Raw genomic sequence first — 55,845 nt, 5'->3', positions numbered from 1 at the left:
GCTCACGAGGGGGCGCGGCGGACGGTGCTTCGACGTCCTCCTGAGGCGTCGGCGGCGCCTCGGGCGACGGCTGCGGCGTCGGCTCCGGTTCGGCGGGCGGCGGTGCGGCCACGTGGACGATCTGCGAGGGTGTGCCGAAGGCCTCCACCCATGTGTAGTCCGCAGGAAGGTGCGCGGCGACCTCGGCGAGCTGATCTTCGCGGCGGATCGTCCAGACCGCCGTGTAGAAGCCGGGCTCCTCGAGTGCCCAGGCCGAGGTGACCCGCACGGTGTCGGCGTTCTCGATGGTGGCACCCAGCGAGCCGACGGCGCGGGCGCCGTCCGGGATCCCCTCCTCGACCAGCGTCGGCTCGGCGTCGGTGCGGTAGACCACCGCCGTGGCCGTCACCGGTATCGGGGCGCCGTCGTCGTCCCGCGGCCAGTGGGCGAGGTCGCCGCCGACCACGACGTCGTCGACGAACGCGTCTCCGGGCTCGACCGATGCGAGCGCCTGGGTGGTGATGGTCGGTGCGAACAGCGGATGGCGGGGCACTTCGTCGCGTCCTTCGACGCGGAACCGCCCGGGCCCCGCAGGCCCTGCGGTGTCCTGCCCGCCTCGCGTCGTGTAATGGCGGACGGCGGCGGCGATGCCGGTCTGGAACGAACCGGCCGCCGAGACGTGGAAAGCCCGCCCGGGTGCGGGAGGCACCGCGTCTATCGGATAGGAGACGCCGGTGGCGGCATCCTTCCGCTCGCTCGTGCCGGTGTCGGAGAAGACCGCGTTCTCGAGCGCGAGGGTGCCGGTCGCGGCGGTCGCGGAGTCCACCTGGACCGACCCCCGTGCGGGGTCGTCCGGGTCGACGGCGATCGTGAGGCTGCCGGTCGGTGTCGTGGGTCCGGGCCCGATGGCCATCGCTTCCTTGTAGTACGCGACGGCCCGCTTCTGAACCGCGGCGTTGTGGTCGGGTGCGAGGGCCGAGAACGTCCAGTTGATCGCCCCGGCCAGCGAGTCGCCGCGGTAGCCGAAGTGGTGGAGGGTCTCGTCCCAGTCGGCGATGGCCTTGACCGCCCAGCCCACGGCTGCCGCCTGAACGGGGTCGGATGTCTGGCCGTAGCGCGTCACCAGCAGGTTGATGCCGGTCAGCTGCGCCGGGGTGAGCCCGCGCGCGTCCGCGCTGATGCCGTGGTCCACGCTCGGACCGGTGGGGAGGGGCTTGCCCGGAAGGATGCAGTACGTGTGGACGCCGTCGATCAGCATCGAGCCGTGCCAGCCGTGGGCGGATGTGGGTGCCCACGTGCCGAACCCGACGCCGCGCGATGCGGCCTGGGCGGGGGCGGCGGTGAGCAGGACGCCCAGCGTCGCGAGGACGGCGACGATCGTCGCGGCGATCCAGCGGCTGAGCCGGGTTGTCAGCGGGGTGCGAGCAGGGGTGGCCATCGAGTCCTCCGGGTCTGTGGAGTCTCGATCGTCGCGCGGGGAGGCGCCGTGGAAAGCCGTCCCCGTCCGAGTGGGGATGGCGGTCGGTGCGAAGCGGCTTGGGGAGGAGAGGGTGGGCGACTGCTCACCGGCGCCTCGGCGGCTGTCAGGCGCGGGGGAGGAGGTCGAGGACGGAGGCCTCGGGGCGGCAGGCGAAGCGCACCGGCGCATAGATGGAGTGACCGAGTCCTGCGCTGACGTTGAGCGGCACCGATGTGCCCCCATGGTTCCACGCGCTCAGACCCCGGGCCTGATCCAGGGGGATGTCGCAGTTGGCGACGAGGGCGCGTGCGGCGCCCGGGATCCGCACCTGACCGCCGTGGGTGTGGCCGGCGAGGATCAGGTCCGCGCCGAGGTCGACGAATTCGTCCAGCACCCGCCGGTAGGGGGCGTGGGTGACCCCGAGGCTGAGCGCGGCCGTGTGCTTCGCCCGCTGCGCCTCGAGCGGAGCGGGCAGCCGATCGAGACGGTCCCATTTGCGGTGGGCGTCGCTCACTCCGAAGACGTCGATGTCCACCCCGCCGACGTCCAGGTGCCCCACCTTGTTGTTGAGGTCGATCCAGCCCAACTCCTCGCCGAGGTACGCGTCGAGGGCGTCGGTGTCGAGGGGCTCCGGCTCGCTGACCTGGCCGGAGGGACCGGTGAAGTAGCGGAGCGGATTGCGAGGGGTGGGCGCGGTGTGATCGTTGGAGCCGTGGACGAAGACCCCGGGCACGCCGCGCAGCGGATCGAAGGCCGTGCGCAGGCCGCGGAGTCCGTCGCGGTGGCCGAGGTTGTCGCCGGTGTTCACGACGACGTCGGGCGCGAGCTCGGCGAGCTGCGCGATCCACTGCTGCTTCCGGTGCTGCCACGGCGCCATATGGGCGTCGGACACGTGGAGGATGCGCAGGGGCCGCGAGCCGGCGGGGAGGACCTCGAGCTCGTGGCGCCGCACCGTGAACAGGAAGCGTTCGATCCCCACACCCCAGACGGCCGCGCCGACGCCGACCGCCCCCACCGCGGTGATCGCGGTGAGGGCGGTGCGGGTGAGGCCTGGCGCCATCAGTCGTCGTCGCTGTTGCCGCGACCGCCGCTGTCGCCGCCACCGCAGTCGCGCTGCTGGTAATTGACGGTGATCGCGGAATTGCGGTTCACGACGCTTCCGGCGCTCGGGTTGGAGTTGGTCGCCTCGGGCTGCTTGCCGGCATCCTCGCTGGACTCGCACGAGCCTTCGCGGACATTTCCGAATCCGGCACTGCGCAGAGCGCTGACCGCGTCATCCAGACCCTGACCGGCGACATCCGGCACCTCGATGCCCTGACCGTTGGACGGACGGATGGTCACCGTCGTCCCGCCGGCCACCTGGCCGGCACCCGGGTCCTGCGAAGCCACGATGCCTTCGGCCGCCGGCGAGTCGACGGCGTCGCCGACGACGACCGTGAATCCCGCCTGCTGCAGGGTGGCGCGAGCGTCATCCACCGACTGGCCGACCACGTTCGGCAGGTCCGTGAGGACCTGACGCGTCAGCTGCGAGTCGGGGGTCGGGAAGGGACCGCCGGGGTACAGCTGGTTCGCCTTGCCCTGGATGGTCCGGGCCAGCAGGTAGCGCAGCTGCGACAGCTGCCAGCCGTTGTGCCAGTTGGTGAACATGTCGGCCTTGCCCTCGGCGTTGCCGACCCACACGGCTGTGGCGACCTTGGTGCTCGACTCGATGAGCCACGTCTGATACGTCTCGTGGGTTCCGGTCTTGCCCAGCAGCGGCGTGCCGTCGGAGGGGTTGCCGAACGCGCCCGTTCCGCCCGGGTTCATGACGCTCGACAGGGCGAAGGCTGCGGTCGCCGCGACCTTCGGGTCGAGCGCCTGCGTGCACTCGCGCTCCGGCAGGGTCCACTCGTTGCCGTCGGAGTCGGTCACCTTGTCGATGGCCTTCGGCTGGCAGTAGATGCCGTTGTTCGCGACGGTCGCATACGCACCCGCCATCGACAGGGGCGACACGTCGTTCGACCCGATGACCGAGAACTGGGTGTCCATGATGACCGGGTCGCCGTTTCCGCGCGTCACGCCCATCTTGGTCGCCGCCTTCTGGATGTCGCACAGGTCCAGCTGCTCGGCCATGGCGAAGTAGCCGGAGTTCAGAGAGTCCCTGGTGAACTGCACCGGGGTGCCGGTGTAGCCCCCCACCTTGTTGAAGTTGCCGACGATCGTGCTGTCCTGGTTCACCCAGTCGCCGTTGCACGAGTTCGTCATCCGCGGGATCTCGCGCAGCCGGCCGTCGAGCACCTCGTTGACGGAGTGGCCCTTCTCGAGCCAGTCGATGAGGGTGAACAGCTTGAAGGTCGACCCGGCGTTGAAACCGTTCGACTGACCGAACCGGCTGTCGCCGGCGTAGACGATCGACGAGTAATTGTTGTCGTCGGTGATGCTCTCGCTGAACCTGGTGTTCTGCGCGATCGCGAGGATGCGGCCCGTCTCGGCTTCGATGCTGACCGAGGACGTCCCGAACTTCGTGCCGGGGACCGAGGTGGGTGCCGTGTCGCGGACGGCCTGCTGCGCGGTCTGCTGCAGGTCCCAGTTAAGGGTGGTGTACACGTTCAGGCCGCCGCGGCGGAGCGCCTCGATGCGGTCCTCGGGCTCGGCGCCGAATGCGGGGTCGCGCTCGATCACGTACCGCACGTACTGGCAGAAGTATTCCGCCCCGGTCGCGGCCGCGCAGCCGACCTTGGGCTGGGTGATCTTCGGCTCCAGGGGAGCGTCGTAGACCGCGTCGTACTGCTCCTGCGTGATCTTGCCGTCGTCGAGCAGGCGGTCCAGCACGTACTGCTGGCGCTGCTTGGTCTGCGCGTACCCGTCGGCCTTGCCGTTGACCTCGTTGCCCGGCTGGTCGATGCGGTAGGTGTTCGGGTTCTGCACGATGCCGGCGAGGGTCGCGGCCTGCGCGAGGTTGAGGTTGGCGGCCGAGACACCGTAGTAGTAGCGGGCGGCGGCGTCGATGCCGTACGTCGTGCCGCCGAAGTTCGCGATGTTGAGGTAGCCGAGGAGGATCTCGTTCTTGGAGTACTTCTGCTCCAGGGCGATGGCATAGCGCATCTCCTGAAGCTTGCGCTGGATGCCGTCGGTGCCGTCGGAACGCGTGGCCTCGAACCAGCAGTTGAACCGCTCCTCCTCGAGCGTGGTGGTCTCGGTCGCCTTGGCCTCGGCCTCGCAGCGCTGGACGAGGATGTTCTTCACATACTGCTGGCTGATCGAGGACCCGCCCTGGGTCTCGCCGCCGCCGCGGACGTTGCTCATCACCGCACGCGTGGTGCCGATCAGGTCGACGCCTCCGTGCTGGAAGTAGCGGGGGTCTTCGCTGGAGAGGATCGAGTCGTACATCACCGGCGCGATCTCGTCGAACTCCACCGGCGACCGGTTCTGGTCGTAGAACTGCGTCAGCTCGCGCCACTCGCCCTCGCCGTCCTTGGCGTAGATGGTGGTCGGGAGCATCAGCTTGTCGATGTCGAGCACGCTCGGCAGATTGTCGAACATCGTGATCGCGCTCGACGCGGCCGCCCCCGACACGGCGATGGCGGGGGTGACGGTGGCGCTGATCAGCACGCCCGCGACGGCGCTGAGGCCCACGAGGCCGGCGAGACCGCCGAGCACACCGCTGGCCGTTCGTTTCGTTCCAGGCATAGGCTTGATCGTAAGGGAGATACCTGGGCGATCCCTTGACAGCCGCGCGTCGACGCGGTGCATTCCCAGCCACGCAACGCCCGCGATCCGCCAATCCGAGGAGCCTCGATGACGACGTGGGAGTACCTCACCACGCCCCTGCTGATCCACAACACCGCTGCGATCCTCAACAACTGGGGCAAGCAGGGGTGGGAGCTCGTGCAGGTGGTGCCCGGACCCGAGGGCGGCCTGGTGGCCTACTTCAAGCGCCCCACCGGCGGTGGCGCGGCCAACGCCGGCCTCAGCGCCGCAGCCGAGGCCTCCCGCCAGTTCGAAGGGAGCTGACGTGACGATCTCGCAGCGTCTGGCCGAGCTCGGCATCGCCCTCCCCGAGGTCGTCCCGCCGGTGGCGGCGTACATCCCCGCGAAGGCTCACGGCGACCTCGTCTACACCTCCGGACAGCTGCCGATGGTCCAGGGTGCGCTCCCGGCCACGGGAAAGGTCGGGGAAGGCGACGGTCTCGTCCCGGCATCCGACGCGAAGGACTACGCGCGGCAGTGCGCGCTCAACGCCGTCGCCGCGGCGGCCGCCGCGGTGGGCGGCGTCGACCGGCTCACCGGTGTGCTGAAGGTCGTCGGCTTCGTCTCATCCGTACCGGACTTCACCGGCCAGCCGGGCGTCATCAACGGCGCGAGCGATGTGCTCGGCGAGATCTTCGGGGATGCCGGACGTCACGCCCGCTCGGCGGTCGGCGTGCCCGTGCTTCCCCTCGACAGTCCTGTCGAGGTCGAGGTCGTGTTCACCGTCGCCTGAGCAGCGGCATCCGCTCTTTCTCGGTCGTCACCTGACCTGCGCTGAGATCACGCTCATGACCGCCGTGTCGGCGAGCGTCGTCGTGTCGCCGACCTCGCGGCCTTCGGCCACGTCCCTCAGCAGGCGCCGCATGATCTTCCCGGAACGGGTCTTCGGCAGCTCACCCACGATGTAGATGTCGCGCGGCCGCGCGATCGGGCCGATCTGCTCTGCCACCCACGACCGCAGCGACTGCGCCAGTCCCTCGGCGGAGTGCGCCTGCAGATAGCTCTGCTTGACGATGACGAAGGCGACGACCGCCTGACCGGTGGTCTCATCGGATGCGCCGACGACGGCCGCCTCGGCGACGGCCTCGTTGCCGACCAGAGCCGACTCGATCTCGGTGGTCGAGAGGCGGTGCCCCGACACGTTCATGACGTCGTCGACGCGACCCATGAGCCACACGTCGCCGTCGTCGTCGAGCCGCGCGCCGTCTCCGGCGAAGTAGAAGCCCTGCCTGCGGAACTTGTCCCAATACGTCTCGACGAAGCGCTCGGGGTCGCCCCAGATCCCGCGCAGCATGCTCGGCCAGGGATCTGTCACCACGAGCAGACCGCCGTTGCCGTTGCCGACGTGCGCACCGTCCTCGTCGACGACGTCGACGCTGATGCCGGGAAGGGCGACCTGTGCCGATCCCGGCTTGGTCTCGGTGACTCCCGGCAGTGCCGAGATCATGATGGCCCCGGTCTCGGTCTGCCACCAGGTGTCCACGATCGGGGCCCTCTTCGCTCCGATGACCTTGCGGTACCACATCCATGCCTCGGGATTGATGGGCTCGCCCACCGATCCGAGCAGACGGATGCTGGACAGGTCGAACTGCGCCGGAACCTGCCGGCCGATCTTCATGAACGAGCGGATCGCGGTGGGCGCGGTGTAGAAGATGCTCACGCCGTACTTCTGGATGATCTCCCACCACCGCCCCGGGTGCGGGGTGTCGGGTGTGCCTTCGTAGAGGACCTGGGTCGCGCCGTTGGCCAGCGGGCCGTACGTGACGTACGAGTGTCCGGTGATCCAGCCGATGTCGGCCGTGCACCAGAACACGTCCGTCTCGGGGTGGAGGTCGTGGACGACCTTGTTGGTGAAGGTCGCCTGGGTGAGGTAGCCGCCGGAGGTGTGGAGGATGCCCTTGGGCTTTCCGGTCGTCCCCGAGGTGTAGAGGATGAAGAGCGGGTTCTCGGCGGGGAAGGCGCGGGCGACGTGATCGGCGGGCGCTGCGGGCACGACGTCGTGCCACCACAGGTCGCGACCCTCGGTCCAGTGGACGTCGTTGCCGCCGCGCTTGACCACGATCACGTGCTCGACGCTCTCCTGGGGGCCGGATCCGTTGCGGTCGGCCAGAGCGAGGTCGACGGCGGGCTTGAGTGGTGACACCTTCCCTTTGCGGTAGCCGCCGTCGGCGGTGATCACCAGCCGCGCGCCGGCGTCGTCGATCCGTGCGCGAAGCGAGTCCGCCGAGAACCCGCCGAAGACGACGGAGTGGATCGCGCCGACCCTGGCGACGGCCAGCATCGCCGCCACGGCCTCGGGGATCATCGGCATGTAGATCGCGACGCGGTCGCCCTGTCCGATCCCCAGGTCGCCCAGCACGTTCGCCAGGCGCTTGACCTCATCGGTCAGCTCGGCGTAGGTCACCCGCCGGTCATCGCCCGGCTCGCCCTCCCACAGCAGGGCCACGCGATCCCCGTTGCCCGCCTCGACGTGACGGTCGAGGCAGTTGTAGGCCACGTTGAGCTCGCCGTCGGCGAACCACTCGGCGAACGGCGGGTTCGACCAGTCCAGCACCTTGGTGAACGGCGTCTCCCAGTGCAGCAGTTCACGGGCCTGCTCGGCCCAGAACCCCTCGCGGTCCGTCTTGGCGCGGTCGTACAGATCGGCGTCGGCGACAGCGGCCGTGGCGAACTGCTCCTCGGGCGCGAAGCGCCGCGTCTCGTTCAGAAGGTGGTCGATCTGGCTGCTCATGCGGCGCGCTCCTTTGCGGGCAGACGGTGGATGCCGATCGTCGGCGAGTCTGACATGGACGTTACCCACGCCCGTGCAGGCGCACTACCTCCGATAGTGGGGAGCGGCCGCTGCGCCGCCAACGACGTCGGACGGACGGATCCGAGCGGGACACGAGCGATATATCGCGGGGAACACGGTCTCCCGTTTGTCGGGCAGGGACTTGTCGAATATGCTCTGCTCGGCCGAACATTCGATTCTGGCATTGCGGCACCCGAGTCACCCCCCGAAGTGCGGTGCCGCTTGTGGCGGCATCCCATTCCCCCCATGGGATGCCGCCATTCTCTTGGGCGAGCTCGACTGGCCGGGCATCCGCTCCTCCCCAGGCCGCCTCGGCGACGACCTCTCCACCGGCGCCGTCCGCCCGCGCCGGGGCGCGGGACCGCGCTCGTACTGTCGTGACATGTCGTCGCCGTTCGTCGCCCAGCCGCGCACTCCCGTGGTCCGGCCGCGCCTGCCCATCACGGGGGAGGAGCCCCCGTTCGCGCCGGCGCCGACTCCGCGCGAGGGCGAGGGATCGAAAGTGCCCGGGCGTCCGGGAGCGCCGCCGCGGTGGGTCCCCACGCCCGCGGTGCGCGCGACGCGGGAGGACCCGTCGGCGACCCTGTCGCCCGCGGCGGAGTCCACCACAGAGGTGCCCCGCGGAGAGGTGTCCAGAAGGGAGGCGTCACGAACCACCGGTTCGCGAGCAGCTGGTTCGCGAGCAGAGGTGCCGCCGCCCCGGCATCCCGTCCTCGCGCCCTTCTCCGCGCTGCTGGATGATCCCGAGGTGTCGGACCTGTTCGTCAACGGATCGGCGGGATTGTTCGCGGATCGCGGCGGGGGCCCGGAGCCCGTGGCGACCTGGCGGGCCGCCGAGGAGGAGGTGCGCGATCTCGCCGTCGCACTCATCGGCCTCGGCGGACGCCACATCGACGATGCGACGCCGTGCGTCGACGTGCGCCTGGACGGGGGCCTGCGGGTTCACGCGGTGCTCCCGCCCGTCTCGACGGAGGGCACCGTGATCTCGATCCGGGTGCCGCGGGTCGCCAGGCCCACCCTCGGTGATCTGGAGGCGCGGGGCATGTTCGGGGCGCGCACGCGGGATCTGCTCGAGGAACTGGTGGTGCGTCGCGAGAACATCCTCGTGACGGGTGCCGCCGGCGCGGGCAAGACCACGCTGCTGTCCGCGCTGCTGTCGGCGGCGCCGGGGCATGAGCGGATCGTCACGATCGAGGACGTCGCCGAGCTGCGTCTCGACCACCCCCACCATGTGCGGCTGGAGGCGCGGCAGCCCAACCTCGAGGGCGCGGGGGCGATCGGTCTGGCGCGGCTGGTCCGCGAAGCGCTGCGGATGCGGCCGGATCGGCTCGTGGTGGGCGAGTGCCGAGGCGAGGAGGTGCGCGAGCTGCTCTCGGCGCTGAACACCGGGCACGACGGAGGTGCCGGCACCCTGCACGCCAACGGGCTCGCCGATGTGCCCGCCCGCCTGGAGGCGCTCGGTGCCCTGGCGGGCCTGGACGACCTCGCCCTCTCCCGTCAGGCGGTCAGCGCGATCGGTCGCGTGCTCCATGTCAGCAGGGGACCCGATGGTCGACGCCGGCTGTCGGAGATCGGGCGGCCCGTCCTCGGGGATGACGGGCGCCTGCACGTCGAGGAGCTCGAGTGCCCGGGGTGAGCGGCGTCCTGTCTGCACTCGGTCGGGTGCGTCCGCGTCACGGACGGGCGGGCGACGATCCCGCCGCGGTCGGCGAGACGGTGCTGCGACTGGCCGTGCTGCTCCAGGCGGGCATCGCCCCGGCGCGTGCGTGGCAGCACCTCGGCGAGTCCGGAGATGCGGCGGCGCAGCGGGTGTCCGCCGCCTGCCGCAGGGGAGAGGCGCTCGTCGACGCGATCGGTCGCGCCGGCGTGGCGGCGGACCCTGCCGGGGGCGCGGCTGCCGAGGAGCGTACCGGCGCATGGCGGGATGTCGGCGCGGCGTGGCGCGTCGCGACGATCGTCGGAGCCCCCTTGGCCGACAGTCTGCGCGGCATCGCCGCGGCGCTCCGCGACGCGCAGGAGGCGAAGGACGAGGTCGCGGTCGCGCTGGCGGAGCCGGCCGGAACGGCCCGGCTGATGTCGTGGCTTCCCCTCGTCGCTGTGGGACTGGGGCTTGCGCTGGGCTTCGATACGCTCGGCGTCCTCGTCGGCAGTCCGGTCGGCTGGGCGTGTCTCGCCGCCGGCATCGCACTGGTGATCGCCGCGAGCCGGTGGAGCGCCCGGCTGGTGCGGCGGGCGCGTGACGGAAGCGGGATCCCCGGTCTCGGGACCGACGTCCTCGCGATAGCCCTGAGCTCCGGTGCCTCCATCGATCGGGCTCGCGCACTGGTCGCGGACGCGCTGGGTCATCCTCTCGACGCCGCCGCCGAGAGCATCCTCTCGCTGTCCCGGCGCGCCGGAGTACCCGCGGTGGAGCTGCTGCGCGCGTCGGCGTCTCTCGAACGACACCGTGCGCGCACGGCCGCGCGGCTCCGCGCGGCGCACCTCTCCTCGCGCCTGCTGCTTCCGCTCGGCGTGTGCACGCTGCCCGCGTTCCTGCTCCTGGGCGTCGCTCCGATGATGCTCAGCGTCATGAGCGCCGTTCCCCTGACCCTGTGATCCCGCCGACACCTTGCCGTCCCACACCGTGCCTTTCGCGAGACCGTGCCTTTCCAGACCGTGCCTTTCCAGGCCGTGCCTTTCCAGACCGTGCCCGCCCACCCGCCGAAGCCGATCCGAACGGATCGAGAAATGGAGCCGCCCCCATGTCCCTTCCCCGCCTCTCTCGCCGCCGCGCCGCCCGCCTGTTCGGCGACGAGACCGGAGCCGCCACCGCCGAGTACGCCATCGCCACGATGGCTGCCGTCGCGTTCGCGGGCCTTCTGGTCGTCATCATGCGCTCCGACGAAGTGCGCGGCATCCTCACCGACCTCATCCGCCGTGCCCTCACCGTCGCCTGACACCCGTCGCCCGCCTCGCCGCCTCGGCGAGGCGGGCGCCGTGGTGGCGGAGTTCGCCGTCGCCCTTCCCGCCGTGATGCTGGTGCTCATCCTGGGGGTGGGCGCGCTCGGTGCCGGGGCACGCCACGTCCGGCTGCAGGATGCCGCCGCCGACGCCGCGCGCCTGGCCTCCCGGGGTGAGAGCGCCGGCCGCGTCGAGAGCGCGGTGACGGATGCGGTACCCGGGGCGACGATCGACGTCTCGACACGGGGCGATGTCGTGTGCGTCACCGCCACAGCCTCGGCAGGGCTCGCCCTCCTCGGCGACGTGGCCGCCACCGGCTGCGCCCTGGCGGGTGGTGGCTGATGCCGGGGAGCGCGCTGGCCGTGGGGATCGTCTCGGCGACGGCAGCCGGTCTGCTCGCGCTCGCGGCGGTCGCCGCGGCGGGCGTGCACGCCCAGCGTGCCGCCGCGGCCGCCGACGGAGCGGCATTGGCCGCCGCCGATGCGGCATCGGGCGCCATCACCGGGTTCCCGTGCGAACGCGCCCGCGAGGTGGCCGAGGCCATGCAGGTGTCACTCCATGACTGCGAGGTGACCGGGCTCATCGCAACCGTCACCATCGGCGCGACGTTCGGGCATCTGCCCGTCGAGGCGCGCGCACGCGCCGGCCCGCCACCGTGACCTTCGAGGCCTTTCGCCTCGGCATCCTCACAGCACCGCCCTGTCGCGCGGTGTGTATGGTGTGCAACGAAGAAAGGACGCCACGTTGGCATCAGGCAAGAAGCTCGTCATCGTCGAGTCCCCGACGAAGATGAAGTCGATCCAGGGTTACCTCGGCGACGACTACGAGGTGCTCAGCTCGGTCGGGCACATCCGCGATCTCGCGGACAAGAAGGACATCCCCGCCGACAAGAAGCAGGCTTACGGCAAGTACTCGATCGACATCGACAACGGGTTCGACCCCTACTACGTGCCCAGCGAACGCGGCAAGAAGACCGTCGCCGAGCTGAAGCGGGCGCTCAAGAACGCCGACGAGCTCCTCCTCGCCACGGATGAAGACCGCGAAGGCGAAGCCATCGCGTGGCACCTGCTCGAAGCGCTCAAGCCGAAGGTGCCCGTCAAGCGCATGGTCTTCCACGAGATCACCAAGGACGCCATCCGCGCCGCCGTCGACAACACCCGCGAGCTCGACCTCGCCCTGGTCGACGCGCAGGAGACCCGACGCATCCTCGACCGCCTCTACGGCTGGGACGTCAGCCCCGTCCTGTGGTTCAAGGTCCAGCAGGGCACGTCGGCCGGTCGGGTGCAGTCCGCCGCGACGCGACTCGTGGTCGATCGCGAGCGGGAGCGCATGGCGTTCGTCTCGGCCTCGTACTGGGACATCGAGACGACCGCGAAGAAGGATGCCGCTTCTTTCGCCGCCCGCCTGGCACGCGTCGACGGGGCGTCACTGGCCCGCGGCACCGACTTCGACGACCGTGGCGAACTGAAGAAGGCCGTTGTCGTCCTGGACGAGTCAGCCGCCCGCGAGCTCGCCACCGCCATCGACGCGGCCGGGGAAGCCTCTGTGGCTGCGGTGGAGGCCAAGCCCGGCACCCGCAGCCCGAAGCCGCCCTTCACCACCTCGACGATGCAGCAGGAGGCCGGCCGCAAGCTCTCGATGAGCGCCAAGCACGCCATGAGCGTCGCCCAGCGTCTCTACGAGAAGGGCTTCATCACCTATATGCGCACGGACTCGACGGCGCTGAGCACCCAGGCCGTCCAGGCGGCGCGGGCGCAGGCGGTCGAGATGTACGGCGACAAGGCCGTGCCACCGAACCCGCGCACGTACCGCAGCAAGTCCAAGAACGCGCAAGAGGCCCACGAGGCGATCCGTCCCTCCGGCGACGTGTTCCGCACGCCCTCGAAGGTCTCGGGCGAACTCGACCGCGACGAGCAGCGCCTGTACGACCTCATCTGGAAGCGCACGATGGCCAGCCAGATGTCCGACGCGAAGTACGAGACCACGACGGTCACGCTCGCCGTCGACGCCGCCGGCCGACGCGCCGAATTCACGGCATCCGGCACCGTCTACACGTTCAAGGGGTTCCTCGAGGCCTACGAAGAGGGTCGTGACGAGAAGCGCGCCGACGCCGACCGCACCGACGACCAGTCTCTGCCCGCACTCGCGGTGGGCGACACCCTGCGCCTGACCGACGTGGAGCCCAAGGGCCACGCGACGTCGCCGAAGCCCCGCTACACCGAGGCGTCGCTGGTGAAGGCGCTCGAGGAGAAGGGCATCGGCCGCCCGTCGACCTTCGCGAGCATCATCGACGTCATCCTCAACCGCGGCTACGTCACGAAGCGCGGCCAGGCGCTCATCCCCAGCTGGCTCGCCTTCAGCGTCGTCCGGCTCCTCGAGGAGCACTTCTCCGACCTCGTGGACTACGACTTCACCGCCGCGCTCGAGGACGACCTCGACGCGATCGCCCGCGGCGAGCAGAAGCGCGTGGACTGGCTCAAGGAGTTCTACTTCGGGTCCGAGCAGCACGTCGGACTGCGTCATATCGTCGACAACCTCGGCGAGATCGACGCGCGCGCGCTCAACTCGACGCCGATCGGCGACGTCGCGACGCTCCGCTTCGGCAAGTACGGACCGTACCTCGAGGTCGCCGACAAGGACGACCCTGCCGCCGAGCCCCGCCGGGTGAACATCCCCGAGGACCTCGCGCCCGACGAGCTCACCCCCGCCCGGGCGCAGGAGCTCATCGATGCCCCGGTCGCCGGGGATCGCGTTCTCGGCGAGAACCCCGAGAACGGCAAGATCGTCGTGGTCAAGGACGGCCGCTACGGGCCGTACGTCCAGGAGACCGATCCCGTCGACCCCGACGCCGCCGACGCGGCGACCGGGGAGGTGCCCGCCGAGACTCCCGCGCCGAAGAAGCGCGGCGCGAAGAAAGAGGCGGCCCCCAAGCCCCGCACCGCGTCGCTGTTCAAGAGCATGTCGGTCGACACGATCGACCTCGACACGGCGCTGCGTCTGCTCGACCTGCCGCGTGTGGTCGGCGCCGACCCCGAGACGGGCGCAGAGATCACGGCGCAGAACGGCCGCTACGGGCCCTACTTGAAGAAGGGCACGGAGTCGCGCTCGCTCGACACCGAGCAGCAGATCTTCGACATCTCGCTCGAGCAGGCCCTCGCCATCTACGCGCAGCCGAAGTACGGCGCGCGCAAGGCCTCGAGCGCGCTCAAGGAATACGACAACGACCCGGTGAGCGGCAAGCCGATCAAGCTGAAGGACGGCCGCTTCGGCCCCTACATCACCGACGGCGAGACCAACGCCACTGTCCCGCGAGGCGAGGACGCGATGGAGGTCACCTTCGAGCGGGCGGTGCAGCTGCTCGCCGACAAGCGCGCGAAGGGTCCCGCGCCCAAGCGCACGGCCAAGCGCACGACGACCACCCGCAAGACCGCGGCGAAGAAGTGACGGCGGACCCCCGGCATCCTCACGCGGGTCTGTTCGTCACATTCGAAGGCGGCGACGGAGCCGGGAAGACGACGCAGGCCGGTCTTCTCGAAGCCTGGCTGCGTGCGGCGGGGCGGGCTGTCGTGCGCACGCGCGAGCCCGGCGGCACCGAGGTGGGCGTTCTCATCCGCGACATCGTCCTGCACCACCGTGGCGACGTCGCGCCCCGCGCCGAAGCGCTCCTGTACGCCGCGGACCGCGCCCACCACGTCGAGACGGTCGTGCGGCCCGCGCTCGCGCGCGGCGACATCGTCATCCAGGACCGGTACCTCGATTCGTCCGTCGCCTACCAGGGCGCCGGGCGGGTGCTCGGGCGCGACGAGGTGCGAGACCTTTCGCTGTGGGCCACCCAGGGACTGCTTCCCGATCTCACGGTGCTGCTGGACCTCGATCCGTCCGCCGCTCGCGAGCGCCGGGACGCCGATGACAAGCCGTTCGACCGACTCGAATCCGAGCAGGACGACTTCCACGCCAAGGTCCGCGCCGAGTTCCTCACGCTCGCCGACGCCGAGCCCGACCGCTTCCTCGTGCTGGATGCCCGTCGGCCCGCGGAAGAGCTTTCCCGCGCCGTCCAGGCGCGCATCGCAACCCTCCTGACGCCCGCAGGCGACGTCGGCGCCGCCGGTTAGGCTTGGGCCCATGGGTACGACCGTCGATGCGCCTGCGCCCCCGCCGGTCCTCGCCGCGGAGCCGTGGGACGCGGTGTGGGGGCAGGACGATGCCGTCCGCACGCTGCAGGCCGCGGCATCCGACCCAGAGGGCATGACGCACGCCTGGCTCATCACGGGCCCCCCGGGATCCGGGCGCTCGACGCTGGCCTACGCCTTCGCCGCGGCGCTGATCGCCGAGCCCGGTGACGCCGTCGCCATGCGACAGGTGCTCGCCCGCACACATCCCGACCTCACGTCGCTGCGCACCGAGCAGGTCATCATCCGCATCGACGAAGCGCGTCGCCTGGTCGAGCGCGCCTACTTCGCCCCGTCACTCGGCCGGCACCGGGTGATCGTCGTCGAGGATGCCGATCGCATGGCAGAGCGCACGTCCAATGTCCTGCTGAAGGCGCTCGAGGAGCCGCCCGAGCACACGGTCTGGGTGCTCTGCGCGCCGAGCGACGCCGACCTCCTCCCCACGATCCGCTCCCGGGTGCGGACCTTGCGCCTGCGCGAGCCCGACGTCGCCGACGTGGCACGGCTCATCTCCGAACGCACGGGAGCGGACTCGACCGTGGCCGAGCAGTCGGCGCGGCACGCGCAGCGACACATCGGGATGGCCCAGCGGCTGGCGACGGATGCCGCGGCCCGCAGCCGCCGAGACGATACGCTGCGGTCCGCGCTTCGGGTGCGCGGGGTGGGCGATGCGGTCGACAGCGCAGGCCGCATCGTGCAGGCCGCGACCGAGGACGCCAAAGCCCTCACCGCGGAGCGGGACGACGCCGAACGCGCGCAGCTTCGCCGCACACTCGGCATCCCCGAGGGTGCGGCGGTGCCGCCCGCGGTCCGTGCGCAGCTCTCGGCGCTCGAGGATGACCAGAAGCGGCGCGCCACTCGCAGCCTCCGCGACGGCATCGATCGTGTGCTGACCGACCTGCAGTCGATGTACCGCGACGTCCTCATGCTCGGCTTCGGACGCGATGTCGAGCTGATCAATCGCGAGCTCGAGCCCGAGCTGCGCGCCCTGGCCGCGGACTGGTCGACCGAGCGGACGCTGCTGGTGCTCGACCGCATCGCCGAGACCCGCCGCAACCTCGAGCAGAACGTCGCCCCCACCCTCGCCCTCGAGAGCATGCTCGTGACCGTCGCGAGCGGAAGGACCCCGTGAACGTCGCCCCCACCCGCCGTGCGCGTCGCGCGCTCGCCGTCATCGCAGGTCTGGCTGTCTCGGCGCTCGCTCTGAGCGGATGCCTCTACGCGCTGATTCCCGAGGAGCGGCCCGTCTCGACCTCGAGCCCCGCTCCCGACACCGAAGGCGTGGACGAGGACCTGCTGCCGTTCTACGAGCAGACCGTGGAGTGGGAGGACTGCGGCGCCGGCTTCCAGTGCTCGACCATCACGGCGCCGCTGGACTGGGCCGACCCGGCGGCGGGCGAGATCGATCTCGCGCTCGTGCGCAACCGCGCCACAGGCGGCGAACCCGTCGGGTCGCTGCTGACGAACCCCGGCGGACCCGGCTCCAGCGGTGTGGACCTCGTCCGCGAGTCCCTGACCTACGCCGTCGGCGAGGCGCTCATCGAGGAGTACGACGTGATCGGCTTCGACCCGCGGGGTGTCGGCCAGTCCACCGCCGTCCGCTGCTTCGACGCCGCCGATATGGACGCCTACCTGTTCGACATCCCCGAGGATCCGCGTGGTTCCGAGGGGTGGGAGGCGGAGCTCCGGGAGCGCAACGCCGCGTTCGGCGAGGCGTGCGAGGACGCCAGTGACGGGATCCTGCCGTTCATCACCACCGAGCAGTCGGCGCGCGACATGGATCTCATCCGCGGGGTGCTCGGGGATCGCGCCCTCAACTTCCTCGGCTACTCGTACGGCACGTTCCTCGGCGCGACCTACGCCAAGCTGTTCCCCGAAAGGGTGGGCCGGCTCGTGCTCGACGGCGCGATCGACCCGTCCATCCCCGGCCTGGATGTCGGCACGACGCAGGCGGTGGGCTTCGAATCGGCGCTGCGGGCGTACATGGCCGACTGTCTCGGCGACGAGGAGTGCCCCTTCCGCGGATCGGTCGACGACGGGATGCGGGATCTCGGCGCGCTGCTGGCGAGCGTCGACCGCGACCCGCTGCCCGCCGCTGACGGACGCCTGCTCGGCGCGGACGCGCTCACGACCGCCATCGTCGCCGCGCTCTACTCGCAGGACAGCTGGACCTTCCTCTCGCAGGCGCTCACGGGTGTGCTCGAGGGCGACCCGGAGTTCGCGTTCTTCCTCGCAGACTTCTACTACAACCGCGAGGAGGGGGAGTACCTCGACAACTCGACCGAGGCGTTCCGTGCCTACAACTGCATGGACTACCCCGTCGACGCGACCGAAGAGGAAGAGGCGGCCGCCGAGGCACTCATCGCCGAGCAGGCGCCGACGATCGCGCCCTACTGGTCCGGTCCCGACCCGTGCGAGGGGTGGCCCTATCCGGCGACCGGCGTGCGCGAGCCCATCGCCGCAGAGGGGGCCGACCCCATCGTGGTTATCGGCACGACCAACGACCCGGCGACACCGTACGAGTGGTCGGTGTCGCTGGCCGAGCAGCTGTCGTCGGGCGTTCTGATCACCCGCGAGGGCGAAGGCCACACCGGCTACAACAAGGGGAACGACTGTGTGGACCGCGCCGTCGAGGCCTACCTCCTGGACGGCATCGTTCCCGAGGACGGCCTCGTCTGCAGCTGATGCGCACGCGGCCGGCGTGGTTCGCGACGGGTCCGGCGACAGGGTAAGATCGTTGATCGTGCATCGCGCAAGCGAAGCGCGCCACCTTAGCTCAGTCGGCAGAGCGATTCACTCGTAATGAATAGGTCAAGGGTTCGATTCCCTTAGGTGGCTCCAGACAACAGGCTGGCTTCAGGCAGCGAAGAGGGCCGATGGACGCACGCGTCGACGGGATCGTCGAGATCTTCACGTGGGTGGGGTTCGGCTCGGGTGCGCTCCTGGCCGGTGCGGCGCTCGTGCTGTACCTCTTCGACGGCACGTGGATGCCGGCGCGCGCCGTCCTCGAGGACGGTCCCCATGGCAGGCTCGCCCGATGGTTCGACCATGACGGCGGGGTGAACGAGGCGCACCTGACCCACGAGCAGGCGCACACCCTGGCCGGCAAGGACATGGCCGACATCTTCTACCGTCGCGGCTCGCGCAACCGCCTGCGGCTGACGCAGCGGAGCCCGGTCGTGCGGGGCGTCGCGCTTCTGGCCATCGGCCTTCTCGGGCTCGGCGTGGCTGCCCTCGTCACTTCGACGATCCTGCTCTTCGCCGGCGGCTGAGTCCCGCCGACCCGGCGGGTTGCCTTCTCCTCCGCAGCGCCTTCACGAGGCTGCGTCACGCCAACGCGAGCATGCCCCCCGCGGCGACGGCGAGCGCGAGACCCACCCACTGCACGGCGGCGACACGTTCTCGCAGCAGGAAGGCCGCCAGCAGGATCGTGCCCGCGGGATAGAGCGCGGTGAGTGCCGAGACCACCGACAGCTGTCCCTCCCGCAGGGCGAACAGCAGGAGGGCGTTGGCTGCGGCATCCAGCAGCCCGCACCCGATCGCCAGCATCCACACGCGCCGCGAGGCCCCGCCGGGTCCGGGTGGCGAGACGAGGGCGGATGCCGCGGTTCGGCCGCGCCGCGTCGCCGAGACGACGAGGCCGGCGACGATGGCTCCGGTGACGACGACACTGGTCGCCCGGTTGGCCACGAGGGGGACGAGTCCGCTCTCGGGGCCGGTCTGGTCTATGACGATGAGGAAGCCGCCGATCGCGAGACCCGCTCCCACGGCCATGGCGAGCCCGCGCGTGCTCGGCCGCACGACCCGCTCACCGGGCACGAAGCCCACGAGGACGACGGCGACCAGGGCCAGGCCGAGTCCGACGAACGCGATCGGCGAGAGCTGGTCGCCGTCGACCAGCAGTCCCCAGAGCATGGGGGCGATCGCCGAGACCACCGCCGTGAGCGGCGAGAGGATGCTCATCGGTCCGATCGCGAGGCATCCGTACAGCAGCATGAGGGCGATGAATCCGACGATGCCCGACATCGCGCCCCACGCGATGTCGGATGCCGACACGGACACGACGGTGAACGGGGCGGCCGCCGCGAGGATCACCAATCCCGCGCCGGCGGCCACTGCGGTGACCACGATGGAGCGCAGCCGTTTCGCCGCGAGCCCGCCGAGGAAGTCGGCGGCCCCGTAGACGAGAGCGCCGATCAGGGCGAGGGCGGCGGCGAGCATCCGCACCAGCATAGGGAGCGGCGGACAAAGATGAGAAAATCCGGATCCGCGGCGCCGAGAGCGGTTTCGCTAGATAAGCTAGCGATATGTCCTCGCCTCGCACCGACCGTCGCACCACCCGCTGGCTGCGCATCGGCATCCCGGTCTTCCTCGTCCTCATCTGGCTCGTCGGAGGGTCTGTCGGCGGCCCGTACTTCGGGAAGGTCGAGGAGGTCTCGACCAACGACCGATCGAGCTTCCTCCCCGAGAGCGCAGACGCGACGCAGGTGAACGAGCGGCTCACCGACTTCCTCGGCGACGACAGCGTTCCCGCCGTGGTGGTCATCGCGGGGGAGACCGAACTCACCGCTGACGACCTCGCGGACGTGCAGGCCACGGTCGATGAGATCGCAGCGCTCGAGGGCGTGCTGGAGGAGGTGTCGCCCCCCATTCCTTCTGAGGACGCCCTGGCGGTCCAGGTGTTCATTCCTCTGGCCTCGGATGAGGAGATCGGCGACCTCGTCGCCGAGATGCGGGCGCTGCTGAGTGAGGAGCTGCCCGACGGCCTCGAGGGGTGGGTGACGGGGCCGGCGGGCTTCACCGCGGACCTCGCCGAGGGATTCCTCGGCATCGACGGGCTGCTCCTCGCGGTGGCGCTGATCGCGGTGTTCGTGATCCTGGTCGTGGTCTACCGCTCACCGCTTCTGCCGATCCTGGTGCTGCTGACGAGCGTGTTCGCGCTGTGCGTGGCGCTCCTCACCGTCTGGTGGCTCGCGTTCGCGGGCATCGTCGTGCTCAACGGTCAGGTCCAGGGGATCCTCTTCATCCTCGTGATCGGCGCGGCCACGGACTACGCGCTGCTGTACGTGGCGCGTTTCCGCGAGGCGATCGCCGAGGGGCGTCCGCGGTGGCCCGCCGCGCTGGTGGCGTGGCGCGGTTCCTTCGAGCCGATCCTCGCCTCGGGCGGGACGGTGATCGCCGGCCTGCTGTGCCTGCTGCTGTCCGATCTCGCGACGAACCGCGCGCTCGGGCCTATCGCCTCGATCGGCATCGCGTTCTCGATGCTTTCCGCGCTGACGTTCCTGCCGGCGCTCCTGGCGCTCTTCGGTCGCGCGGCGTTCTGGCCGTTCGTGCCGCGCGAGCCCCTGGCGAACGTGCCCGACGACCTGACGCAGCCCGTGAAGGGCATCTGGCCGCGCCAGGCGCGTTTCGTGGCGCGGCACGCGCGTGTGGTGTGGATCGTGTGCACCGTCGTCCTCCTCGCCGGCGCGGCCGGCGTGGTGCAGCTGAAGGCGGACGGCGTGCCCGCGAGCGAGCTCGTCCTGGGGGAGTCCCAAGCGCGCGACGGGCAGGTCGCTCTCGCCGAGCACTTCCCGGCCGGCTCGGGCAGCCCGGTCTACGTCGTCGTGCCCGAGTCGGACCTGACGGGCGTCGTCGAGGTGCTCGAAGCCAGCGCCGGAGTCGACTCCGTCGCGATCGCCGCCGGAGACGCCCCCGGCGGTCAGGCGGGGATTGCGCTGGAGGACGGCGAGGTCGTCGTGAGCGCCGCGGGGCCACCGGGCACACCTGCACCCGAGCCGACGGTCGCCGCGGGAGACGTGCTGATCATCGGCACGCTGACCGACGCGGCGGATTCCCTCGATGCCGAAGAGACGGTGCGTGACCTGCGCGTGGCGTTCGACGACGCTCTCGAATCGGGCGCTGCGCTGGTCGGCGGCGAGACCGCTACCGACATCGATTCCAACGACACGTCGATCCGGGATCGAACGGTCATCATCCCGGTCATCCTCGTCGTGATCCTCGCCATCCTGATGCTGCTGCTGCGCTCGATCCTCGCTCCTGTGCTGCTGATCCTGACGGTCATCCTGTCGTTCGGCACCGCGCTCGGCGTGAGCGCACTCGTCTTCGACGGCATCTTCGGGTTCCCCGGCGCCGACCCCTCGGTTCCCTTGTACGGGTTCGTGTTCCTCGTGGCGCTGGGGGTCGACTACAACATCTTCCTGATGTCGCGCGTGCGGGAGGAGTCGCTCGTGCACGGCACGAGGCCGGGCATCCTCCGCGGGCTGGTCGCCACCGGAGGGGTGATCACATCGGCGGGGCTGGTTCTGGCTGCGACCTTCGCCGCGCTCGGCGTCATCCCGATCCTGTTCCTCGCCCAGATCGCGTTCATCGTCGCGTTCGGCGTGCTGCTGGACACGTTCGTGGTGCGCTCGCTTCTGGTTCCGGCGCTGTCGTACGACATCGGCCGCGCCATCTGGTGGCCGTCCAAGCTGTGGCGGCGAGGACCCGAGACAGCGACCGAGCGCGAGCGTAGTCTCGAAGAATGAGCAAGGCGCTGTTCATCGTCGACGTCCAGAACGATTTCACCGAAGGCGGAGCCCTCGGCGTGGATGGCGGTGACGCCGTCGCCGCGGCGATCACGCGACATCTGGCCGAGCACGCGGCGGAGTACGCGCTCATCATCGCGTCACGGGATTGGCATGACGGCGACTCGGACAACGGCGGCCATTTCGCCGTGGGGGAGCCGGACTACGTCCAGACGTGGCCGGTGCACTGCGTGGCGGGAACCGAGGGTGCGGACTACGATCCCGGGCTCGACACCGCGTCGGTGACCCATCACGTGAAGAAGGGGCAGGGACGACCGGCCTACTCCCTGTTCGAGGGCACGACGGACGAGGGGCGGACGGTCGGGGAGCTCCTGGACGAGCACGGCGTCGTCGACGTCGACGTCACCGGGATCGCGACGGACTACTGCGTGCGCGCCTCCGCCCTCGACGCGATCGACCACGGCCGGCACGTGCGCATCCTCACCGACCTGATCGCGGGCGTCGCACCGGATTCCAGCGAGCGGGCACTGGCCGAACTCGGTCACGCGGGTGCCGAGATCGTGACGTCGGCGCCGTGACGCCGCGGTCCGCGCCTCCCGACCGGGTCATCCGCTGGATGGAGTCGCTGCACCGTGCGGTGCTGCGGCTCACAGGTGGCCGCGTCGGCCGCCGGTTGCTGGGGATGGAGACCGTCGAGCTGCACACGGTCGGCCGCCGCTCGGGCGCTCGGCGCTCCACACTGCTGACGGCACCCGTCGAGGAGGAGGGACGGATCGTGCTGGTCGCCTCGAAGGGCGGCGCCGACGATCACCCGGCGTGGTACCTCAATCTCGTGGCGACGCCGGAGGTCGAGATCACCCGCCGCGGGGTGACGGGTCGCTATCTCGCCCGGACGACGACAGGCGACGAGCGTGAAGCCCTCTGGCCGCGCATCACGCGGGTCAATCCCGGCTACGCGGGCTATCAGCAGCGGACGTCCCGCCAGATCCCCGTCGTGGTCTGCGAACCGCGCGGGTGATGGCACGCCCTGCGCATGTGCGAGTGGGCCCCGTGGGGCTCGAACCCACGACCCGCGGATGAGAAGTGCGTATGCACGCATGCGTGAGTGGGCCCCGTGGGGCTCGAACCCACGACCCGCGGATGAGAAGTGCGTATGCACGCATGCGTGAGTGGGCCCCGTGGGGCTCGAACCCACGACCCGCGGATTAAAAGTCCGATGCTCTACCGACTGAGCTAGAGGCCCTCGCCCACCAGCCTACCGGGGCGTCAGCCGTTGCCGTTCCCCTTGCCACCGGCGCCGTTGCTGTTGCCCGGTCCGCTGTTGGCGTTGCCGCCGCCGGCGCTGCCGTTGTTGTTGCCGGGTCCGCTGTTGGCGCTGCCGTTTCCGCTACCGCTGTTGCCGGCGGTCTCGACGCTCGGGGCGGCGGGTTCGGGCGCAGGCTCCGGTGCGGGCGCGGGCGCCTGCGCCGGAGCGGGTTCTGCCTCTTCCGGGGCTTCGTCCGCGACGGTCGGCTCGGGAGTCGGTCCGACCTCCTGCACCAGGGGAGTGGACGACGGTGCCGGTTCCGGCGAAGCCGTGTATCCCGATGCCCAGACGCCGAAGAAGACGACGAGTGCCGCGGCGAGCACCGCGATGGCGATGACGAGGGCCACGAGTGCTCGGCGACGCCGGGGCTGCTGACGGCGCTCCTCGTTCGCGCGTCGTCGGGATGCCGGGGCTGAGGTGGCCGGCATGAGCGCGGTCGCGTCGTCGGGGGCTTCCGGACCGGCCTGCGGCACCGGCGGGGCCACCGCGACGACAGCCACGGGAGCGGTGTCGGCGTCGACGGCGCCGCCGGTCGCCGTGGTGCCCGCCAGGCGGGCGGCGGTCATGGCGACCTCGAGGGCGGTGGGGCGATCGTCGGGCCGGGTCGCGGTCATCCCACGAAGGAGCTGCTGCCATTCCTCCGGCAGCGACTGCGGAATCGACGGCGGGGAGGTCATGCGAGCCACGAGCGCACCGATGCCCTCGGCGTCCGCCCACGGTCGCGAGCCGCTGATCGCCTCGATCACCATGATGCCGAGGGAGTAGATGTCGGCGGGCGGTGCCGGCGGTGCGCCGTTGGCCTGTTCGGGAGCGAGGTACGCGATGGTGCCGACCATCAGCCCGGGGGTGGTGACGCGGGTGGAATCGACCAGGTATGCGATGCCGAAGTCGGCCAGCTTGGGCCGCCATGCGCCGCCCGGAACCGGAGAGCGACCGAGCAGGACGTTGGACGGCTTGATGTCGCGGTGGACGACGCCTGCGGTGTGCGCGACGTGAAGTGCTTCCGCGATTTCGGCGGTGAGTGCCGCTGCGGTCTGCGGCGAGAGCGGTCCCTGTGCGATGAGGTCGCGGAGAGTGATGCCGTCGACGAACTCCATGACCAGGTAGCTGCCGTCGTCGGCGGAGATCTGCGCATCGAACAGGGTGACCAGCGCGTGGTGATTGAGGCCGGCCAGGAGAGTCGTCTCGGAACGGGCGCGCTCCACCGAGCCGAGCCCGTCGACGTGACCGCGCATCACCTTCACGGCGGTGGTGCGCTGCAGGAAGGTGTCCTCGGCGCGGTAGACGCGCGCCATGCCGCCCTCGCCGATCCGCTCCAGAAGACGGTAGCGCCCGTCGAGCAGCTCCCCGGTGAGGGGGTCGCCGACCTCACGCAGATCGGTCATCGGACCGACTTCTGCGTGCGCTCGGGAAACGCGGGGCTGGGGGACATGTGGCGAGATTACTCGGGCGATTCTCCCGTGAGCGGGGGTTGACGAAGTGCGAGAAAAGTGCATAGAGCAGGGCCGCCGGTGCAACCTCGCGCGCACCGGCGGCCCTGCCACCCCTGTGTCCGGCGGCACCCCCGCCTCCGGACACGTCAGGTCACTGTGCCGGGGGCATCAGCACAGCGTCGATGAGGTACACCGTGGCGTTCGCGGTGACCACGCCACCGCAGATGACGTTGGCGTCGTTGACCATGAGCGAGTCGCCCTCGCCCGAGACCTCGAGCGTGCCGCCCTGGACGGTGGCCTGCTCGCCGACGACCTCGTCCGGGCTCAGCTGGCCGGGCACGACGTGGTACGTGAGGATCGACGTGAGCGTCTCGCTGTCGGTCTGGAGCGCCTCGATGGTGGCCGGGTCGATCGCCGCGAAGGCGTCGTCGACCGGGGCGAAGACGGTGAACTCGTCACCGTTCAGCGTGTCGACCAGGTCGACATCGGGGTTGAGCTGGCCGCTCACGGCCGAGACCAGCGTGGTGAGCAGCGGGTTGTTCGAGGCGGCGGTCGCCACCGGGTCCTGGGACATGCCCTCGACCGATCCCGCGCCGTCCGGCACAGCCTCGGCGTAGTCGGCGCAGCCGGGGCCGACGAGGTTGGCGGCCGGGTCCATGGTGTCCATGTCCTCGTCCATGGGCGCTTCGGTCTCTTCCGACATCTCGGGCGCGGTCGTCTCTTCCGACTCCGTGGCCGTGGTGCCGCCCGTGCAGGCCGACAGGGCGAATGCGCCTGCGATGGCGAGCGAGAGACCTGCTGTGATCTTCTTGTTCGTGCTGAGCATGACTTCCTCCGGTGGTAGGGGCCGTTATCCGACCTGTGATCGTTCCGGTGCCGCTTCCTGCGGCGTTCACAGGCTGTTCGGCCAGCCCTCGGGATCGGATTGGAAGATTTTTCTGACCGGTCTGCCCGTACCCCTTCTCCGGCACGGATCAGGTCGTCGCGCGGCGCGGAATTCCGGTTCCCCGCGAGGGATGCGGCATGCTTGAGGAATGGTGATCGACGGTGTGGACGTACCCGAGGACGGTGCGGACCCGGTCGACCACGTCGGAGAGCTGCTGACGCGCGTGGCCGCCGGCGACCAGCGGGCCTTCGCCCGGCTGTTCGACATGATCTCGCCGCGGGTGTTCGGTCTCGTCCTGCGGGTGCTGGTCGACCGCGCCCAGAGTGAAGAAGTGCTGCAGGAGGTGTTCCTGGAAGTGTGGCAATCCGCATCCCGGTTCACTCCGAACAGAGGGCAGGGAAGATCGTGGATCCTCACGATCGCGCATCGCCGAGCGGTGGACCGCGTGCGGTCATCGCAGGCGAGCACGGATCGGGATGTCCGCGTGGGCTTCCGGGATCTCGACGTCGCCCATGACGGCGTCGCCGAACATGTCGAACTGCGGATGGAAGGGGAACGCGTGACGGCTGCACTGTCCTCGCTCCCCGATGCGCAGCGAGAAGCGCTCACACTGGCCTACTACGGCGGGTATTCGCAGAGCGAGATCGCCGCCATGGTCGGAGCCCCGCTGGGGACGATCAAGACCAGGATGCGGGATGGATTGACCCGCTTGCGAGCAGAGATGGGGGTGACGGTATGAACGAGGAGGAGTTCGCAGCGCTGGCCGCGGGCAACGCCCTTCACGCGCTCTCATCCGAAGACCGCGCCCGCTTCGAGGCAGCTCTCGCGCAGCATCCGGAATGGCAGTCGTGGGTCGATGCCGACGAGGCGACGGCCGCGGCGCTCGCCGAGGGTGTGCGCGACGTCGTTCCCCCCGCCGCGCTTCGGAACGAGCTGCTGGCGCGGATCGCGGTCGCGCCGCAACGATCGACGGATGCCGGGGCGGGCGGTGAGGCGGACGACGTCGTCGTTCCGCCGCGGCCGCCGGCACCCGCGCCCGTCGCGCCGGTCGAGCCCGCTCCCGACACCGCGCTGATCCAGGCCGTCTCGCGGCGCAACTGGACCCGGGGGATCTTCGCGCTCGCCGCATGCTTGGTGCTGCTGGTGGCCTTGGGGTTCGCGTCGGTCACCATCAACGAGTACCTCACCCGCACGCCGGCAGCCATTGCGCTCGCCGATATCGAGAGCGCCCCCGACGCGCAGGCTGCGTCGGTGGACGTGCCCGACGGCGGGACGGCGACGGCGCACTGGTCCGAGGAGCTCGGCAAGGCCGTGCTCGTCTCGGACGGCCTCCCGGTGATCTCGGACGACCAGAGCTTCGAACTCTGGTTCGTGCGCGACGGCGGCGCGGTCTCGGCGGGTGTCTTCGAGACGGTCGCCGGTGCCGATGCCACCGTGCTGCTCGACGGGGCGCTCGAGGCGGGCGATGTCATCGCGGTCACGGTCGAGCCCGAGGGCGGTGCCCCGGACGGTCAGCCCACGAGCGACCCCATCATCGCCATCCCCACCGCCTGATCGTCAGCGCTCGGACCGCGAGGTCGGGGTAGCCTCGATGGGGTGAGCGACCCGTCCCGCGACTTCCACAAGCCAGTGCGCCGTCCGGCCGAGCTCTTCGACCGACGGTTCGCGTCGGCGGATCCCGCAGAGGTGTCGCGCGTGGCGCACTCGACGGCCCACGCCCTGCTGGCCCGCGTACGCGCCGAGCCCGAAGGGGCCGTCGTCGACCGTCTGGTGTCGTTCACCGACGAGTACGGCATCGACGACATCGCCGAGCTGTGGTCGCGATCGCCGGCGCGCTCCCTGCCGGGTGCGCTGTGGCGGCTCTACCTGTTGCAGCTGATGATCCACGACGATCCCCGCACAGCTGCGCTGCTCTACGAGCGGGGACGCGCCGAGCTGGCCGGCGCCGACGATCTCGTCGCGGGTGCGCCGTCACCGGCAGGACCCGACGAGCTGGTGACGCTTGTCGACGCCATCCTCCGCGGCGTCTTCGACGGCGATTTCGCCGTGGCGCTCGACAGGGCGGCGGCCTTCTGCCGCGTCCAGGCCTCGGGCGCGACACATCTGGCCGACGACTACGAGGGAACCGAGCCGGAGCGGGCCACGACGCTCACCACGCGCGCGCTGCGGCTCTCGGACTATGCCGGCGACCTCGCCGTCAGTGCGTCGCTGTGGCGCCGCGACGCCCTTGCCTGAGGGCAGAGAAGTGCCGGGCCGCAGAACGCCTCTCGGCGCGAGGCCGCTCGCGGCGGCAGAAGATGGAGCCCGGGGTTACTGCGGCCCGGCTGAACAAGTCTAACCGAGAGACCGGCGCGGGCATTCCCCTAGGCTCTCAGCATGACCTGGCGCCACGCCCTCGTGATCGATCCCGTCGCCGCGGACGACCGGCCCGCCGACGGACCCGGGGCCGACTTCACCGACACCTTCACCCCCATCGACCCGCAGGCTCCCGCACTGAGCGTCGGCGAACTGAGTACGCAGCGCGGCGACGGCATCTTCGAGTCGATCGGCGTCGTCGACGGGCACCCGCAAGAGGTCGGTGCGCACCTGGACCGGCTGATCCATTCGGCGAGACTGTGCGACCTGCCCGTTCCGCACCGCGAGCAGTGGCGGCAGGCCGTCGCCGCCGCCGCCACCGAGGCGCCGGAGGGCGAGTCGGTCATGAAGCTGATCCTGAGTCGCGGAGTGGAGCACGGTCCCGCGCCGACCGCGTGGATCACCATCGCCTCGGCGCCGGACTTCCGCACGGTACGACGCGAGGGCGTCCGTGTGGCCACCCTCGACCGAGGGCTGGACAGCGGAGCACCGGAGCGCGCGCCGTGGCTGCTGCTGGGCGCCAAGACGCTGTCGTACGCGGTGAACATGGCGGCGATCCGCGAGGCGAAGCGTCGGGGTGCGGACGACGCGCTCTTCGTGTCGTCCGACGGCGTGCTGCTCGAGGGGCCGACCTCGTCGCTCATCCTGCGCATCGACGGCCGCTACGTCACCCCTGCGCCGGGCGCCGGCATCCTCCACGGCACGACGCAGATGAGCGTGTTCGAAGAGCTCGCGCGCCGCGGCTTCGAGACCGCCTACGCGACGCTGCCGGCATCCGCGCTGTCGCAGGCGGATGCCGCCTGGCTCGTGTCGAGCGTGCGCCTCGCGGTGCCGGTGACGGCGATCGACGGCTCGCCGATGCCGGTCGACGGCGAGCTCACCCGATCGATCAACGAGTACCTGCTGAGCCCACGCGACTGAGCCCGCGCGACTGAGCCCACGCGACTGAGCCCGCGCGACTGAGCCCACGCGACTGAGCCCACGGGACTGAGCCCGCGTCGACTACCCGAAGCGACCGGAGACGTAGTCCTCGGTGGCCTGCACCGACGGCGTCGTGAAGATCGTCTTGGTGTCGTCGTACTCGATGAGCTTGCCGGGTTTGCCGGTGCCGGCGATGTTGAAGAACGCCGTCTTGTCGGACACGCGCGATGCCTGCTGCATGTTGTGCGTGACGATGACGACGGTGTAGTCCTTCTTCAGCTCGCCGATCAGCTCTTCGATCGCGTAGGTCGAGATGGGGTCGAGCGCCGAGCAGGGCTCGTCCATCAGGATCACCTCGGGCGAGACGGCGATCGCCCGCGCGATGCACAGACGCTGCTGCTGGCCGCCCGAGAGCCCGGAACCGGGCTTGTCGAGACGGTCCTTGACCTCGTTCCAGAGGTTGGCGCCCTTGAGCGACGTCTCAACGAGGTCGTCGGCGTCGGACTTGGAGATCTTCTTGTTGTTGAGCTTCACGCCCGCCAGCACGTTCTCCTTGATCGACATGGTGGGGAACGGGTTCGGGCGCTGGAAGACCATGCCGATCTGGCGACGCACCAGGACGGGGTCGACGTTGCTGGCGTAGAGGTTGTCTCCGTCCAGGAGCACCTCGCCCTCGACGCGCGCGCCCGGGATGACCTCGTGCATGCGGTTGAGGGTGCGCAGGAAGGTGGACTTGCCGCAGCCGGACGGGCCGATGAAGGCCGTCACGCTGCGCGGCTCGATGTCGAGCGAGACGCCCTCCACGGCCAGGAATTCGCCGTAGTAGACGTTCAGGTCGTTGACTTCGATGCTTTTGGACACGTCGTTCCTCTGGGATTTCGGGTGGGACCGCTCAGCGGCCGAGCTTGGGGGAGAAGATCCTCGCCACGAGGCGGGCGACCAGGTTGAGGGTCATGACGATCACGATCAGCGTGAGAGCAGCCGCCCACGCCCGGTCGATGAACGCCTGCGCGGGGATGCCCTGGTTCATGAACTGGGTGTACGCGAACACCGGCAGGGTCATCATGCGGCCCTCGAACAGGTTGTAGTTCATGCTCGTGGTGAAGCCGGCGGTGAGGAGCAGCGGTGCCGTCTCGCCGATGACGCGGGCGATCGAGAGCATGACGCCGGTGGTGATGCCGGCGATGGCCGTCGGCAGCACGACCTTCACGATCGTGAGCCACTTCGGAACGCCCAGCGCGTACGAGGCCTCGCGCAGCTCGTTGGGCACGAGGCGCAGCATCTCCTCGGTGGAGCGCACCACGACCGGGATCATCAGGACGGCGAGCGCCACCGATCCCATGATGCCGATGCGGATGCCGGGGCCGAAGAACAGCACGAAGAGGGCATAGGCGAACAGACCGGCGACGATAGAGGGGATGCCGGTCATAACGTCCACGAGGAACGTGATGCCGCGTGCCAGGCGCTTGCCCTCGCCGTACTCGATGAGGTAGATCGCGGTGAAGATGCCGATCGGGATAGAGATGACGGCGGCTGCGAGCGTGATGAGCAGAGTACCCATGATGGCGTGCAGCGCGCCGCCGCCCTCGCCGACGACGTTGCGCATCGACATCGAGAAGAAGTCCGCCGAGATTCCAGCGACGCCGTTGACGATCACGGTCCAGCCGACCGACACGAGCGGCACCATGGCGACGAGGAAGGCGATCGTCACGACACCCGTCACCAGGCGGTCGACGGCCTTGCGGCGGCCTTCGACGAGCGAAGAGACGAGCGTGACGAGAGCGAGGTAGAGCAGGGCCGTGACGACGGCGAATCCGGCGACGTTGAAGTCGGCGGCACCCGCGATGGCGGGAACGGCGAAGATGATCGCGCTGATGCCGGCGGCGGCGGCGAGGATGGCCCACGGGACCCAGGCCGCGAGGCGGCCGTTGGTGAGGCTGGTGGCTTCGCGCTCGATCGTGCGGGGCGTCTGAGGGGGAGCGATGGTGGCGGTCATGTCAGTTCGCTCCCGAGAATTCCTTGCGGCGGCTGACGACCCAGCGCGCCAGCGCGTTCACCGCGAAGGTGACGACGAAGAGGATGAGGCCCGTGGCGATGAGCACGTTGATGTTGGTGCCGTACGCCTCGGGGAAGGTCAGTGCGATGTTCGCCGGGATCGTGCCGGGGTTCTCGGACGTGAACAAGCGGAACGACACCACGTTGGCGATGGAGAGGACCATGGCCACCGCCATGGTCTCGCCGAGGGCGCGGCCGAGTCCGAGCATCGAGGCCGAGATGATGCCGCTGCGCCCGAACGGGAAGACCGCCATGCGGATCATCTCCCAGCGGGTCGCGCCGAGGGCGAGCGCGGCCTCTTCGTGGAGGACCGGGGTCTGCAGGAAGATCTCGCGGCAGATGGCGGTGATGATCGGGGTCACCATGACGGCCAGCACGATGGCGGCGGTGAAGATGGTGCGTCCGGTGCCCGAGACCGAGCCGCCGAAGAGGGGGAACCACCCGGCGTTCTGATTCAGCCATGCGTAGACGGGCTGGACGGCGGGCGCCAGGACGAGGATGCCCCACAGGCCGAAGACGACCGACGGGACGGCGGCGAGCAGGTCGACGATGTAGCCGAGCGTCTGCGACAGCCGTCGCGGCGCGTAATGGGAGATGAACAGGGCCACCGCGACCGACAGGGGGACCGCCATCAGAAGTGCCAGCAGCGACGCCCACACGGTGCCGAAGGCGAGCGGCCAGACGTACTCCCAGAAGTTGCCCGAGAGCACCGAGGCGGTCTCGCTGGTGGCCAGCAGCCCGGGTACGGACTGCACGATGAGGAAGAGGGCGACGGCCGCGAGGGTGACGAGGATCATCGACCCTGCGAACAGCGCGGTCCCCGAGAACCATCGGTCTCCGGGGCGCGTCTTGGCCTTCGGGGCGGCCGGGGCGGTGGTCGTTGTCATGACGTCCGTTTGTTCGTGGGGGGACAGGGGTGATGCCCGGCCCCGCGGGTCACGCGGAGCCGGGCATCAGGATGTCACTCGGTGACGATCAGGTCCAGCGCGGCCTGCATGTTCTCGCGCTGCGTGTCCGAGATCGGCGCGCTGCCGGCGGCCTCTGCCGCGGCATCCTGGCCCTCGGGGCTGATGACGTACTCGAGGAAGCCCTTCGCCAGCGCGGCCGAGGCGGGGTCGGCGTACTCCTCGCACGCGAGCATGTAGCTCACGAGCACGACGGGGTAGGCGGCCGAGTCCGGCGTGCGGTCCAGCGCGATGGCGAGGTCGCCGTCGGTGCGGCCCTCCTCGCGCGGCGAAGCGTCGACGATCGCCGCAGCGGCCTCGGGGGTGAAGCTGACGAACTCTTCGCCGACCTGAACCGCGACGGTGCCGAAGCGCTCGGCGCGGGATGCGTCGGCGTAGCCGATGGTGCCGTTGCCGCCCTCGACCGCCGCGACGACGCCGGAGGTGCCCTGAGCGGCCTCGCCGGACTCGATCGGCCACACGCCGTCGGCCTCCCACTCCCACGCCTCGGGAGCGGCCTGGTACAGGTAGTCCGTGAAGTTCTCGGTGGTGCCCGAGTCGTCCGCACGGTGGACCGGGGTGATCTCGAGGTCGGGCAGCTCGACGCCCTCGTTCGTGGCCGCGATCGCCTCGTCGTTCCAGTTGGTGATGTCACCGGCGAAGATGCTCGCGATGGTCGCGGCGTCGAGGTTGAGCGTCTCGATGCCCTCGACGTTGAAGATGACGGCGATGGGGGAGATGTAGGACGGGATCTCGATGATGCCGGTGCCCTCGACGCACGCGCCGAAGGGGCCCGCCTCGATCTCCTCGGCCGTGAACGCGCGGTCGGAACCGGCGAACGCGACGGCGCCGGCCTGGAAGGACTCACGGCCCGCGCCGGAGCCGGCGGGGTCGTAGCTGACGGTCACGTCGGGGTTGGCCGTCTGGAATCCGGCCGACCAGGCCTGGACGGCGACTTCCTGCGCGGACGAGCCGGCGCCGACGAGCTCACCCGCGAGGGTGGACTCGGAGCCGCCCTCGGTGGGCTCGGCTCCGGGCGTGGTTTCGTTCGCCGCGCAGGCGGTGAGGGAGAGGGCCGCGACGGCGGCGACAGCGCCCAGCTGGGCGATGCGGGAGATCTTCACTGTGTGAATCCTTCACGTGTCAGGGAAAGGGGCCCGGGAGGGCTTCGGGTGATGGCCCCGGTGCAGGGCACGCACTGACGGTAGGTGGGGACTCTTAAGAGACTGCGCTGGAATGGTGAACGGAAGGTGAACGAGCCCGATCGATCACACCTTCGGGATGTGGGTCTCGATCGCCACGATGCCCGACCCCGGATTGTCCACGGACAGGTGCGCCACCGAGAACGCCCCGGTCTCCAGCGCCGAGGCGCTTCCGAGGTAGGAGCCGCGCAGGGTGCCGGTGGCAAGTGCGAGCTCGCTCAGGATGTCCGGCAGCACCGGACCGTGGCTGCACAGCACGGCGGCCTTTCGGGCGCGGACCCGCTGGCCGATCACGGTGCGCGGATCCGAGCGGCCCTCCTCCCAGGCGTCCTGGCTGATGAGCGGCGATCTGTCGATGGAGCGGGCGAGCGAGGCCGCGAGCGGCTTCACCGTCTTCACGCAGCGGACGGCGGGGCTGGAGATGATCTTGCGCGCGCCGAAGGCCAGCAGGGGGCCGACGACCGCGTTCGCCTGCTTGCGGCCGCGTGAGGTGAGCGGGCGGTCGGTGTCGGCGCCCTCCCAGTTCTCGCGGTCCACAGCCTTCCCGTGCCGCAGCACGATGAGCGGGAAGGTGCCGAGGATGCCTTCGTCGACGAGCTTCAGGAAGTTCTCGAGGATCTCGATGTCGACCGGGTAGCTGAGGCGCTTCAGCGCCCTCTTCGGCGTGGCCCACTCCAGGGCCGCGATCTCCTTGTTCGGAACGAATGCCGAGGCGCGGATGGCGGCTTCGGTGGCCTCTGCCGCCCAGTAGTGCACGATCTTGGTGCGCTTGCTCGGCAGGCGGTACTTCGAGATCCCGACGGGCACGCCCAGCGCGACCCGGATGCCGGTCTCTTCGCGGATCTCACGCACCGCGGTCTCGGCGAGCATCTCACCCGGGTCGACCTTGCCTTTGGGCAGCGTGACGTCGCGGTAGCGCGTGCGATGGATCATCAGCACGTGCAGCTTGGCATCGACCATGCGCCACACGACCCCGCCGGCAGCGTAGACGGCGGTGTCCGTCATCGCACCGCCCGAACCCGCCGACGCCGCTGCACCTGCGACATCGTCCGATCCTGCAGGTCGGTCAGCGGCTTGCCGTCCTCGCCGACGTGGTGGCGCACCCAGTCGCCCTCGGGGCCGAGGTGCCACGAACTCGTCTCGGCGCTCATCGCGACGTCGAACAGGCTGATGAGCTCCCGCTGGTGGGCGGGATCGACCACGCGCACCAGCGCCTCGACGCGGCGGTCGAGGTTGCGGTGCATCATGTCGGCGCTGCCGATGTACACCTGCGGGTCGCCGTCGCCGGCGAAGGCGAAGATGCGCGAGTGCTCGAGATACCGGCCGAGGATGGAGCGCACGGTGATCGTCTCGCTCATCCCGGGCACCCCCGGCTTGAGCGCGCAGATCCCGCGCACCCACACGTCGACCGGGACGCCGGCCTGGCTCGCGCGGTAGAGGGCGTCGATGATCTGCTCGTCCACCATCGAGTTGACCTTGATGCGGATGTGGGCGGGCTTGCCCGCCTGAGCGTTGCGGCGCTCCTTGTCGATGAGGCGCAGCAGACCCTTCCGCAGGTGAAGGGGCGCCACGAGGAGACGCTTGAACTTCTTCTCGATCGCGTAGCCGCTGAGCTCGTTGAACAGTCGGGTGAGGTCGCGGCCGACCTGGTCGTCCACGGTGAACAGGCCGAAGTCCTCGTAGATGCGAGACGTCTTGGGGTTGTAGTTGCCCGTGCCGACGTGGCTGTAGTGCCGCAGGACCCCTTCCTCCTCACGGATGACGAGGGCCAGCTTGCAGTGGGTCTTCAGCCCGACCAGGCCGTAGACGACGTGGACACCCGCCTTCTCGAGCTTGCGCGCCCACACGATGTTCGCGGCTTCGTCGAACCGTGCCTTGACCTCGACCAGGGCGAGCACCTGCTTGCCGGATTCGGCGGCGTCGATGAGCGCCTGCACGATGGGGCTGTCACCCGAGGTGCGGTAGAGGGTCTGCTTGATGGCCAGGACGTGGGGGTCCTTGGCTGCCTGCTCGAGGAAAGCCTGCACGCTCGTCGCGAACGACTCGTACGGGTGGTGCACGAGCACATCGGCCTTGCGGATCGACGCGAAGATGTCGCCCCGCTCGTTGTTGTCGCCCGGCTGGAAGGCCAGCGCGGTCGTGGGCACGTGCGGCTTGTAGTGCAGGTCGGGCCGCTCGATGCGCGAGAGGTCGAAGAGCCCGCGCAGATCCAGCGGGCCGGGCAGGCGGTAGACCTCCTGGGCGGTGATGTCGAGCTCGCTGATGAGCAGGTCGAGGGTGACGTCGTCCATGTCCTCGGTGACCTCGAGCCGGATCGGCGGGCCGAACCGGCGCCGCAGCAGCTCAGCCTCGAGCGCCTGGATGAGGTTCTCCGTCTCGTCCTCCTCGATGACGACGTCCTCGTTGCGGGTGAGGCGGAAGGCGTGGTGGTCGAGGATCTCCATGCCGGGGAAGAGGTCCTCGAGATTGTTGGAGATGAGGTCCTCGAGCGGGAGGTAGCGGACGCCGGATTCGCCGCGGACCACCTCGACGAAGCGCGGCAGCATCGGCGGAACCTTCAGGCGCGCGAACTCCTGCCGGCCGGTGCGGGCGTTGCGGATGCGGATGGCGAGGTTCAGCGACAGCCCCGAGATGTAGGGGAACGGGTGGGCCGGGTCCACCGCGAGCGGCATGAGGACGGGGAACACCTGCGTCTGGAAGTAGTCGTACAGCTTCGAGCGCTCGTTGTCGTCGAGGTCGTCCCAGCGCACGACGACGATCCCGGCATCCGCCATGGCGGGGCGGACGAGGCTCGTCCACGCGGCGGCGTGACGCACCTGCAGTTGGTGGGCGTCCTCGGAGATGTCCGACAGCACCTCCTGGGGCGCCCGGCCGACATTGGTGGGCACGGCGAGGCCGGTCACGATGCGGCGCTTGAGGCCCGCCACGCGCACCATGAAGAACTCGTCCAGGTTGCTCGCGAAGATCGCCAGGAAGTTGGCGCGCTCGAGCGCAGGCTGGGCGGGATCCTCCGCGAGCTCCAGGACGCGCTGGTTGAACGCCAGCCAGCTGAGCTCGCGGTCCAGATAGCGATGGTCGGGCAGCTGGGCGTCGACGGGCTCGTCGAACTCGAAGTCGTCATCGTCCGCATCGCCGAGGCCGGCGTCGAGCACGTCGTGTTCGATCATCCCCACATCATTGCAGGCAGTCGTGACCGGAGTGTGAACGGACCAGCCCTGTGGTGTGGGTGCAGCGATCGCGGCTCAGGCCTGGGAGCGTTCCTTGGAGGACGGAAGCTGATCGTCCTCGTAGACGTTGAAGCGGTACCCGACGTTGCGGACGGTGCCGATCAGTTGCTCGAGGTCGCCGAGTTTGGCGCGAAGGCGACGCACGTGGACGTCGACGGTGCGCGTACCGCCGAAGTAGTCGTAGCCCCAGACCTCGCTCAGCAGCTGCTCGCGCGTGAACACCCGCGAGGGATGCGTGGCGAAGAAGTGCAGGAGCTGGAACTCCTTGTAGGTGAGGTCGAGCGGCTTGCCGTGCACCTTGGCGGAGTACGAGGACTCGTCGATCGTGATGCCCGAGGTCTGGATGCGGGTCGAGACCTGCTCCTTCGACATGCGGCCGATCGCCAGACGCACGCGCGCGTCGACCTCCGCGGGCCCCGCGGTGACGAGGATCACGTCATCGACGCCCCAGTCGGTCGACACGGCCGTCAGCCCACCCTCGGTCACGACGAGGACGAGCGGTGCGTCCAGACCCGTGGTGTTGAGGATCTTGCACAGCGACTTCGCGCCGACGAGGTCCACGCGCGCGTCGACGAAGATGACGTCGGCGCTCGGCGCGTTCACGAGCTGCGCGGGCTCGGCCGGGATCTGACGCACCCGGTGGCTGAGCAGCTCGAGGGCAGGCAGGACAGGGCCGCCTCCCTGTGTGGAGCTCAGAACCAGAAGCTGTGCCAAGACGCCGTCCTCCCGACGCGGTGGGCGCCGTGGACAACAGTGTACGGCGTGTCGCGCAGCCCGCCGGGACACCGCTGTCCGGGGTGGGATCGGCCCCACGTGCGCATCGCCTTGCCGTGCGCGACAATGAGGGGGTGACCTCCGTGGAACTGGGCCCGCGCCGCACGCTCGGCGGTGTCGTGGCGATCTGGGCGCTCGCCGCCGTCATCGGTGTCGTCGTCGGTGTGATCGTCCCGGCATCCGATCGGTCGTCCTGGCTCGCGGTCGGGCTCGGCGGCTGCCTCATCCTCGCCTTCGCCGTGCAGCTGATCCGCGGGCGGTCGCAGGGGTTCACCCAGCGGGTGGCGGCGAGCGTCCTGGGGGCGCTGGTGGTGATGGGCATCATCAGCCTGGGATTCGGCTTGGCCGTCGTCGTGCCCGGCTAGAGTTGAGCCATGGACCTCTTCGCGCTCGAACTGTTCTTCGTGGGCCTGCTCGGCCTCGCCTCGCTCGCGATCGTCTTCGTCTCGGGTGTGGTGATCAAGAACCTCTACCGCGGCCAGCGCTGACGGTCGCGTCGTGTTCGATCTGCCGACAGACCTCCCCGCCGACCTCGCTCCGCTGTCGTGGCTCATCGGCGTGTGGGAGGGCACGGGTGTCATCGAGTACGGCACCCCCGATCATCGATTCTCGGGCGAGTTTGCGCAGCGCGTGAGCTTCAGCCATGACGGCGGCGATCACCTGAACTACACCTCGCATGCCTGGCTGCGTGGAGACGCTGGTGGCGACGACACTCCGCTCGTGGCTGAGACCGGCTACTGGCGGCTGTCGCGACCGGCGACCGACGCCGACGCCGGCCCGGCACTCCTCCCACCCCTCGCGCCCCGCGTCCGCCGCACCGTCGACGACGTCGAGAGCCTTCGCAACGCCGAGGGCGGGTTCGACATCGAGGCGGTGCTGGTGCACTCGGACGGCGTCAGCGAGCTGTATCTCGGCCGGATCCGGGGCCCGCGCATCGACATAGCGACGGATGCCGTGGTGCGCAGTGCCGGCGCGAAGGACTACTCCGCCGCCACACGCATGTACGGTCTGGTCGACGCCCACCTGCTGTGGGCGTGGGACATCGCCGCCCTCGGCGGCGAGCTGGCCTCGCACGCGTCGGCTCGATTGGCGCGGGTGGAATGATGGGCGACTTCGACGCGATCGATCGCGCCGTCGTGGACGACGACGGCGTCCTCACCCATGTCGGCAACCCCCTGGTGGAGCAGCGAGCACTCACGGACGGCTCCGCCGTCGCGCCCCTCGACGACCGGCGCGTGCTGGCGGTGACCGGCGAGGACCGCCTGTCGTGGCTGGACTCCCTCACCTCGCAGGCACTCACCACGCTGGCTCCGGGAAGCGGGTCGGAGCTGCTCGTGCTCGACCCCCACGGACACGTCGAGCATGCGGCATCCATCGTCGACGACGGCGAGACCGCGTGGCTCCTCGTGGATCGCGGCGACGCCGACGCGCTGCTGCAGTGGCTCATGCGGATGCGCTTCCGCCTGCGCGTCCAGCCGCGCGACGCGGGTGACGAGTTCGCGGTCATCGGCGGCACCGCCGCCGCCCTCGCCGTGATCACGCCGATCGCTCCGGCCGGCGTCCCGGTCGTCTGGCGCGACCCGTGGCCCGCCATCGGGGCGGGCGGGCACGCCTACGCGCTCACCGATCCGCACCCCGGCTCTGACCGCGACTGGGCCGAAGCCGTGGTCACGCGCGACGAGCGCGCGCTGCTTCTCGAACGCGCCGCGCGCGGTGAGGCGCAGCTCGCCGGCGCCGTGGCCGTCGACGCCCTGCGCGTGGCCGCGTGGCGTCCCCGCTGGGCTGCCGAGGTCGATGAGCGCACCCTTCCGCACGAACTCGATTGGCTCCGCACCGCCGTGCACCTGAGCAAGGGGTGCTATCGCGGCCAGGAGACCGTCGCGAAGGTCCACAACCTCGGCCACCCGCCGCGGCGGCTGGTGTTCCTGCACCTCGACGGCAGCGACGCCCTCCTTCCTGAGCGGGGAGCGCCCGTGCGGGCCGGCGAGAACGAGGTCGGCGTCGTCACCTCCGCCGCCCGTCACTGGGAGCAGGGTCCCATCGCGCTGGCGATCGTGCGCCGGAGCACCCCGGTCGACGCCGCCCTGACCGTCGCGGTCGAGGACGGCGTCGTCGCGGCGACCCAGGAGGTCATCGTGCCGCCCGACGCCGGCGCCACCGCGGGCGTGCCCCGCATGACGCGCCTGTCACGACGCCCGGCCGCGTCGTCGGGATGACGGCGGTGCCGGGAGCGGCATCCGGAGCGCGCAGATCATGAGCGCCGACGAGTCTCCGGTCACCGCGCCGATACCCACGGGGTGGCGCAGCCGGGTCGACCCGCGGCCGGCGCTGCGGCGGGTGCGGGAGTCGGCGCCGGCCATCCTGCAGATCGTGGTGGCAGCCACCGGCGCCTACGCCTTCGCCCTCTACGTCCTCGGTCACCCCGCTCCGCTGCTGGCGGCGACGGTGACGGTCTCGAGCCTCGGGCTCGTGCGCGATGCGCGGCCGCGGCGCGTGCTCGAGACGGTGGTCGGGATGCTGGTGGGCATCCTCGTCGCCGAGCTGCTCCTGCTGGTCGCCGGCTCAGGCTGGTGGCAGCTCGCGCTGGCGCTCGCGGCGACCCTGATCGTCGCCCGGTTCCTCTCCCATCAGGCCGGATTCGCCATCGCGGCGGCGATCCAGTCGCTCATCGTCATGATCGTGCCGGCCAGCTCGCCGTTCCTGCGCCTGATCGACGGGGTCGTCGGCGGTGTCGCAGCGCTGCTGGTGACCGCCCTGATCCCGCGGAGCGCGCAGCGCGCGGCGGTCCGCGACGGCACGGCGGTGTTCGCCGCCGCCGAAGCCGCCGCGACCGCCGTCATCCAGGGTCTTCATCGTGGGGACCGGCTGCGCGCCGAGCGCGGTCTCGCGAAGGCCCGCGCACTCGAGCCGCTGCTCGAGCAGTGGCGCGGGTCGCTCGACACCGGGATCGCCGTCGCCCGGATCTCGCCGTTCCTGCGACGCCAGCGCCATGAGCTGGAGCGTCAGCTGCGCATGCGGCAGTCGATGGATCTGGCGACACGCAACCTCCGTGTCGTCGCCCGGCGAGCCTCCTACCTGTGCGTCGACGGCGTGGCCCGGCCGGTCGCCGCCGACATCCTCGCCGAGGTCACGCGCGCGATGGGCCTCATCGGACACTCGCTCGGCGACATCTCGTCGGCGACGACGGCTCGGGAGTCGCTCATCTCGGTGGCCGCGCACCTCGATCCCGCTGAGGTGACTCCGGGCGCGTCGATGGGCGATCAGAACCTCATCACGGCGCTCCGCCCCCTCGTGGTGGATCTGCTCACCGCGACCGGCATGTCCGCGGGGGATGCGCGCGCGACGGTGCCGCGGATCTGATCATCCGAGCGGGGCGACCGACTCCCAGCCGATGGTCACCTCGCCGAGCGGCCAGCGCGAGCGGGCACGCAGGGGCCATCCGCCGGCGACGAGCGCCTCCATGGCGGTGCGCCACCGGTGGACGGGCCCGAAGGGCGACACCGCGGCCGCCCGCAGCCATTCCTCATCCAGCGCGGTGAGGAAGGCGTGCACCGGCTCGCCGGGGACGTTGCGGTGGATGAGCGCCTTCGGCAGGCGCTCGGCGGCGATGGACGGACGCTCGAGGCCGGCGAGGCGCAGCGAGACGGTCAACGTCATCGGCTCGCCGCCGCACGACACCGCCGCCCACGTCGCGATGCGCCCGAGTTCGTCGCACGTGCCTTCCACCAGCAGCCCGCCCGGTGCCAGGCGCGACGACATCTCGCGCCACGCGTCGGCGACGGCGTGCTCGTCGTACTGGCGCAGCACGTTCATCGCGCGGACGATCGCAGGATGCCGCCCCCCGGGTGTCGGCACCTCGAAGCCACCGCGTGCGAACGACACGCGCGCGTCCGGGGCGAAGGCCGTCAGGCCGTGGCGGACGTCCTCGAGCTGTGCCCGCGCTCGATCGACCCGTTCCGGGGCGATCTCGAGCCCGAGCACCTCGACGTCGGGACGCGATCGCGCCAGGCGCGCATGCAGCTCGAGTGCCGTGACGCCGCTCGCGCCGTAGCCGAGGTCGACCACGAGCGGATCCGCCGCACGGCGGAGCGCGGGATGCCGCGCGATCCACCGATCGATGCGGCGCAGGCGGTTCGCGCCTGTCGTGCCGCGGGTCACTCGACCGACGGGGGAGCGACCAGCGGGCACCACCCCATGATGCCAGGCGTCACGAGCCGGGCGGGCGCGGCATCCGTCGATATCATGGGGGCCATGACCGCGCCCTACACGCTGATCCTGCTCCGCCACGGCCAGAGCGAATGGAACAAGTCGAACCAGTTCACCGGATGGGTCGATGTCCGGCTCACCGATCTCGGCAAGGCCGAGGCCCAGCGCGGCGGCGAGCTGATGGCCGAGAGGGGCCTCCTGCCCGACATCGTTCACACCTCTCTGCTTTCGCGTGCCATCCAGACCGCGAACATCGCCCTCGACGCCGCCGATCGCCTGTGGATCCCCGTCAAGCGCACGTGGCGCCTGAACGAGCGCCACTACGGCGCGCTCCAGGGGAAGGACAAGGCCCAGACGCTCGAGGAGTTCGGCCAGGAGCAGTTCATGCTGTGGCGGCGCTCCTTCGACGTGCCGCCGCCCGAGCTCGCCGACGACGACCGGTACAGCCAGGTCGGCGACGTCCGCTACGCCGACATCGATGGCGAGGTGCCTCGCACCGAGTCGCTCAAACTCGTCATCGACCGCTTCCTGCCGTACTGGCAGAACGACATCATCCCCGACCTGCAGGCGGGCAAGACTGTGCTGGTGACCGCGCACGGCAACTCGCTGCGCGGTCTCGTCAAGCACCTCGACGGCATCAGCGACGCCGACATCGCCGAGCTGAACATCCCCACCGGCATTCCGCTGGTCTACCGCCTCGGCGAGGATTTCATGCCCCTCGGTCCCGGTGAGTACCTCGACCCCGACGCCGCTGCCGCAGGCGCTGCGGCCGTGGCGAACCAGGGCAAGTAGGCGCAGAGCCCGGACGACGAAGAGAGCGGATGCCTCCCCCCGGGGGCATCCGCTCTCTTCGTCCTTCCGCCGCGACGTGGGGCCGCGGCGAGGCCGGTGCGCTGTGTCAGGACAGCTGCGTCAGGTCAGGACAGCGGGAAAGAGGTGCTGTCGACGACCTCGGACACCGTCTCCCACTCGCCCGTGGCGAGGTACGCGACCTTCTTCGCCACCGACACGGCGTGATCGGCGAAGCGCTCGTGGTAACGGCTGGCGAGCGTCGCGTCGACCGTGGCCGCCGCTTCGCCGCGCCATGAGTCGCTGAGCACCTTCTCGAAGACGCTCGCGTGCAGCTCGTCGATCGCGTCGTCGGCGTTGCGGATGGCCTCGGCCAGCCGCATGTCCTGGGTGCGCAGCAGTTCGGTGAGGGTGCGCGCGACCTCGACGTCGAGCTGCCCCATCTTGGTGAACGTCGACTTCAGTCCGCGGGGGATGGCGCGCTCGGGGAAGCGCATGCGGGTCAGCTGCGCGATGTGCTCGGCGATGTCGCCCATGCGCTCGAGCGACGCGCTCATGCGGAGGGCGCCGACGACGATGCGCAGATCGCGGGCGACCGGCTGCTGACGCGCGAGGATCTCGATCGCCAGTTCGTCGAGGGCGATCGCCTTCTCGTCGATGATCGCGTCGGCCTCGATGACCTCTTCGGCGAGCCCCACGTCGCTCGACTCGAACGCCCGCGTGGCCTTGTCGATGGCGACCGTGACGAGCTCGGCGATCTCGACCAGACGAGACTGGGCGTCCTCGAGGGACTGGTGGAAGACTTCGCGCATTCCGGCACCTTTCTGATTGCGTGCGGAGGGTCCGCTCGCGCGGCCCTGGCGATTGTCGCCACCGAAGGTTAACGAATGGTGCCGCGGGAGTGAATAGTACCGAGCGCGGTCCCGGGCCGCCGCCGCCCGGGCCGACGGCGCCCGGATCAGACCTTTACAGTGAGTGACATGGATACGACGCAGCTCGCGCTGCTCGCACTCCTCGCCGGAGTCATCATCGGCGGTTCCGTTTCGGCCGTCATCGTCGCCTCGCTGCGGGCGCGCGATCGCGCCCGCGCCGAGACGTCGGCCGACATCCCGGACGGAGTCCGCGAGGTGCTCCACGGCATGGATGACGCAGCCGTCGTGGTCGACTCCTCGTTCACGGTCCGAGCCGCATCGGCGGCCGCCGTGCCGTTCGGTCTGGCCGAGGGAACGGTGCTCGGCACGGAGGAGCTGCGGTCGGTCGTCAGGCGCACCCGCACGAGCGAGAGCGCGGCCGAGGCGACCCTGCGCCTGCGCCGCGGTGCACCGCCGGCGGAGCCCCGCCTCGTGGTGATCCGGGCATCGCGGATCTCGGCGCGCCTGGCGCTTCTCGTGCTCCGGGACATCACCGAGCGCGAGCGGGTGGAGCAGATGCGCCGCGACTTCGTCGCCAACACCAGCCACGAGCTGAAGACGCCCGTCGGCGCGGTCAGCCTGCTGGCCGAGGCCATCGAGTCCGCCGCCGACGATCCGCCGCAGGTGCGGGTCTTCGCCTCGCGGCTCACCGCCGAGGCCGCGCGACTGTCGCTGCTGACCTCTCGCATCATGAACCTCTCGCGCCTCCAGGCCGCGGAGGACCTCAGCGCCGATCGCACGATCGCGGTCGACGAGATCCTCACGGCGGCGCTCGAAGCCCACGCGATCCAGGCCGCCTCGGCGGGCGTCACGGTCGTGCGAGGCGGCAAGCGCGGGCTCTACGTGCGCGGCGACGCGCAGATCCTCACCGAGGCCGTCGGCAACCTCATCTCGAACGCCATCGCCTACTCCAGTCAGGGAGGCGACGTGGGCGTGGGCGTCAAGCTCGCGGACGGCGTGGTCGAGATCGCCGTCACCGACCGCGGCATCGGTATCGCCGAGGGTGATCAGGATCGGGTGTTCGAGCGGTTCTACCGCACCGACCAGGCGCGGTCGCGTCGCACCGGCGGCACCGGGCTCGGGCTCGCGATCGTCAAGCACGCGGTCGCCCGCCATGGGGGAGAGGTGAAGCTCTGGTCGCGTCCGGGACGAGGCTCGACCTTCACCATCCGCCTGCCCGCCGCAGCGCCCCCCGACGATGTTCCGCCCGCGGGCAAGCGCGGCCGCAAGAAGCTGAAGAAGATCGCTGCCCAGACCGCCGGCGGCCCCGCCGCACGCGACGCGGGCACCCCCGCCGCTCGCGCGGCCGAGAACCCCGCCGCACGCGCGGCCGAGAACCCCGCCGCACGCGCGGCCGAGAACGGAGTGACCCGATGACCCGCGTCTTGATCGTCGAGGACGAGCCAGACCTCGCAGACCCCTTGGCGTACCTCCTGCGTCGCGAAGGCTACGAGGTCGAGATCGCCGAGGACGGCCCCACCGCTCTGACGGTGTTCCGCGAGCTGGGCGCCGACATCGTGCTGCTGGACCTCATGCTGCCCGGGATGCCGGGGACCGAGGTGTGCCGTCAGATCCGCACCGGCTCCGCCGTTCCCATCATCATGCTCACGGCGAAGGACTCCGAAGTCGACATCGTGGTGGGCCTCGAACTCGGGGCGGACGACTACGTCACCAAGCCCTATTCGTCACGCGAGCTGCTCGCTCGTATGCGCGCCGTGCTGCGTCGCCAGACCCAGGCCGATGCCGATCTCGAGGAGCGGATCCTCAACGGGGGGCGCGTCGTCCTCGACATCGACCGTCACACCGTCGCCGTCGACGGCGCCGAGATCAACATGCCGCTGAAGGAATTCGAGCTGCTCGAGGTCCTCATGCGCAATGCCGGCCGCGTGCTCACCCGTGGGCAGCTCATCGACCGGGTGTGGGGGAGCGACTATTACGGCGACACCAAGACGCTCGACGTGCACATCAAGCGCATTCGCTCGCGCATCGAGCAGAACCCCGGTGACCCGGTGATGCTCGTGACGGTGCGCGGGCTCGGCTACCGCTTCGAGGCCTGACCCGCCCCGAGACGGCAGAACGGCCCCGCCGAGGGCGGGGCCGTTCTCATGTCTCGTGTCTCGGAGACGAGGACTCAGGGAACGAAGGGGGCGTAGTACTCCAGTGCGCCGTCCAGCACGGGCACGGCCACGAGGGAACCCTCGGCGTCGCCGGCCTGGAAGTACACCGGCACGTCGGCGCCGGGCATGGTGTCGAGCGCCTCGATCAGCAGCGGCTCCTCGCCGTCCGCCCCGAGGCTGACGACGCTGTTGGCCGGCACCTGGAGCGTCTCAGTGACCTTCGAGGACCCCTCGCCGATCTCGATGGTGAGAGTCTCGGAGCTGTCGGTGGAGTTCACGATGGCGGCCAGCATGTTGCCGGCGCTGCCGTCCTCGGTCGCGACGACGAGGGCGTTGCGCACCTCGATCGGGCCAGCGTCGGCGGCGACGCCGTCGGAGGCGTTGTATTCGATGGTGGTCGCCTGGGTGGAGATCATGCTGCACCCGGTCGTCCCGATCGCGACGGCGACGCCGACGGCCAGCGACGCGAGCACGCGCGACCTCTTCGCGGTGAGCGCCCCGCCCACGGAGCGGTGTTTCGACATCACGGATCCTCCCAGGATGGACGACAGCATCCTGAGCATTCTATGGGGTGCGCCGGTGGCCCCCGCGACGTGCGGCGGCAAACTCTAGCGCATGTCGCCTGTGGTATCCTGGAGGTTGCCGAAAGGACATAACTCCATGCTTTTTGAGGTTGGCGAGACGGTCGTCTACCCCCACCACGGGGCCGCGACGATCATCGAGGTCAAAGACCGGATCATCAAGGGCGAGACGAAGAAGTACCTGAAGCTCAACGTCACGCAAGGCGACCTCATCATCGAGGTCCCCGCTGAGAACGTCGACTTGGTCGGCGTCCGCGATGTCATCGGCCAGGACGGCCTGGACCGGGTTTTCGAGGTGCTGCGCGCCCCCTTCACGGAGGAGCCCACCAACTGGTCCCGCCGGTACAAGGCGAACCTCGAGAAGCTTGCCTCCGGCGACGTGATCAAGGTCAGCGAGGTCGTCCGCGACCTCTGGCGCCGCGACCAGGACCGCGGGCTGTCCGCGGGCGAGAAGCGGATGCTGGCCAAGGCCAAGCAGATCCTCATCTCCGAGCTCGCCCTGGCTGAGAAGACGGACGAGGAGAAGGCCAGCGTCCTTCTCGACGAGGTCCTCGCGAGCTGACTCGCCGCGCCTCTCGGCGCGTGCCGCTCGCGTATAGATTCTTTCCGTGAGCATCACCCCCGTGCCCCGCGTGGCCGTCATCGTCGTCGCTGCCGGCTCTGGATCGAGACTCGGCGCGCCCGCGCCCAAGGCGTTCGTCGGACTCGACGAGCACACGATCCTTCGTCATGCGCTGCGGGGTGTCTTCGAGGGCCCCACCGCGCAGGTCGTGGTCGTCGCTCCCGCGGGACGAGAGGGCGATGCCCTCACCGACGCGCTCGAAGCGGCCGGGGATGCCCGTGATCTGGCGACCGTGGTCGTGGGCGGCGCCACGCGCCAGGACTCCGTGGCAGCGGGCCTCCGCGCACTGTGGGGCGACATCGACATCGTGCTCGTGCACGACGCGGCTCGCGCGCTCACGCCGCCCGCCGTGTTCTCCCGCGTGATCGCCGCGGTCGCTGCGGGGGCTGACGGCGTGCTGCCGGTCCTGCCCGTCGTCGACACCATCAAGCGGGTCGCGGGCTCCTCCGTGGTCGAGGGCGTCGACCGCAGCCAACTGGCAGCGGCGCAGACTCCGCAGGGCTTCCGCAGAGACGTTCTCGAAGCGGCATACGCCGCGGCCGACCGGGAGTACACCGACGACGCGGCGCTCGTCGCGGCCGCGGGCCATTCCGTCACGACCGTCGCCGGCGACGCCCGTTCCTTCAAGATCACCACGCCCGACGACCTCGAGCGCGCGCGGACGGCGCTCCGCCCCGTCGAACCCTCGCGGGCGACGATCGAGCGTGATAACCCAGCGCCCCGGATCGGCATCGGCACCGACGTGCACGCTTACGGCCACGAGGGCACGCTGTGGCTCGCAGGGCTGGAGTGGCCGGGTGAGCGCGCCCTGGCGGGACACTCCGACGGCGACGCCGTCGCCCACGCCATCGTCGACGCCGTCCTGGCCGCGGCCGGGCTCGGGGACATCGGCACGCACTTCGGCACCGACAAGCCCGAGTACGCCGGCGCGCACGCCGACGCCTTCCTGGCCCGCACGCGCTCTCTCGTCGGGGAGGCCGGCTATCGGATCGCGAACGTCTCGGTGCAGGTGCAGGCGAACCGTCCGCGCATGTCGTCGCGGTGCCGCGAGGCCGAGGCCGTGCTCTCGGGAGCTCTCGGCGGCGCCGCCGTGTCGCTGTCGGCCACGACCACCGACGGACTGGGATTCACCGGGCGCGGCGAGGGAGTCGCGGCCTACGCCGTGGCGATGCTCATTCCCGCGTGAGCATCACAGGTCGAGGCGCATGAACACCGAGTGGGGATCCTCCCGATACGAGGCGAACGGCCCGCATTCGACGAACCCCTCGCTCGCGTAGAGGCCGCGCGCCGCGGCGAACTCCGGCTGCGCGCCGGTCTCGAGCCAGATCGCGCGGAGCCCGTGTCGCCGCGCCGTCCTGATGATGTGCCGCACCAGGGCCCGGCCCACGCCGGAGCCGCGGAAGGCGTCCTCGACGCGCATGGACTTCACCTCGCCGTTCACCGCGTCCAGGCGTTTGAGGGCGCCGATTCCTGCCACTCGGCCGTCGATCCAGGCGGACCAGAAGGTCACAGACGGATCCTGCAGAGCGTCGGCGTCGAGGGCGTGACAGCTCTCCTCGGGAGACGTCTCGCGCATGTCGGCGAGATGGCGTGCGATGAGCCCGCGTGTCTCTGCGCCGGACAGATCGTCCTCCCTGATCTCCATGTTCTCGATCTCCATGTCAGCCCTCCACCGCGAACGGCTCGGGGTCGCGGTTGCGCCGCGAGCCCCAGGCGAGGGTCGCGAGGCCGATCGTCAGCACCGCCAGGCCGATGACGGCGAGGGGCGCGAGGCGTTCGCCGAGGACCGCGATGCCGAGGACCGCGGCGGTGAGAGGCTCGCCGAGGGTCAGTGTGGCGGCCGCCGCGGCGGTGAGGCCGCTCAGTCCCCACGTGAAGAGCACATAGGCGATCGAGATGGTGGCCAGTCCGAGCCAGAGGGCCATGGGCCACCCGGTCGATGTGTCCAGCCACCCGAGGTCGACGAAGGGTAGGGCGAACGCCGACAGGAGGGCCGAGCTGGCGCCCATGCCACCGACCACCGTGAAGGGGTCCCAGCCGCCGTCGAGCAGCCGGCGCTGGGCGTTGGCGATCACCGCGAAGGACGCGCCGGCGCCGATCGAGCCGAGCAGTCCCCAGGGGTCGGTCCCGCTCGCGGAGTCGGCTGCACCGCCCATCCCCAGCAGCACCACGCCCGCAGTGGCGGCGGCGGTGGCGACCATCCACGTCGCAGAGGGGGTGCGCCGGGTGAGGAGCCACTCCAGCAGGCCGGCCAGGATCGGGGCGGAGCCGAGGGCGACGACCGTGCCGACCGCCACTCCGTTGCGCTCGGTGCCGAGGAAGAAGAGCGGTTGATAGACCGCCAGGCACGCCCCGGTCAGGGTCATCAGCGCCACCGGCCGAGCTCCCCAGGCGGGGCGCGGCGCGCTCGGGGTCCGGGCGGCGTGGCGTCGCGCGAGGGTGAACGCGAGGGCTGCCAAACCGGTCCCGCCGATGACCATCCGCATGACGCCGATCGACAGCGGTGTGGTTCCGTCCGGGCCGAGCGCCTGCGAGGTGCCGGTCGTGCCGAAGAGGACTGCGGCGGCCAGGACGGCGAGAACGTGCACACTTCAGTTGTACCGGTCCGCCGGCCCTGCACCGCACCGGGATGTCCACAGGTGCCCGCCGCTAGGCTGTGACGGTGACTCTGAGGCTCTACGACACCAAGGCGCAGTCGCTGCGCGACTTCGTGCCGCTCGACCCCGAACACGTCACCCTGTACGTCTGCGGCCCGACGGTGCAGTCCGGCCCCCACATCGGCCACCTCCGCGGAGCGCTCGCCTTCGACCTGCTGCGGCGGTGGCTGGCCCACCGGCACGGCCGTGTGACCTTCATCCGCAATGTCACCGACATCGACGACAAGGTCCTGCAGAACGAGTCCCCGAGCGAGCCCTGGTGGGCGCTGGCGTACCGCATGGAGCGGGAGTTCACCCGCGCGTACGCCGCCATCGGGATCCAGGCCCCCACGTACGAGCCCCGCGCGACGGCCTTCATCCCGCAGATGCAGGAGCTGATCGCCCGTCTCATCGATGCCGGTCATGCCTACGCCGCGGCGGGCGACGTCTACTTCGACGTGCGCTCGTGGGCCGAGTACGGCGCCCTCACCCGGCAGTCCCCGGATGCGGTGGAGCCCGAGGCGGACGCCGATACCCGCGGGAAGCGCGATCCCCACGACTTCGCGCTGTGGAAGGGCGCCAAGCCCGACGAGCCCGCGACCGCGTCGTGGGAGTCGCCGTGGGGAGCCGGCCGACCGGGATGGCACATCGAATGCTCGGCGATGGCGCGTCGCTTCTTCGGTCCCCGCTTCGACATCCACGGCGGCGGACTCGACTTGCGCTTTCCGCACCACGAGAACGAACTCGCGCAGTCGACGGCAGCCGGTGACGACTTCGCCCGCTACTGGGTTCACAACGGCCTCGTGACCGTCGGCGACCAGAAGATGTCGAAGTCGCTCGGCAACGTCCTGCTCGCAGCGGACCTGCTCGAGCGCCATGAGCCGCTCGTCGTCCGCTACGCGCTCGCCGCCGCGCACTACAGGTCGAATCTGGCGGTCTCGGAGTCGAGCTTCGCCGAGGCCGAGGCGGCACTGGATCGGATCCGCTCGTTCCAGGAGCGCGCACTTCGGATGCTGCGCCCGACCGCCGACGACCTGCGCATCGTCGGGGAGGTGCCGACGGCGTTCGCCGCGGCGATGGATGACGACCTCGGCATCCCGCAGGCGCTGGCCGTGCTGCACGAGACGGTTCGCGAGGGCAACAGCGCGCTGGATGCGGGGGACGCAGAGGCGGCCCGCGGGTGCTTCGCGGCGGTCGCCGTGATGACCGGCATCCTGGGGATCGATCCGCTCGACCCGCTGTGGGGTCGGACGGGCACCGGGCGCGAGGCCGCGGCGCTGGACGCGCTCGTGGGATCGATGATCCAGCAGCGCGCGCAGGCGCGCGCCGACAAGGACTGGGCGGCGGCGGACCGGATCCGCGACGCCGTCGCCAGAGCAGGAATCGCGCTGGAGGACAGCGCCGACGGAACACATTGGAGCATCGATGGCTAAGCCAGGACGCCCGGGCGCGGGCAAGGGCAAGAAGAAGGGGCCGCTCAAGGGCACCGGCGGGCACAGCCGCAAGGCGCTCGAGGGGAAGGGGCCGACCCCCAAGGCAGAGGACCGGGCGTGGCACGTCGCGGGCAAGCGGAAGGCGGCCGCCGAGCGTTACGCCGCCGCTGGCGGCAAGGGCCGTCCCGGCGCCGCGCCGGGTCAGGGACAGCGATCGCCGTCCAAGGCGAAATCGAGCGACGACACCGAGATCGTCACGGGTCGCAACTCGGTCCTCGAGGCCCTGCGCGCGAAGATCCCCGCCACGGCGCTGTACATCGCCCAGCGCGTGGAGATGGACGACCGCGTGAAAGAGATGCTCGCCATCGCTACGCATCGCGACATCCCGGTACTCGAAGTCACCCGGCCCGAGCTCGACCGCATGGCCGGCTTCGACGGCGTGCACCAGGGCGTTGCGCTCAAGGTGCCGCCGTACGAGTACGCGCACCCGCAGGACCTGCTCGAGCAGATCATCGACCGGGGCGAGATGCCCCTGCTCGTGGCGCTGGACGGCATCACCGATCCGCGGAACCTCGGCGCCATCATCCGCTCGACGGGCGCCTTCGGCGGACACGGCGTGATCCTGCCGCAGCGCCGCTCCGCCAGTGTCAACTCGGCCGCATGGAAGACCAGCGCCGGGGCGGCCGCGCGGGTGCCGGTGGCGCTGGCCGGCAACCTCAACGCGACGCTGAAGGACTTCAAGAAGCAGGGCGTGTTCGTGCTGGGTCTCGCCGGCGACGGCGAGGTGTCGCTGCCCGAACTCGAGCTCGCCGACCGGCCCGTCGTGATCGTCGTGGGCTCGGAGGGCAAGGGCCTGTCGCGCCTGGTCACCGAGAACTGCGACCAGATCGTCTCCATCCCCATCCACGCCGCCACCGAATCCCTCAACGCGGGGATCGCGGCATCCGTCGCCCTCTACCAGGTGGCGACGCTGCGTACGACGAAGGAGTAGGTTCTCACCGTGCCCGACGCTTCCGACGCTTCCGACGTTCCCGCCGCCACGCCCCCCGCTCGCGCCACGTCGGCGCCTGGGCACCGGCATCCGCTCGCCGAGGCTCCCGTCTCGTCGCCGCCCAGCACCGTGGACGGCTTCGTCAAGGAGTTCCTCGTCAACCTCAACTTCGATCGGGGCGTGGCGCTGTCGGCGTCGACCGCCACCGACCGCTACGTGGCGCTGGCCTACACGGTTCGCGACTACCTGATGGCGCGCTGGCTCGAGGATCAGCGGCGTCAGCGCGAGACGCAGGCCAAGGGCGTGTGCTACCTCTCGGCGGAGTATCTGCTCGGCAGGCAGCTTGACAATAATCTGCTCGCGACCGGCCTCATGGACATCGCCACGGAAGCGCTCGTGGCGTGCGGGATCGACATCGACGAGCTGCGGGCACAGGAGGTGGAACCGGGTCTCGGCAACGGCGGACTCGGCCGCCTGGCCGCGTGCTTCATCGACTCGCTCGCGACCATGAGCGTGCCCAGCATCGGGTACGGCATCCGCTACGAGTACGGGATCTTCAAGCAGACCTTCGAGGAGGGCCGCCAGGTCGAGCAGCCCGACGCGTGGCTGACCCTCGGATCACCGTGGGAGTTCCCGCACCCCGAGGCGTCGCAGCTGATCTCGTTCGGCGGGCACACCGAGCATTACGACGACGACGGGGTGACGCGCTCGCGCTGGGTTCCGGGCTGGAACGTTCGGGCGGTGCCCTACAACTACATGGTCCCGGGCTACCAGAACGGCCGGGTCAACACGCTGCGCCTGTGGAGCGCAATGGCGACAGAGGCCTTCGACCTGCGGATCTTCAACGCCGGCGACTACACCGAGGCGGTGCGCGCGCAGACCTTCGCCGAGAACATCTCGAAGGTGCTCTACCCCGAGGACTCCACGCCGCAGGGCAAGGAGCTGCGCCTGCAGCAGCAGTACTTCTTCGTCGCGGCGTCGATCGGCGACTTCCTCGACAACGTGCTGAAGCCCGAGTTCGACCTCGCCGGCCTGCCCGACCGGGTGATCTTCCAGCTCAACGACACCCATCCCGTGATCGCGGTGCCCGAACTCATGCGCCGTCTGGTCGACGACCGGCACATGGAATGGGACGAGGCGTGGGCCATCACGCAGCAGTGCTTCGCCTACACCTGCCACACCCTGCTTCCGGAGGCGCTGGAGGTCTGGTCGGTCGAGCTCCTCGGACGCCTCCTGCCGCGCCATCTCGAGATCATCTACCGGATCAACGATGAATTCCTGGATGCCGTCCGTCAGCGTTTCGGCGACGACGAGATGCGGATCCGGGGGATGTCCATCATCGGTGAGCACCCCGAGCGGTCGGTGCGCATGGCCTACCTCGCGACCGTCGCCGGGGCGAAGGTCAACGGTGTGGCGGAGCTGCACTCCCAGCTGCTGCGCGAGAAGGTCCTGCCGGACTTCGACGTGTTCTTCCCCGGCAAGTTCACCAACGTCACCAACGGCATCACGCCGCGTCGATTCATGCGGCTGGCCAACCCGGCGCTGTCGGAGCTCATCACCGAAGCTCTCGGCTCGACGTGGGTCACCGATCTCGATCGGCTCCGCGAACTCGAGTCGTACGCCGAGGACCCCGAGTTCCGCGAGCGCTTCGCGGCGGTCAAGGCCCAGAACAAGCGACGCCTCGACGCGGTGCTGCGCCAGCGCGACGGCGTGGGCGTGGCCGATGACCACATGCTCGACGTGATGGTCAAGCGGCTGCACGAGTACAAGCGGCAGATGCTGAAACTGCTGCACATCGTAACGCTCTACGACCGCATCATCACCGGACGCGTCGCGGCGTCGGACGTGCAGCCGCGCACGTTCGTCTTCGGCGCGAAGGCGGCACCCGGCTACCGGATCGCCAAGGAGATCATCCATCTCATCAACGCCGTCGGCTCGGTCGTGAACGCCGACCCGGTGGTCGAGGGTCGACTCAAGGTGCTGTTCCCGCCGAACTACAACGTCACCCTCGCCGAGAGCGTCATCCCCGCGGCGGATCTGTCCGAGCAGATCTCGCTGGCCGGCAAAGAGGCCTCCGGAACCGGCAACATGAAGTTCGCGCTCAACGGCGCGCTCACGATCGGCACCGACGACGGGGCCAACGTCGAGATCCGGCGGCTCGTGGGCGACGACAACTTCTTCCTGTTCGGCATGTCGGAACCCGAAGTCGAGGCGCTCTACGAGCGCGGCTACGTGCCCGGTGACTTCTATCGATCGGATGCCGACCTGCGCAGCGCCGTCGACCTCATCGCGTCGGGGGCCTTCTCGGGCGGTGACCGGTCGATGTTCGACCCGGTCGTGTCGAACTTGCTCTACCACGACCGGTTCATGGTGCTCGCCGACTACTCCGCCTACCTGACTGCGCAGGACGAGGTGGACGCCGCTTATCGCGACGTCGACGGCTGGACGCGGTCCGCGATCCTCAACGTGGCTCGGTGCGGGTTCTTCTCGTCCGACCGGTCGATGCGCGACTACATCGACCGCATCTGGCACACCCCGCCCGTTCTCTGAGGCCGATCGCGTCACGGGGGAATGAACGCTCCCGTCCGGCGCTTTCACGTCACAGGACCTGAAGAGGATCGCCCCTGAGGAGAGGAAGAGCATGCCCCGCATCGCCGTCATCGGAGGAACCGGCTACGCCGGAAGCCACATCGTCGCCGAGGGGGTGCGGCGGGGTCACACCGTGGTCTCGGTCGCGCGCACCGTCCCCTCGGAGCGTGTCGAAGGCGTCACGTACATCGAGGGCACGCTCCTGGATGTGCCGAGTCTGGCGGCGGAGCTGCAGGGTGTGGACGTCGTCGTCTCGGCGGTGCCCGCGCGTGGCGACATGGAGGGTGCCGTGCGCTCGAATGTGGCCGAGCTGGTGGCGGCCCTCCCCGACACGGTGCGTATCGGCGTGATCGGCGGGGCCGGCGGAAGCCTCATCGCGCCGGGCGGCGAGCGGTTGGTCGATCAGCCGTCGTTCACGGAGGAGTACAAGCCCGAGGCGCTCGAGGCCATCGGCATCCTGGAGGACCTGCAGACCGACGACCGTGGTCACGACTGGTTCTACGTGCACCCGGCCGGCGGCTTCGGCGCCTGGAACCCGGGGGAGCGCACCGGGTCGTACCGCGACGGAGGCGAGGTCCTCGTGACCGACGAGGACGGCGAGTCGTTCATCTCGGGAGCGGACCTCGCGGTGGCGGTGCTCGACGAGATCGAGAACCCGCGGCACTCGCGCGAGCGGTTCACCGTCGGCTACTGAGCCGACGCGGCGGGCCCGGTCGAGACGGGCCCGGTCGAGACGGGCCCCGTGGTGGCGAGCTCAGACGAGGTCGCGCCAGTCGACGTCGTCGTCCTCGTCGTCCATCACCGGCAGATTCGCGGTGATGACCGGGAGCGAGACGGTGTCGGTGGCCGGGCCCATGAGCGTGGCCTCGTCGCGACGGTGCCGCAGCACCTCGTCGACGTAGCTGGTGAGCACTTCGGCCAACGGCACCGACCGGCCGCGCGCCTGGGACATGTACCACCGGTGCTCGAGCACCTGGTGGAACACCTCGGCGGGTTCGAGCTTGGCGCGCAGGTCCCACGGGATGGCCTTGACCACCGGCTCGAAAACCCTGGTCAGCCACTCGTGGGCCACCATCTCCTCGTCGTCTCCGAGTCGCGAGATCCGCACGCGGAACTCGTCGAGGTCGTTGAGGAGCCGGCGCGCCTGGTTCTCCTCGACGTCGAGCCCGGTCAGTCGCAACAGGCGGCGCTGATGATGTCCGGCATCCACCACCTTGGGCTGGATCACCACGCGCGTGCCGTCCGCGGAGGACTCGATCGACATCTCGCCGATGTCGAATCCCAGGCTGTTCAGTCGCTGCACCCGTTCGGTGAGCCGCCACGCCTCGTCGGTGCCGAAGCTCTCGCTGTCGGTGAGCGCGGCCCACAGCGAACGGTACGACGACACGATGCCGTCGGCGATCGCGATCGCGTCGACCCCGCCTTCGAGCCGTCCGCCGGCTTCGAGGTCCATGATCTCGCCGGCGATGTTGGTCCGCGCCACCTCGAGGTCGTGCTCGCGCTGGCCCGGAGTCAGGCCGCTCTCATGCAGCTCGCCGGTCTCGGCATCCACCAGGTAGGCGGCGAAGGCGCCCGCGTCTCGACGGAAGAGCGTGTTCGACAGGGACACGTCGCCCCAGAAGAAGCCGACGTTGTGCAGTCGCACCAGCAGCGCCGCCAGGGCGTCGACGAGGCGCGTGGCGGTGTCGGGGCGCAGCACCTGCGTGAACAGGGCGCGGTAGGGGAGCGAGAACTTCAGGTGCGCGGTGACCAGCGCCGCCGGCAGGGGCTCTCCCCGGGCGTCGCGGCGTCCGGCGATCACGGCCACGCGCTCGACGCACGGGGCGTCCAGTCGGGCGAGGTTGCCGAGCATGTCGTACTCGCGGCGGGCCATCTCGGCCGTGGTCTCTTTGATGGCGACCACGCGGCCCGACAGGTTGGCGAACCTCACGAGGTGGCGCGAGAGGCCTTTGGGCAGGAACACGATCGTGCTCGAGGGCCACTCCGCGAGCGGTGTCGACCAGGGCAGTGCGAGCAGTCCCGGGTCGACGGAGCTCGCCGTGATGCTGAGGGATTCGGGCATGCCTCTCCTCTTCGCGGTCGCTGTCGGGCGGTCGGCGGAAAAGCACTGCGGCGCGGGGGGTCAGACGACCCGCCCGCGCCGCAGCAGCGTTCTGTCAGTGCCCGGAGACGACGGGAGCGTCGTTCAGGCGCTCGCCGGTCTCCATGTCGAACGCGTGAACGTGGCCGGCGGTCGCCGCGAGGGTGACCGTCTCGCCGGAGTTCGGGTGGTT

At 70.2% G+C, this 55,845-nt stretch carries 53 protein-coding genes and 2 tRNA genes (2 of these 55 only partly in view); 33 read left to right on the top strand and 22 right to left on the bottom strand.

Translation table 11 applies throughout. The annotated features are described in order from the left end of the window. From Q9S36_RS08850 to Q9S36_RS08840, 3 genes are all read right to left on the bottom strand, one after another. Nucleotides 1-1,417, bottom strand: the 5' portion of a protein-coding gene (locus Q9S36_RS08850) for a hypothetical protein (protein WP_311284787.1). Its footprint begins 137 nt before the window's first position; only the first 1,417 of its 1,554 coding nucleotides appear in the window; its start codon is at nucleotides 1,415-1,417; the stop codon falls past the left edge of the window. Nucleotides 1,418-1,562: 145 nt separating this feature from the next. Further along, nucleotides 1,563-2,498, bottom strand: coding sequence for a metallophosphoesterase (locus Q9S36_RS08845; RefSeq protein WP_311284786.1), 936 nt, complete (start codon nucleotides 2,496-2,498; stop codon nucleotides 1,563-1,565). Further along, nucleotides 2,498-5,107, bottom strand: coding sequence for a transglycosylase domain-containing protein (locus Q9S36_RS08840; RefSeq protein WP_311284785.1), 2,610 nt, complete (start codon nucleotides 5,105-5,107; stop codon nucleotides 2,498-2,500). Before Q9S36_RS08840 ends, Q9S36_RS08845 begins: the two co-directional genes overlap by 1 nt. A gap of 108 nt (nucleotides 5,108-5,215) precedes the next feature. Here Q9S36_RS08840 and Q9S36_RS08835 point away from each other — a divergent pair, with 108 nt between their 5' ends. Further along, the gene (locus Q9S36_RS08835; protein WP_251450804.1) at nucleotides 5,216-5,431 is read left to right on the top strand and encodes a DUF4177 domain-containing protein; all 216 of its coding nucleotides are present in this window, start codon (nucleotides 5,216-5,218) and stop codon (nucleotides 5,429-5,431) included. Nucleotide 5,432: 1 nt separating this feature from the next. After that, nucleotides 5,433-5,900 (top strand): RidA family protein, encoded by a 468-nt coding sequence (locus tag Q9S36_RS08830; protein WP_311284784.1) that lies wholly within the window; start codon nucleotides 5,433-5,435, stop codon nucleotides 5,898-5,900. A gap of 27 nt (nucleotides 5,901-5,927) precedes the next feature. On the opposite strand, the gene acs is transcribed toward Q9S36_RS08830, so the two are convergent. Continuing rightward, the gene (gene acs / locus Q9S36_RS08825) at nucleotides 5,928-7,898 is read right to left on the bottom strand and encodes an acetate--CoA ligase (protein ID WP_311284783.1); all 1,971 of its coding nucleotides are present in this window, start codon (nucleotides 7,896-7,898) and stop codon (nucleotides 5,928-5,930) included. Nucleotides 7,899-8,706: 808 nt separating this feature from the next. Between acs and Q9S36_RS08820 the strand changes: the two genes are divergently transcribed. The 11 genes from Q9S36_RS08820 to Q9S36_RS08770 all read left to right on the top strand — a co-directional run bounded on the left by Q9S36_RS08820 (nucleotide 8,707) and on the right by Q9S36_RS08770 (nucleotide 18,339). Further along, a complete protein-coding gene (locus tag Q9S36_RS08820; RefSeq protein WP_396653734.1) occupies nucleotides 8,707-9,594 on the top strand; it encodes a TadA family conjugal transfer-associated ATPase in 888 nt (295 codons plus the stop codon). Next, on the top strand, nucleotides 9,591-10,553 hold the full coding sequence (locus Q9S36_RS08815) for a type II secretion system F family protein (protein WP_311284782.1): 963 nt from the start codon (nucleotides 9,591-9,593) through the stop codon (nucleotides 10,551-10,553). The genes Q9S36_RS08820 and Q9S36_RS08815 overlap by 4 nt, the downstream gene beginning before the upstream one ends. A 146-nt stretch (nucleotides 10,554-10,699) precedes the next feature. Then, nucleotides 10,700-10,894: a DUF4244 domain-containing protein gene (locus Q9S36_RS08810; RefSeq protein WP_311284781.1), complete on the top strand. Its 195-nt coding sequence runs from the start codon at nucleotides 10,700-10,702 to the stop codon at nucleotides 10,892-10,894. Between the two features lie 40 nt (nucleotides 10,895-10,934). Next, nucleotides 10,935-11,240 carry a TadE family type IV pilus minor pilin gene (locus Q9S36_RS08805; RefSeq protein WP_311284780.1) on the top strand — a complete coding sequence of 102 codons (306 nt, stop codon included), beginning with the start codon at nucleotides 10,935-10,937 and terminating at the stop codon, nucleotides 11,238-11,240. After that, nucleotides 11,240-11,557: an Rv3654c family TadE-like protein gene (locus Q9S36_RS08800; RefSeq protein WP_311284779.1), complete on the top strand. Its 318-nt coding sequence runs from the start codon at nucleotides 11,240-11,242 to the stop codon at nucleotides 11,555-11,557. Before Q9S36_RS08805 ends, Q9S36_RS08800 begins: the two co-directional genes overlap by 1 nt. A gap of 85 nt (nucleotides 11,558-11,642) precedes the next feature. Next, the gene (gene topA, locus Q9S36_RS08795; protein ID WP_311284778.1) at nucleotides 11,643-14,342 is read left to right on the top strand and encodes a type I DNA topoisomerase; all 2,700 of its coding nucleotides are present in this window, start codon (nucleotides 11,643-11,645) and stop codon (nucleotides 14,340-14,342) included. Continuing rightward, complete coding sequence (gene tmk, locus Q9S36_RS08790) at nucleotides 14,339-15,010, top strand: dTMP kinase (protein WP_311284777.1); 672 nt, start codon at nucleotides 14,339-14,341, stop codon at nucleotides 15,008-15,010. The genes topA and tmk overlap by 4 nt, the downstream gene beginning before the upstream one ends. A gap of 10 nt (nucleotides 15,011-15,020) precedes the next feature. Continuing rightward, nucleotides 15,021-16,199 carry a DNA polymerase III subunit delta' gene (locus tag Q9S36_RS08785; protein ID WP_311284776.1) on the top strand — a complete coding sequence of 393 codons (1,179 nt, stop codon included), beginning with the start codon at nucleotides 15,021-15,023 and terminating at the stop codon, nucleotides 16,197-16,199. Next, complete coding sequence (locus tag Q9S36_RS08780) at nucleotides 16,196-17,752, top strand: alpha/beta hydrolase (protein WP_311284775.1); 1,557 nt, start codon at nucleotides 16,196-16,198, stop codon at nucleotides 17,750-17,752. Before Q9S36_RS08785 ends, Q9S36_RS08780 begins: the two co-directional genes overlap by 4 nt. Before the next feature lie 80 nt (nucleotides 17,753-17,832). Continuing rightward, nucleotides 17,833-17,908, top strand: a tRNA-Thr gene (locus Q9S36_RS08775). Between the two features lie 35 nt (nucleotides 17,909-17,943). Beyond that, on the top strand, nucleotides 17,944-18,339 hold the full coding sequence (locus Q9S36_RS08770; protein ID WP_251450780.1) for a hypothetical protein: 396 nt from the start codon (nucleotides 17,944-17,946) through the stop codon (nucleotides 18,337-18,339). Nucleotides 18,340-18,394: 55 nt separating this feature from the next. Here the strand turns inward: Q9S36_RS08770 and Q9S36_RS08765 are convergent, their stop codons facing one another. Further along, nucleotides 18,395-19,288: an EamA family transporter gene (locus Q9S36_RS08765; RefSeq protein ID WP_311284774.1), complete on the bottom strand. Its 894-nt coding sequence runs from the start codon at nucleotides 19,286-19,288 to the stop codon at nucleotides 18,395-18,397. A gap of 86 nt (nucleotides 19,289-19,374) precedes the next feature. On the opposite strand from Q9S36_RS08765, the gene Q9S36_RS08760 reads away from it, so the two are divergent. The 3 genes from Q9S36_RS08760 to Q9S36_RS08750 are packed head-to-tail and all read left to right on the top strand — an operon-like array spanning nucleotide 19,375 to nucleotide 22,612. Beyond that, on the top strand, nucleotides 19,375-21,594 hold the full coding sequence (locus Q9S36_RS08760; RefSeq protein WP_311284773.1) for an efflux RND transporter permease subunit: 2,220 nt from the start codon (nucleotides 19,375-19,377) through the stop codon (nucleotides 21,592-21,594). Next, complete coding sequence (locus Q9S36_RS08755; protein WP_311284772.1) at nucleotides 21,591-22,172, top strand: isochorismatase family protein; 582 nt, start codon at nucleotides 21,591-21,593, stop codon at nucleotides 22,170-22,172. The genes Q9S36_RS08760 and Q9S36_RS08755 overlap by 4 nt, the downstream gene beginning before the upstream one ends. Then, nucleotides 22,169-22,612, top strand: a complete 444-nt coding sequence (locus tag Q9S36_RS08750) for a nitroreductase family deazaflavin-dependent oxidoreductase (protein WP_251450772.1) — start codon at nucleotides 22,169-22,171, stop codon at nucleotides 22,610-22,612. The genes Q9S36_RS08755 and Q9S36_RS08750 overlap by 4 nt, the downstream gene beginning before the upstream one ends. 152 nt (nucleotides 22,613-22,764) lie before the next feature. On the opposite strand, the gene Q9S36_RS08745 is transcribed toward Q9S36_RS08750, so the two are convergent. From Q9S36_RS08745 to Q9S36_RS08735, 3 genes are all read right to left on the bottom strand, one after another. Continuing rightward, nucleotides 22,765-22,837 (bottom strand) — tRNA-Lys (locus tag Q9S36_RS08745). A gap of 23 nt (nucleotides 22,838-22,860) precedes the next feature. After that, entirely contained in the window at nucleotides 22,861-24,285 is a 1,425-nt protein-coding gene (locus Q9S36_RS08740) for a serine/threonine-protein kinase (RefSeq protein WP_311284771.1), read from the bottom strand. 199 nt (nucleotides 24,286-24,484) lie between these two features. Then, a complete protein-coding gene (locus Q9S36_RS08735; protein ID WP_251450769.1) occupies nucleotides 24,485-25,159 on the bottom strand; it encodes a fasciclin domain-containing protein in 675 nt (224 codons plus the stop codon). Nucleotides 25,160-25,367: 208 nt separating this feature from the next. On the opposite strand from Q9S36_RS08735, the gene sigK reads away from it, so the two are divergent. The 4 genes from sigK to Q9S36_RS08715 all read left to right on the top strand — a co-directional run bounded on the left by sigK (nucleotide 25,368) and on the right by Q9S36_RS08715 (nucleotide 28,495). Then, nucleotides 25,368-25,958, top strand: a complete 591-nt coding sequence (gene sigK / locus Q9S36_RS08730; RefSeq protein ID WP_311284770.1) for an ECF RNA polymerase sigma factor SigK — start codon at nucleotides 25,368-25,370, stop codon at nucleotides 25,956-25,958. Then, entirely contained in the window at nucleotides 25,955-26,773 is an 819-nt protein-coding gene (locus tag Q9S36_RS08725) for an anti-sigma factor (protein ID WP_311284769.1), read from the top strand. Before sigK ends, Q9S36_RS08725 begins: the two co-directional genes overlap by 4 nt. Nucleotides 26,774-26,815: 42 nt before the next feature. After that, on the top strand, nucleotides 26,816-27,454 hold the full coding sequence (locus tag Q9S36_RS08720) for a DNA-directed RNA polymerase subunit beta (RefSeq protein ID WP_251450763.1): 639 nt from the start codon (nucleotides 26,816-26,818) through the stop codon (nucleotides 27,452-27,454). Nucleotides 27,455-27,595: 141 nt separating this feature from the next. Beyond that, complete coding sequence (locus Q9S36_RS08715) at nucleotides 27,596-28,495, top strand: aminotransferase class IV (protein ID WP_311284768.1); 900 nt, start codon at nucleotides 27,596-27,598, stop codon at nucleotides 28,493-28,495. Nucleotides 28,496-28,576: 81 nt separating this feature from the next. Here the strand turns inward: Q9S36_RS08715 and pstB are convergent, their stop codons facing one another. From pstB to Q9S36_RS08680, 7 genes are all read right to left on the bottom strand, one after another. Next, on the bottom strand, nucleotides 28,577-29,356 hold the full coding sequence (gene pstB / locus Q9S36_RS08710; RefSeq protein WP_311284767.1) for a phosphate ABC transporter ATP-binding protein PstB: 780 nt from the start codon (nucleotides 29,354-29,356) through the stop codon (nucleotides 28,577-28,579). A gap of 31 nt (nucleotides 29,357-29,387) precedes the next feature. Further along, entirely contained in the window at nucleotides 29,388-30,491 is a 1,104-nt protein-coding gene (gene pstA / locus Q9S36_RS08705) for a phosphate ABC transporter permease PstA (RefSeq protein ID WP_311284766.1), read from the bottom strand. Between the two features lies 1 nt (nucleotide 30,492). After that, nucleotides 30,493-31,437, bottom strand: coding sequence for a phosphate ABC transporter permease subunit PstC (gene pstC, locus Q9S36_RS08700; RefSeq protein WP_251450757.1), 945 nt, complete (start codon nucleotides 31,435-31,437; stop codon nucleotides 30,493-30,495). A gap of 74 nt (nucleotides 31,438-31,511) precedes the next feature. Continuing rightward, a complete protein-coding gene (gene pstS / locus Q9S36_RS08695) occupies nucleotides 31,512-32,618 on the bottom strand; it encodes a phosphate ABC transporter substrate-binding protein PstS (protein ID WP_311284765.1) in 1,107 nt (368 codons plus the stop codon). 144 nt (nucleotides 32,619-32,762) lie between these two features. Then, the gene (locus tag Q9S36_RS08690; RefSeq protein WP_311284764.1) at nucleotides 32,763-33,701 is read right to left on the bottom strand and encodes an NUDIX hydrolase; all 939 of its coding nucleotides are present in this window, start codon (nucleotides 33,699-33,701) and stop codon (nucleotides 32,763-32,765) included. Beyond that, nucleotides 33,698-35,863, bottom strand: a complete 2,166-nt coding sequence (locus Q9S36_RS08685) for an RNA degradosome polyphosphate kinase (protein WP_311284763.1) — start codon at nucleotides 35,861-35,863, stop codon at nucleotides 33,698-33,700. The genes Q9S36_RS08690 and Q9S36_RS08685 overlap by 4 nt, the downstream gene beginning before the upstream one ends. Nucleotides 35,864-35,938: 75 nt before the next feature. Then, a complete protein-coding gene (locus Q9S36_RS08680) occupies nucleotides 35,939-36,637 on the bottom strand; it encodes a response regulator transcription factor (protein ID WP_311284762.1) in 699 nt (232 codons plus the stop codon). A gap of 134 nt (nucleotides 36,638-36,771) precedes the next feature. Here Q9S36_RS08680 and Q9S36_RS08675 point away from each other — a divergent pair, with 134 nt between their 5' ends. The 4 genes from Q9S36_RS08675 (at nucleotide 36,772) to Q9S36_RS08660 (ending at nucleotide 40,057) form a co-directional block, all read left to right on the top strand. Beyond that, a complete protein-coding gene (locus tag Q9S36_RS08675) occupies nucleotides 36,772-37,062 on the top strand; it encodes a hypothetical protein (RefSeq protein ID WP_251450747.1) in 291 nt (96 codons plus the stop codon). A gap of 133 nt (nucleotides 37,063-37,195) precedes the next feature. Beyond that, nucleotides 37,196-37,801: an FABP family protein gene (locus Q9S36_RS08670; protein ID WP_311284761.1), complete on the top strand. Its 606-nt coding sequence runs from the start codon at nucleotides 37,196-37,198 to the stop codon at nucleotides 37,799-37,801. Beyond that, nucleotides 37,801-38,913, top strand: coding sequence for a YgfZ/GcvT domain-containing protein (locus Q9S36_RS08665; protein ID WP_396653733.1), 1,113 nt, complete (start codon nucleotides 37,801-37,803; stop codon nucleotides 38,911-38,913). Before Q9S36_RS08670 ends, Q9S36_RS08665 begins: the two co-directional genes overlap by 1 nt. 37 nt (nucleotides 38,914-38,950) lie before the next feature. Then, on the top strand, nucleotides 38,951-40,057 hold the full coding sequence (locus Q9S36_RS08660; protein ID WP_311284759.1) for an FUSC family protein: 1,107 nt from the start codon (nucleotides 38,951-38,953) through the stop codon (nucleotides 40,055-40,057). Here Q9S36_RS08660 and Q9S36_RS08655 read toward each other — a convergent pair whose 3' ends face one another. Continuing rightward, complete coding sequence (locus Q9S36_RS08655) at nucleotides 40,058-40,885, bottom strand: class I SAM-dependent methyltransferase (RefSeq protein ID WP_311284758.1); 828 nt, start codon at nucleotides 40,883-40,885, stop codon at nucleotides 40,058-40,060. Nucleotides 40,886-40,948: 63 nt separating this feature from the next. Between Q9S36_RS08655 and Q9S36_RS08650 the strand changes: the two genes are divergently transcribed. After that, complete coding sequence (locus tag Q9S36_RS08650) at nucleotides 40,949-41,695, top strand: phosphoglyceromutase (RefSeq protein WP_311284757.1); 747 nt, start codon at nucleotides 40,949-40,951, stop codon at nucleotides 41,693-41,695. Nucleotides 41,696-41,820: 125 nt separating this feature from the next. Here Q9S36_RS08650 and phoU read toward each other — a convergent pair whose 3' ends face one another. Continuing rightward, the gene (gene phoU, locus Q9S36_RS08645; RefSeq protein WP_251450737.1) at nucleotides 41,821-42,504 is read right to left on the bottom strand and encodes a phosphate signaling complex protein PhoU; all 684 of its coding nucleotides are present in this window, start codon (nucleotides 42,502-42,504) and stop codon (nucleotides 41,821-41,823) included. A gap of 168 nt (nucleotides 42,505-42,672) precedes the next feature. Between phoU and Q9S36_RS08640 the strand changes: the two genes are divergently transcribed. Continuing rightward, nucleotides 42,673-43,980 (top strand): ATP-binding protein, encoded by a 1,308-nt coding sequence (locus Q9S36_RS08640; protein WP_311284756.1) that lies wholly within the window; start codon nucleotides 42,673-42,675, stop codon nucleotides 43,978-43,980. Continuing rightward, the gene (locus Q9S36_RS08635; protein WP_251450733.1) at nucleotides 43,977-44,660 is read left to right on the top strand and encodes a response regulator transcription factor; all 684 of its coding nucleotides are present in this window, start codon (nucleotides 43,977-43,979) and stop codon (nucleotides 44,658-44,660) included. Before Q9S36_RS08640 ends, Q9S36_RS08635 begins: the two co-directional genes overlap by 4 nt. A 74-nt stretch (nucleotides 44,661-44,734) precedes the next feature. Here the strand turns inward: Q9S36_RS08635 and Q9S36_RS08630 are convergent, their stop codons facing one another. Beyond that, on the bottom strand, nucleotides 44,735-45,244 hold the full coding sequence (locus tag Q9S36_RS08630; protein ID WP_311284755.1) for a DNA modification methylase: 510 nt from the start codon (nucleotides 45,242-45,244) through the stop codon (nucleotides 44,735-44,737). Nucleotides 45,245-45,380: 136 nt separating this feature from the next. Here Q9S36_RS08630 and Q9S36_RS08625 point away from each other — a divergent pair, with 136 nt between their 5' ends. Then, complete coding sequence (locus tag Q9S36_RS08625) at nucleotides 45,381-45,863, top strand: CarD family transcriptional regulator (protein WP_251450728.1); 483 nt, start codon at nucleotides 45,381-45,383, stop codon at nucleotides 45,861-45,863. Between the two features lie 46 nt (nucleotides 45,864-45,909). Beyond that, entirely contained in the window at nucleotides 45,910-47,109 is a 1,200-nt protein-coding gene (ispD, locus tag Q9S36_RS08620; RefSeq protein ID WP_311284754.1) for a 2-C-methyl-D-erythritol 4-phosphate cytidylyltransferase, read from the top strand. 3 nt (nucleotides 47,110-47,112) lie between these two features. On the opposite strand, the gene Q9S36_RS08615 is transcribed toward ispD, so the two are convergent. Continuing rightward, on the bottom strand, nucleotides 47,113-47,583 hold the full coding sequence (locus Q9S36_RS08615) for a GNAT family N-acetyltransferase (RefSeq protein WP_311284753.1): 471 nt from the start codon (nucleotides 47,581-47,583) through the stop codon (nucleotides 47,113-47,115). 1 nt (nucleotide 47,584) lies between these two features. Next, on the bottom strand, nucleotides 47,585-48,511 hold the full coding sequence (locus tag Q9S36_RS08610; RefSeq protein ID WP_311284752.1) for an EamA family transporter: 927 nt from the start codon (nucleotides 48,509-48,511) through the stop codon (nucleotides 47,585-47,587). Nucleotides 48,512-48,585: 74 nt separating this feature from the next. Here Q9S36_RS08610 and cysS point away from each other — a divergent pair, with 74 nt between their 5' ends. The 4 genes from cysS (at nucleotide 48,586) to Q9S36_RS08590 (ending at nucleotide 54,266) form a co-directional block, all read left to right on the top strand. Continuing rightward, nucleotides 48,586-49,992, top strand: a complete 1,407-nt coding sequence (gene cysS / locus Q9S36_RS08605) for a cysteine--tRNA ligase (RefSeq protein ID WP_311284751.1) — start codon at nucleotides 48,586-48,588, stop codon at nucleotides 49,990-49,992. Beyond that, nucleotides 49,985-50,983: a 23S rRNA (guanosine(2251)-2'-O)-methyltransferase RlmB gene (gene rlmB / locus Q9S36_RS08600; protein WP_311284750.1), complete on the top strand. Its 999-nt coding sequence runs from the start codon at nucleotides 49,985-49,987 to the stop codon at nucleotides 50,981-50,983. Before cysS ends, rlmB begins: the two co-directional genes overlap by 8 nt. 129 nt (nucleotides 50,984-51,112) lie before the next feature. After that, nucleotides 51,113-53,533 carry a glycogen/starch/alpha-glucan phosphorylase gene (locus Q9S36_RS08595; RefSeq protein WP_311285071.1) on the top strand — a complete coding sequence of 807 codons (2,421 nt, stop codon included), beginning with the start codon at nucleotides 51,113-51,115 and terminating at the stop codon, nucleotides 53,531-53,533. Nucleotides 53,534-53,624: 91 nt separating this feature from the next. Beyond that, nucleotides 53,625-54,266: an NAD(P)H-binding protein gene (locus tag Q9S36_RS08590; protein WP_311284749.1), complete on the top strand. Its 642-nt coding sequence runs from the start codon at nucleotides 53,625-53,627 to the stop codon at nucleotides 54,264-54,266. 60 nt (nucleotides 54,267-54,326) lie between these two features. On the opposite strand, the gene Q9S36_RS08585 is transcribed toward Q9S36_RS08590, so the two are convergent. Beyond that, a complete protein-coding gene (locus Q9S36_RS08585; RefSeq protein ID WP_311284748.1) occupies nucleotides 54,327-55,634 on the bottom strand; it encodes a DUF4032 domain-containing protein in 1,308 nt (435 codons plus the stop codon). A gap of 94 nt (nucleotides 55,635-55,728) precedes the next feature. Then, a protein-coding gene (locus Q9S36_RS08580; RefSeq protein ID WP_311284746.1) for a sn-glycerol-3-phosphate ABC transporter ATP-binding protein UgpC crosses the window boundary here: on the bottom strand, nucleotides 55,729-55,845 show its final stretch. Its footprint extends 990 nt past the window's final position; 117 of the gene's 1,107 nt are visible here — the last part of the coding sequence; its start codon lies off the right edge, out of view; its stop codon occupies nucleotides 55,729-55,731.

The sequence above is a fragment of the Microbacterium sp. ARD31 genome, from assembly GCF_031844425.1.
This window is presented reverse-complemented; position numbering and strand designations above follow the sequence as displayed.

What these genes read in the sequence shown, in the direction of transcription:
- Q9S36_RS08650 (WP_311284757.1), top strand. Translation starts at nt 40,949, where the DNA reads ATGACCGCGCCCTACACGCTGATCCTGCTCCGCCACGGCCAGAGCGAA.
- Q9S36_RS08635 (WP_251450733.1), top strand. Translation starts at nt 43,977, where the DNA reads ATGACCCGCGTCTTGATCGTCGAGGACGAGCCAGACCTCGCAGACCCC.
- Q9S36_RS08640 (WP_311284756.1), top strand. Translation starts at nt 42,673, where the DNA reads ATGGATACGACGCAGCTCGCGCTGCTCGCACTCCTCGCCGGAGTCATC.
- Q9S36_RS08690 (WP_311284764.1), bottom strand. Translation starts at nt 33,701, where the DNA reads ATGACGGACACCGCCGTCTACGCTGCCGGCGGGGTCGTGTGGCGCATG.
- Q9S36_RS08665 (WP_396653733.1), top strand. Translation starts at nt 37,801, where the DNA reads ATGGGCGACTTCGACGCGATCGATCGCGCCGTCGTGGACGACGACGGC.
- acs (WP_311284783.1), bottom strand. Translation starts at nt 7,898, where the DNA reads ATGAGCAGCCAGATCGACCACCTTCTGAACGAGACGCGGCGCTTCGCG.
- Q9S36_RS08625 (WP_251450728.1), top strand. Translation starts at nt 45,381, where the DNA reads ATGCTTTTTGAGGTTGGCGAGACGGTCGTCTACCCCCACCACGGGGCC.
- Q9S36_RS08590 (WP_311284749.1), top strand. Translation starts at nt 53,625, where the DNA reads ATGCCCCGCATCGCCGTCATCGGAGGAACCGGCTACGCCGGAAGCCAC.
- Q9S36_RS08630 (WP_311284755.1), bottom strand. Translation starts at nt 45,244, where the DNA reads ATGTCGAAACACCGCTCCGTGGGCGGGGCGCTCACCGCGAAGAGGTCG.
- Q9S36_RS08760 (WP_311284773.1), top strand. Translation starts at nt 19,375, where the DNA reads ATGTCCTCGCCTCGCACCGACCGTCGCACCACCCGCTGGCTGCGCATC.
- Q9S36_RS08715 (WP_311284768.1), top strand. Translation starts at nt 27,596, where the DNA reads ATGACCTGGCGCCACGCCCTCGTGATCGATCCCGTCGCCGCGGACGAC.
- pstC (WP_251450757.1), bottom strand. Translation starts at nt 31,437, where the DNA reads ATGACAACGACCACCGCCCCGGCCGCCCCGAAGGCCAAGACGCGCCCC.
- Q9S36_RS08755 (WP_311284772.1), top strand. Translation starts at nt 21,591, where the DNA reads ATGAGCAAGGCGCTGTTCATCGTCGACGTCCAGAACGATTTCACCGAA.
- rlmB (WP_311284750.1), top strand. Translation starts at nt 49,985, where the DNA reads ATGGCTAAGCCAGGACGCCCGGGCGCGGGCAAGGGCAAGAAGAAGGGG.
- sigK (WP_311284770.1), top strand. Translation starts at nt 25,368, where the DNA reads ATGGTGATCGACGGTGTGGACGTACCCGAGGACGGTGCGGACCCGGTC.
- Q9S36_RS08835 (WP_251450804.1), top strand. Translation starts at nt 5,216, where the DNA reads ATGACGACGTGGGAGTACCTCACCACGCCCCTGCTGATCCACAACACC.
- Q9S36_RS08615 (WP_311284753.1), bottom strand. Translation starts at nt 47,583, where the DNA reads ATGGAGATCGAGAACATGGAGATCAGGGAGGACGATCTGTCCGGCGCA.
- Q9S36_RS08660 (WP_311284759.1), top strand. Translation starts at nt 38,951, where the DNA reads ATGAGCGCCGACGAGTCTCCGGTCACCGCGCCGATACCCACGGGGTGG.
- Q9S36_RS08735 (WP_251450769.1), bottom strand. Translation starts at nt 25,159, where the DNA reads ATGCTCAGCACGAACAAGAAGATCACAGCAGGTCTCTCGCTCGCCATC.
- Q9S36_RS08800 (WP_311284779.1), top strand. Translation starts at nt 11,240, where the DNA reads ATGCCGGGGAGCGCGCTGGCCGTGGGGATCGTCTCGGCGACGGCAGCC.
- Q9S36_RS08810 (WP_311284781.1), top strand. Translation starts at nt 10,700, where the DNA reads ATGTCCCTTCCCCGCCTCTCTCGCCGCCGCGCCGCCCGCCTGTTCGGC.
- pstA (WP_311284766.1), bottom strand. Translation starts at nt 30,491, where the DNA reads ATGACCGCCACCATCGCTCCCCCTCAGACGCCCCGCACGATCGAGCGC.
- Q9S36_RS08585 (WP_311284748.1), bottom strand. Translation starts at nt 55,634, where the DNA reads ATGCCCGAATCCCTCAGCATCACGGCGAGCTCCGTCGACCCGGGACTG.
- Q9S36_RS08685 (WP_311284763.1), bottom strand. Translation starts at nt 35,863, where the DNA reads ATGATCGAACACGACGTGCTCGACGCCGGCCTCGGCGATGCGGACGAT.
- Q9S36_RS08785 (WP_311284776.1), top strand. Translation starts at nt 15,021, where the DNA reads ATGGGTACGACCGTCGATGCGCCTGCGCCCCCGCCGGTCCTCGCCGCG.
- Q9S36_RS08740 (WP_311284771.1), bottom strand. Translation starts at nt 24,285, where the DNA reads ATGACCGATCTGCGTGAGGTCGGCGACCCCCTCACCGGGGAGCTGCTC.
- Q9S36_RS08725 (WP_311284769.1), top strand. Translation starts at nt 25,955, where the DNA reads ATGAACGAGGAGGAGTTCGCAGCGCTGGCCGCGGGCAACGCCCTTCAC.
- Q9S36_RS08765 (WP_311284774.1), bottom strand. Translation starts at nt 19,288, where the DNA reads ATGCTCGCCGCCGCCCTCGCCCTGATCGGCGCTCTCGTCTACGGGGCC.
- Q9S36_RS08840 (WP_311284785.1), bottom strand. Translation starts at nt 5,107, where the DNA reads ATGCCTGGAACGAAACGAACGGCCAGCGGTGTGCTCGGCGGTCTCGCC.
- Q9S36_RS08845 (WP_311284786.1), bottom strand. Translation starts at nt 2,498, where the DNA reads ATGGCGCCAGGCCTCACCCGCACCGCCCTCACCGCGATCACCGCGGTG.
- phoU (WP_251450737.1), bottom strand. Translation starts at nt 42,504, where the DNA reads ATGCGCGAAGTCTTCCACCAGTCCCTCGAGGACGCCCAGTCTCGTCTG.
- Q9S36_RS08770 (WP_251450780.1), top strand. Translation starts at nt 17,944, where the DNA reads ATGGACGCACGCGTCGACGGGATCGTCGAGATCTTCACGTGGGTGGGG.